The sequence below is a fragment of the Chitinophagales bacterium genome (assembly GCA_017303415.1).
GTDB lineage: Bacteria > Bacteroidota > Bacteroidia > Chitinophagales > Chitinophagaceae > SpSt-398.
Genome location: JAFLBJ010000001.1, coordinates 1,557,127 through 1,614,797 on the forward strand (window position 1 = coordinate 1,557,127; position 57,671 = coordinate 1,614,797).

Annotated in this window: 58 protein-coding genes (2 of these 58 only partly in view); 16 read left to right on the forward strand and 42 right to left on the reverse strand. The window is 44.4% G+C overall.

The window, feature by feature from the left end; translation table 11 throughout:
• Window positions 1-880 carry the 3' portion of an amino acid ABC transporter substrate-binding protein gene (locus tag J0M30_06795; GenBank protein MBN8667198.1) on the forward strand. It extends 284 nt beyond the left edge of the window, so only the last 880 of its 1,164 coding nucleotides appear in the window; its start codon lies beyond the left edge, outside the window; its stop codon occupies window positions 878-880.
• Between the two features lie 83 nt (window positions 881-963).
• Complete coding sequence (locus tag J0M30_06800; GenBank protein MBN8667199.1) at window positions 964-1,686, forward strand: DUF2807 domain-containing protein; 723 nt, start codon at window positions 964-966, stop codon at window positions 1,684-1,686.
• Window positions 1,687-1,702: 16 nt separating this feature from the next.
• Here J0M30_06800 and pbpC read toward each other — a convergent pair whose 3' ends face one another.
• Window positions 1,703-4,036 (reverse strand): penicillin-binding protein 1C, encoded by a 2,334-nt coding sequence (gene pbpC, locus J0M30_06805; GenBank protein ID MBN8667200.1) that lies wholly within the window; start codon window positions 4,034-4,036, stop codon window positions 1,703-1,705.
• A gap of 88 nt (window positions 4,037-4,124) precedes the next feature.
• Here pbpC and J0M30_06810 point away from each other — a divergent pair, with 88 nt between their 5' ends.
• Window positions 4,125-9,542: an alpha-2-macroglobulin family protein gene (locus J0M30_06810; protein ID MBN8667201.1), complete on the forward strand. Its 5,418-nt coding sequence runs from the start codon at window positions 4,125-4,127 to the stop codon at window positions 9,540-9,542.
• A 227-nt stretch (window positions 9,543-9,769) separates the two neighbouring features.
• Here J0M30_06810 and J0M30_06815 read toward each other — a convergent pair whose 3' ends face one another.
• The 7 genes from J0M30_06815 to J0M30_06845 form a co-directional block, all read right to left on the reverse strand.
• Complete coding sequence (locus J0M30_06815) at window positions 9,770-10,147, reverse strand: RNA-binding protein (GenBank protein ID MBN8667202.1); 378 nt, start codon at window positions 10,145-10,147, stop codon at window positions 9,770-9,772.
• 210 nt (window positions 10,148-10,357) lie between these two features.
• Entirely contained in the window at window positions 10,358-10,804 is a 447-nt protein-coding gene (gene rplI, locus J0M30_06820; GenBank protein MBN8667203.1) for a 50S ribosomal protein L9, read from the reverse strand.
• 10 nt (window positions 10,805-10,814) lie between these two features.
• Window positions 10,815-11,078 carry a 30S ribosomal protein S18 gene (locus J0M30_06825; protein MBN8667204.1) on the reverse strand — a complete coding sequence of 88 codons (264 nt, stop codon included), beginning with the start codon at window positions 11,076-11,078 and terminating at the stop codon, window positions 10,815-10,817.
• A 3-nt stretch (window positions 11,079-11,081) separates the two neighbouring features.
• Complete coding sequence (gene rpsF / locus J0M30_06830) at window positions 11,082-11,438, reverse strand: 30S ribosomal protein S6 (GenBank protein ID MBN8667205.1); 357 nt, start codon at window positions 11,436-11,438, stop codon at window positions 11,082-11,084.
• A 169-nt stretch (window positions 11,439-11,607) separates the two neighbouring features.
• Window positions 11,608-16,164 carry a lamin tail domain-containing protein gene (locus J0M30_06835; protein ID MBN8667206.1) on the reverse strand — a complete coding sequence of 1,519 codons (4,557 nt, stop codon included), beginning with the start codon at window positions 16,162-16,164 and terminating at the stop codon, window positions 11,608-11,610.
• 130 nt (window positions 16,165-16,294) lie between these two features.
• Window positions 16,295-17,989: a single-stranded-DNA-specific exonuclease RecJ gene (gene recJ / locus J0M30_06840; GenBank protein MBN8667207.1), complete on the reverse strand. Its 1,695-nt coding sequence runs from the start codon at window positions 17,987-17,989 to the stop codon at window positions 16,295-16,297.
• A gap of 16 nt (window positions 17,990-18,005) precedes the next feature.
• The gene (locus J0M30_06845) at window positions 18,006-18,971 is read right to left on the reverse strand and encodes a polyprenyl synthetase family protein (GenBank protein ID MBN8667208.1); all 966 of its coding nucleotides are present in this window, start codon (window positions 18,969-18,971) and stop codon (window positions 18,006-18,008) included.
• Between the two features lie 202 nt (window positions 18,972-19,173).
• Here J0M30_06845 and J0M30_06850 point away from each other — a divergent pair, with 202 nt between their 5' ends.
• The 8 genes from J0M30_06850 (at window position 19,174) to J0M30_06885 (ending at window position 26,302) form a co-directional block, all read left to right on the forward strand.
• Window positions 19,174-20,886, forward strand: coding sequence for an OmpA family protein (locus J0M30_06850; protein ID MBN8667209.1), 1,713 nt, complete (start codon window positions 19,174-19,176; stop codon window positions 20,884-20,886).
• Window positions 20,887-20,985: 99 nt separating this feature from the next.
• Window positions 20,986-21,804, forward strand: a complete 819-nt coding sequence (bamD, locus tag J0M30_06855) for an outer membrane protein assembly factor BamD (protein MBN8667210.1) — start codon at window positions 20,986-20,988, stop codon at window positions 21,802-21,804.
• Entirely contained in the window at window positions 21,779-22,120 is a 342-nt protein-coding gene (locus J0M30_06860) for a DNA-directed RNA polymerase subunit omega (protein MBN8667211.1), read from the forward strand. Before bamD ends, J0M30_06860 begins: the two co-directional genes overlap by 26 nt.
• A gap of 119 nt (window positions 22,121-22,239) precedes the next feature.
• A complete protein-coding gene (coaBC, locus tag J0M30_06865) occupies window positions 22,240-23,433 on the forward strand; it encodes a bifunctional phosphopantothenoylcysteine decarboxylase/phosphopantothenate--cysteine ligase CoaBC (protein MBN8667212.1) in 1,194 nt (397 codons plus the stop codon).
• Window positions 23,426-24,337, forward strand: coding sequence for a DUF4835 family protein (locus tag J0M30_06870; protein ID MBN8667213.1), 912 nt, complete (start codon window positions 23,426-23,428; stop codon window positions 24,335-24,337). Before coaBC ends, J0M30_06870 begins: the two co-directional genes overlap by 8 nt.
• The gene (locus J0M30_06875) at window positions 24,334-24,801 is read left to right on the forward strand and encodes a DUF4296 domain-containing protein (protein MBN8667214.1); all 468 of its coding nucleotides are present in this window, start codon (window positions 24,334-24,336) and stop codon (window positions 24,799-24,801) included. Before J0M30_06870 ends, J0M30_06875 begins: the two co-directional genes overlap by 4 nt.
• 48 nt (window positions 24,802-24,849) lie before the next feature.
• Window positions 24,850-25,557: a CoA transferase subunit A gene (locus J0M30_06880; protein MBN8667215.1), complete on the forward strand. Its 708-nt coding sequence runs from the start codon at window positions 24,850-24,852 to the stop codon at window positions 25,555-25,557.
• 85 nt (window positions 25,558-25,642) lie between these two features.
• Window positions 25,643-26,302 carry a CoA transferase subunit B gene (locus tag J0M30_06885; protein ID MBN8667216.1) on the forward strand — a complete coding sequence of 220 codons (660 nt, stop codon included), beginning with the start codon at window positions 25,643-25,645 and terminating at the stop codon, window positions 26,300-26,302.
• A 13-nt stretch (window positions 26,303-26,315) separates the two neighbouring features.
• Here the strand turns inward: J0M30_06885 and J0M30_06890 are convergent, their stop codons facing one another.
• Genes J0M30_06890 through J0M30_06900 form a run of 3 tightly spaced genes read right to left on the reverse strand, consistent with a single transcriptional unit; the run spans window position 26,316 to window position 28,525 of the window.
• Window positions 26,316-26,966 carry a response regulator transcription factor gene (locus tag J0M30_06890; GenBank protein ID MBN8667217.1) on the reverse strand — a complete coding sequence of 217 codons (651 nt, stop codon included), beginning with the start codon at window positions 26,964-26,966 and terminating at the stop codon, window positions 26,316-26,318.
• Between the two features lie 37 nt (window positions 26,967-27,003).
• Entirely contained in the window at window positions 27,004-27,831 is an 828-nt protein-coding gene (locus tag J0M30_06895) for a two-component sensor histidine kinase (protein ID MBN8667218.1), read from the reverse strand.
• Window positions 27,832-27,850: 19 nt separating this feature from the next.
• Window positions 27,851-28,525, reverse strand: coding sequence for a hypothetical protein (locus J0M30_06900; protein MBN8667219.1), 675 nt, complete (start codon window positions 28,523-28,525; stop codon window positions 27,851-27,853).
• Window positions 28,526-29,180: 655 nt separating this feature from the next.
• Between J0M30_06900 and J0M30_06905 the strand changes: the two genes are divergently transcribed.
• Window positions 29,181-29,837 (forward strand): response regulator transcription factor, encoded by a 657-nt coding sequence (locus J0M30_06905; GenBank protein MBN8667220.1) that lies wholly within the window; start codon window positions 29,181-29,183, stop codon window positions 29,835-29,837.
• An 18-nt stretch (window positions 29,838-29,855) separates the two neighbouring features.
• On the opposite strand, the gene J0M30_06910 is transcribed toward J0M30_06905, so the two are convergent.
• Window positions 29,856-30,521: a response regulator transcription factor gene (locus J0M30_06910; GenBank protein ID MBN8667221.1), complete on the reverse strand. Its 666-nt coding sequence runs from the start codon at window positions 30,519-30,521 to the stop codon at window positions 29,856-29,858.
• Between the two features lie 266 nt (window positions 30,522-30,787).
• Between J0M30_06910 and J0M30_06915 the strand changes: the two genes are divergently transcribed.
• The 3 genes from J0M30_06915 to J0M30_06925 all read left to right on the forward strand — a co-directional run bounded on the left by J0M30_06915 (window position 30,788) and on the right by J0M30_06925 (window position 33,521).
• On the forward strand, window positions 30,788-31,327 hold the full coding sequence (locus tag J0M30_06915; GenBank protein MBN8667222.1) for a hypothetical protein: 540 nt from the start codon (window positions 30,788-30,790) through the stop codon (window positions 31,325-31,327).
• A gap of 616 nt (window positions 31,328-31,943) precedes the next feature.
• Window positions 31,944-32,615 carry a response regulator transcription factor gene (locus tag J0M30_06920; GenBank protein ID MBN8667223.1) on the forward strand — a complete coding sequence of 224 codons (672 nt, stop codon included), beginning with the start codon at window positions 31,944-31,946 and terminating at the stop codon, window positions 32,613-32,615.
• Between the two features lie 69 nt (window positions 32,616-32,684).
• Window positions 32,685-33,521, forward strand: a complete 837-nt coding sequence (locus J0M30_06925) for an aminotransferase class IV (protein ID MBN8667224.1) — start codon at window positions 32,685-32,687, stop codon at window positions 33,519-33,521.
• A 63-nt stretch (window positions 33,522-33,584) separates the two neighbouring features.
• Here the strand turns inward: J0M30_06925 and J0M30_06930 are convergent, their stop codons facing one another.
• From J0M30_06930 to J0M30_06950, 5 genes are read right to left on the reverse strand one after another with little or no spacing between them, the layout of a single operon-like run.
• On the reverse strand, window positions 33,585-34,535 hold the full coding sequence (locus J0M30_06930) for an NAD(P)-dependent alcohol dehydrogenase (protein MBN8667225.1): 951 nt from the start codon (window positions 34,533-34,535) through the stop codon (window positions 33,585-33,587).
• Between the two features lie 21 nt (window positions 34,536-34,556).
• Window positions 34,557-35,126 (reverse strand): DUF4256 domain-containing protein, encoded by a 570-nt coding sequence (locus J0M30_06935; protein MBN8667226.1) that lies wholly within the window; start codon window positions 35,124-35,126, stop codon window positions 34,557-34,559.
• Between the two features lie 24 nt (window positions 35,127-35,150).
• Window positions 35,151-35,606 (reverse strand): heme-binding protein, encoded by a 456-nt coding sequence (locus J0M30_06940; protein MBN8667227.1) that lies wholly within the window; start codon window positions 35,604-35,606, stop codon window positions 35,151-35,153.
• A gap of 19 nt (window positions 35,607-35,625) precedes the next feature.
• A complete protein-coding gene (locus J0M30_06945) occupies window positions 35,626-35,994 on the reverse strand; it encodes a VOC family protein (GenBank protein ID MBN8667228.1) in 369 nt (122 codons plus the stop codon).
• A gap of 36 nt (window positions 35,995-36,030) precedes the next feature.
• Window positions 36,031-36,468 carry a VOC family protein gene (locus J0M30_06950; GenBank protein ID MBN8667229.1) on the reverse strand — a complete coding sequence of 146 codons (438 nt, stop codon included), beginning with the start codon at window positions 36,466-36,468 and terminating at the stop codon, window positions 36,031-36,033.
• Between the two features lie 326 nt (window positions 36,469-36,794).
• Between J0M30_06950 and J0M30_06955 the strand changes: the two genes are divergently transcribed.
• Window positions 36,795-38,108, forward strand: coding sequence for a beta-lactamase family protein (locus tag J0M30_06955; GenBank protein ID MBN8667230.1), 1,314 nt, complete (start codon window positions 36,795-36,797; stop codon window positions 38,106-38,108).
• Window positions 38,109-38,123: 15 nt separating this feature from the next.
• On the opposite strand, the gene J0M30_06960 is transcribed toward J0M30_06955, so the two are convergent.
• The 25 genes from J0M30_06960 to J0M30_07080 all read right to left on the reverse strand — a co-directional run.
• Window positions 38,124-38,471, reverse strand: coding sequence for a TfoX/Sxy family protein (locus J0M30_06960; GenBank protein MBN8667231.1), 348 nt, complete (start codon window positions 38,469-38,471; stop codon window positions 38,124-38,126).
• Window positions 38,472-38,498: 27 nt separating this feature from the next.
• A complete protein-coding gene (locus J0M30_06965; GenBank protein ID MBN8667232.1) occupies window positions 38,499-39,191 on the reverse strand; it encodes a VIT family protein in 693 nt (230 codons plus the stop codon).
• Between the two features lie 146 nt (window positions 39,192-39,337).
• On the reverse strand, window positions 39,338-40,285 hold the full coding sequence (locus J0M30_06970) for an alpha/beta hydrolase (GenBank protein ID MBN8667233.1): 948 nt from the start codon (window positions 40,283-40,285) through the stop codon (window positions 39,338-39,340).
• A 179-nt stretch (window positions 40,286-40,464) separates the two neighbouring features.
• A complete protein-coding gene (locus tag J0M30_06975) occupies window positions 40,465-40,968 on the reverse strand; it encodes a hypothetical protein (GenBank protein MBN8667234.1) in 504 nt (167 codons plus the stop codon).
• 96 nt (window positions 40,969-41,064) lie between these two features.
• Window positions 41,065-41,646 (reverse strand): hypothetical protein, encoded by a 582-nt coding sequence (locus tag J0M30_06980; protein ID MBN8667235.1) that lies wholly within the window; start codon window positions 41,644-41,646, stop codon window positions 41,065-41,067.
• 80 nt (window positions 41,647-41,726) lie between these two features.
• Window positions 41,727-42,482, reverse strand: a complete 756-nt coding sequence (locus J0M30_06985; protein ID MBN8667236.1) for a hypothetical protein — start codon at window positions 42,480-42,482, stop codon at window positions 41,727-41,729.
• 83 nt (window positions 42,483-42,565) lie between these two features.
• On the reverse strand, window positions 42,566-42,994 hold the full coding sequence (locus J0M30_06990) for an EthD family reductase (GenBank protein ID MBN8667237.1): 429 nt from the start codon (window positions 42,992-42,994) through the stop codon (window positions 42,566-42,568).
• Window positions 42,995-43,036: 42 nt separating this feature from the next.
• On the reverse strand, window positions 43,037-43,579 hold the full coding sequence (locus J0M30_06995; protein MBN8667238.1) for a hypothetical protein: 543 nt from the start codon (window positions 43,577-43,579) through the stop codon (window positions 43,037-43,039).
• A 15-nt stretch (window positions 43,580-43,594) separates the two neighbouring features.
• Window positions 43,595-43,918: a hypothetical protein gene (locus J0M30_07000; protein MBN8667239.1), complete on the reverse strand. Its 324-nt coding sequence runs from the start codon at window positions 43,916-43,918 to the stop codon at window positions 43,595-43,597.
• Between the two features lie 77 nt (window positions 43,919-43,995).
• A complete protein-coding gene (locus J0M30_07005; protein MBN8667240.1) occupies window positions 43,996-44,679 on the reverse strand; it encodes an aminopeptidase P family protein in 684 nt (227 codons plus the stop codon).
• Window positions 44,680-45,575: 896 nt separating this feature from the next.
• Window positions 45,576-46,637, reverse strand: coding sequence for a Gfo/Idh/MocA family oxidoreductase (locus J0M30_07010; protein ID MBN8667241.1), 1,062 nt, complete (start codon window positions 46,635-46,637; stop codon window positions 45,576-45,578).
• Window positions 46,638-46,861: 224 nt separating this feature from the next.
• On the reverse strand, window positions 46,862-47,650 hold the full coding sequence (locus J0M30_07015) for an SMI1/KNR4 family protein (GenBank protein ID MBN8667242.1): 789 nt from the start codon (window positions 47,648-47,650) through the stop codon (window positions 46,862-46,864).
• Between the two features lie 210 nt (window positions 47,651-47,860).
• On the reverse strand, window positions 47,861-48,778 hold the full coding sequence (locus J0M30_07020) for a hypothetical protein (GenBank protein MBN8667243.1): 918 nt from the start codon (window positions 48,776-48,778) through the stop codon (window positions 47,861-47,863).
• A 227-nt stretch (window positions 48,779-49,005) separates the two neighbouring features.
• Entirely contained in the window at window positions 49,006-49,419 is a 414-nt protein-coding gene (locus tag J0M30_07025) for a DUF3997 domain-containing protein (GenBank protein MBN8667244.1), read from the reverse strand.
• A gap of 211 nt (window positions 49,420-49,630) precedes the next feature.
• Complete coding sequence (locus J0M30_07030; GenBank protein MBN8667245.1) at window positions 49,631-50,092, reverse strand: SRPBCC family protein; 462 nt, start codon at window positions 50,090-50,092, stop codon at window positions 49,631-49,633.
• 193 nt (window positions 50,093-50,285) lie between these two features.
• Window positions 50,286-50,930 (reverse strand): hypothetical protein, encoded by a 645-nt coding sequence (locus J0M30_07035; protein MBN8667246.1) that lies wholly within the window; start codon window positions 50,928-50,930, stop codon window positions 50,286-50,288.
• Between the two features lie 201 nt (window positions 50,931-51,131).
• The gene (locus J0M30_07040) at window positions 51,132-51,902 is read right to left on the reverse strand and encodes a hypothetical protein (GenBank protein MBN8667247.1); all 771 of its coding nucleotides are present in this window, start codon (window positions 51,900-51,902) and stop codon (window positions 51,132-51,134) included.
• An 883-nt stretch (window positions 51,903-52,785) separates the two neighbouring features.
• Window positions 52,786-53,052, reverse strand: coding sequence for a hypothetical protein (locus tag J0M30_07045; GenBank protein MBN8667248.1), 267 nt, complete (start codon window positions 53,050-53,052; stop codon window positions 52,786-52,788).
• Window positions 53,053-53,077: 25 nt separating this feature from the next.
• On the reverse strand, window positions 53,078-53,539 hold the full coding sequence (locus J0M30_07050; protein ID MBN8667249.1) for a hypothetical protein: 462 nt from the start codon (window positions 53,537-53,539) through the stop codon (window positions 53,078-53,080).
• A gap of 220 nt (window positions 53,540-53,759) precedes the next feature.
• Window positions 53,760-54,314, reverse strand: coding sequence for an RNA 2'-phosphotransferase (locus tag J0M30_07055; protein ID MBN8667250.1), 555 nt, complete (start codon window positions 54,312-54,314; stop codon window positions 53,760-53,762).
• Complete coding sequence (locus tag J0M30_07060; protein ID MBN8667251.1) at window positions 54,307-54,840, reverse strand: hypothetical protein; 534 nt, start codon at window positions 54,838-54,840, stop codon at window positions 54,307-54,309. The genes J0M30_07055 and J0M30_07060 overlap by 8 nt, the downstream gene beginning before the upstream one ends.
• 126 nt (window positions 54,841-54,966) lie before the next feature.
• Entirely contained in the window at window positions 54,967-55,608 is a 642-nt protein-coding gene (locus tag J0M30_07065) for a hypothetical protein (GenBank protein ID MBN8667252.1), read from the reverse strand.
• A 225-nt stretch (window positions 55,609-55,833) separates the two neighbouring features.
• On the reverse strand, window positions 55,834-56,349 hold the full coding sequence (locus J0M30_07070) for a DMP19 family protein (protein ID MBN8667253.1): 516 nt from the start codon (window positions 56,347-56,349) through the stop codon (window positions 55,834-55,836).
• A gap of 308 nt (window positions 56,350-56,657) precedes the next feature.
• The gene (locus J0M30_07075; protein ID MBN8667254.1) at window positions 56,658-57,005 is read right to left on the reverse strand and encodes a hypothetical protein; all 348 of its coding nucleotides are present in this window, start codon (window positions 57,003-57,005) and stop codon (window positions 56,658-56,660) included.
• Between the two features lie 297 nt (window positions 57,006-57,302).
• On the reverse strand, window positions 57,303-57,671 hold the 3' portion of the coding sequence (locus tag J0M30_07080) for a single-stranded DNA-binding protein (protein ID MBN8667255.1). The gene runs 45 nt beyond the window's last position; the window shows 369 of its 414 coding nt (coding positions 46-414); its start codon lies off the right edge, out of view — the gene reads right to left on this strand; its stop codon occupies window positions 57,303-57,305.

The following is a 57,671-nucleotide window of genomic DNA, read 5'->3' on the forward strand; positions in this document are numbered from 1 at the left end:
GGATCAATTGACCGAGGCGGTTAACAACAAGGTTGAATTGATCATCGCCCATATCACAGGCCGCGAACTTTTCCAATTTGCGAAAGTGGCAAAAGACAGTCAGATTCCCGTACTGAATGTCAACCTCCCCAATGACGGAGGTATTTCCAATAACCCGTATTTTATCCTTCTCAATACCACCCTTCGTTCGCATTGCGAAGAGATGTACCGGTATCTGCAAAAGAATCACCCTGCTGACCGGATGGTTTTTTACACCCGAAAAGGCCAGATGGAGGATATGATCAAAAATTATTTCACCGAGTTTGGCAAAAGCACACCAGCCTTGCCGGTGGATATCCGGTTTGTGGACCTACCGGCAAATTTTACCCAGCAACAACTGACCGCCCCGCTTGATAGCAATCGAAAAACAGTAACAATAGTGGGCAGCCTGGATACAAACTTCAGCCATTCCATCTTGAACAAAATGGGAGTAGTGGCCAAATCCTATAAACCCCTGGTGATCGGTATGCCTACCTGGGACAATGAGGATTTCTCCCGCCCTGAATGGAAAGGGGTGGAGATCCTTTTTACCACACCCTTCTTCAATGCACGCACCGATAAGGTCAGTATGTCCGTTGTGGATCATTTTAGCAAAACCCTGTATGCCAAACCAAGTGATATGGTGATCCGGGGCTATGAGACCACCTGGAAATTTGCCCGGCTTCTGCTTAAATATGGCCCCGACCTTTCCTCCAATTTAGGAAGTAAAGAGTTCAACCTTATCCGAAGCTTTGATATTCAACCTGTCATGAACAGAACCACCCTGGCCCTGGATTATTTTGAGAATAAAAGACTCTACTTTGTCAAGTGGCTGGATGGTACCTTTAAGGCGCTAAACTGATCCTCCCGGGAAAATTAGGGTGCATTTACTGTAACCCGATCCGCCCTGATGTCGTCTAAAATTTTGGATTAAAATAAAATAACATGAAAAAAGGCATTTTATTCATTGTCCTGGCCGCTATGGTCATGACCGGTTGCAGGCAGGTTTTTGGGAAACGTATGCGTGGCAATGGAAATATCACAAGCCAGACCCGAAATATTACCGGGTTTGATCGGATCGATATTGGCGGTGCCGCTGACCTGTTTGTCAAACAGGATTCTGTATTCTCCATCCGAATTGAAGGAGACGAGAATCTTCTGCCTTATCTGGAAACCGTGAAAGAAGGAAATACGCTCTATATCCACGAAGCAAACAATATGAACCTGCGTACCACCCGTGGATTCAAAGTATATGTTTCTGCGCCGCAGTTCACCGAATTTCGGGTGAGTGGAGCCTGCGATCTATATAGTGAAAACCAGCTTCAATCCTCCCAGAAAATTCATGTCCACCTGAGCGGTGCCTCCGATGTGGAAATGGATGTCAAATCCCCCATGGTGGAAGCTGACCTTTCGGGAGCAGGAACCATCAAACTCAAAGGTGAAGCAAAAGACTTTGATGTGGATGGATCGGGTAGCACGGATATTAAGTGCTATGATCTGCTGACAGAGAATACCAAAGTGGAAATTTCCGGGGCAGGCAGTGCCCAGGTTTCTGCGAGTGTAAAGCTCGATGTACGGGTATCGGGTGCCGGTTCCGTACACTACAAAGGCAACCCGACGGTAAACCAATCGGTTTCCGGTGCGGGTAGTGTTTCCAAGGCAAATTGATCGGAAAACATAGGATTCAAAGGGAGGAGAACTTTACCGTAATGCGGATATTGTTATTCCTCCCTTTGTCGTCTGTACAGGATATTTTTACCGGGCCTTCCCGGGGAATAAAGAAAAGTTTCTCACCAGGTGAAGCCGAGCGGTAAAATTGATCATCCACATACCAGTAAACCCTGTCCACATCATTTCCGGTCTGACAAGCCAATTGCAAAGGTTCCGGGTTCTTTTTACTGATATAATATTCTCCATTGGCTGTAGGTGACAGGATCAACGGGGCTTTTCCTTTGAATACTACTTCACATTCCGGGTTATGAGGAGGCACACGCTCATATTGTAGCTGGTTCTCTTCATACCAGTTTTGCATTTCGGGCTCGATCAGGCGGATCATTTTTTTCTTATACCCAGCAGCAGGCATACAGGATTTACAATAAGAGATCTTTTCATCCGGGCTCATCATCACTTCCTGCCGGTTGGCACAGGGTATAGTGGAGGAGATCAGCGGAATAAAATAGTCCATCACTTTATGTTGGCATTGTGGAGACGGTACATGCCCGGTTTCTGAACAAACCTGCCGCAAGGCGCAATCTTCCGGTGGGGCATTCCATTCATTTTCCGTATCATAATCAATGGTGTTGAAAATGCGAAAAAGCAGGGGGGTGGCAGTTTGCGCCCCACTCAGGTCGGCGATTCCCAGGCCTGAAAAATTACCCACCCACACCCCAACCGTAAAGTGCTTATTGTATCCAATACTCCAGGCATCCCGGCGTCCGTAACTGGTTCCTGTCTTCCAGGATATCCGGGGCATTTTTTCGGTGGCCCCCCAGTTAAGCGGAAAATCCGGACGGTTGACCTTGGAAAGAATATCGGTGACCATAAAATTGGCGGCGGGGCTGAGTATCCGAACCTGTCTGGGAGTGGAACCCGAGCGGAGATATTGTGGGGCATACCAGGTGCCATCCTGTGCAAAGGCACTAAACAAGCCCGTGAGTTCTTCCAGTGTGGTTCCACATCCTCCCAGGATCATGGATAGGCCGAGTTTATGCTGATCCTTTCGAATCTGTCTGAAATCACAGGCGCTTAGTTTGCTTACCAACTTGTCTTTACCCAACAGGCGCAGGCCCTTTACTGCCGGGATATTGAGGGAATGTTCCAGGGCATATTCCATGGTTACATACCCATTGAATTTTTCATCATAGTTTTCGGGGGCATAACCCTGGTAGTTGACCGCTACATCGGTCATCACCGACTTGGGTGTCAGCAAGCCTTCGTCGATGCAAAGACCATATAAAAGTGGTTTTAAGGTACTCCCCGGTTGCCTTATGGCCTTGGCCCCATTCACCTGTCCACCATCAGTTGTATCCTGGAAGGAAGACGAACCCACATAGGTGATCACCTGATGTGTTTTATTGTCAATGATGACCACGGCCGCATTGCGGATCTGGCGCAGTTTCAAACCACGGATATAGTCTTCCACCAACCGCTCCGTTTTAAGCTGGGTATTCAGGTTTATCCAGGTAGGGATCAAATGGCCTCCCTGTCTTTTGAGCCGGTAGGCCAGGTGAGGAATATGACGGGGTACTGTTCCCCGGCTGGCGTTCATGGGTTCGGCCAGGGCATCCGCGATCTCTTTTTGCGTAAATACCTTGTCAGCTGCAAATTTTTGCAACCACCTGTTCCTTTCCTCCACAATACGGGCGTTATGGCGACCGATGACCAGGGAAGAAGGGCGGTTGGGTATGATGGACAAGGCCGTGATCTCGGCCAGCGATAGATGATCCGGTGCCTTGTTGAAATACAAAAAAGCCGCTGCCTTTACTCCCTCAATGTTTCCCCCATAGGGCACCAGGTTGAGATAAAGTTGCAGGATCTCTTTTTTACTGTATTTAAGTTCCAGTTGAAGGGCCCGGAACATTTCGATGATTTTACTGCCGATATTCCTTTTCCGGGGCTCCAGCAAACGGGCCACCTGCATGGTGATCGTACTGGCCCCTGAAGTTCTTTTTAACCGAAAAAGGTTCTTGAAAAAGGCGCGGGTTACGGCAGCGGGATTGATGCCCGGGTGTGAATAGAAATATTTATCCTCTTTGGCAATGATGGTCTTTTGTAAAAGCGGTGAGATCTCCTCCAATTCGGTCACCATCCTCCATTTTTCATCGTTGGTTAGATAGGCATGAATGATCTCCCCTTTCTGGTCGGTTACAATAGGGGAAAAATCCGGTGGCGGGGGTGGGGGAAATATCCAGTGCAGGAGAAAGAAAAGCACGATCATCCCCACAAGGGCCAGCCCAGTCCGTTTCAGAAATTTTAACAAGGATTTGCGGGTAAACCGTATGGAGAATCGATTGGGCATGCCTCTTTTTGTGGTCAGTACAAAATTGCATTGATTTCGGTACTTTTAATCAACTTTATTTTATTCTCCACTCCATTAACCATTTCATATGCGTCTCCGACTGCTCAGCCTTTTCCTGTTAAGTACAGGCGTACTCACGCTTTCGTGTAACCGAAATGCGGTGGTACTCGACTCCACCAATGCAAAGGACGAGGTACCCCGCTTAACCAACCTGAACTTCCGGTTTAGCAAATCCCTGGCCCCCGATTCATTGCTGAATAGTTGGGATTCGACTGAGTACATCAAATTCGAACCTGCCATCCCGGGCCGCTTTCGGTGGGAGAGCCCGGATATGCTGGTGTTTTCTCCAGCCGCACCCCTGGCCCCCGCTACAACCTACAAAGCAAAAATGACCAATGAAGTACTTCGGTACAGCAAATTTGGGAAGGTGGAGAAAGCCGATAAGATCGAATTTCATACGCCTCACCTGACAGTAGATGACCTTCAGGTATTTTGGACCGCGAAAGATGAGTCTGGAAAAAATGCCTATCCCCAGGTTGACCTGTTTTTTAATTATCCTGTAAAACCAGAGGAGATCAAGGATAAGCTTACGATCACGGTAGATGGAAAAGAGAAAGAGTTTACCCTGTTAACCCAGTCACCGGAGAATAAGTTATCTGTTTCGATCAATAACCTGACTGTGGAGGATAAAGATTATCAGGTAAAAGTGACGCTGGGCAAAGGGATCAAACCCCTGGAAGGAAATAATTCAACTCCGGATGATCTGGTAGAGAATTTTAATATTCCCTCACCTTTTGTACTGCTTATTCAAAGTGTGGAAGGACGGCATGATGGGGAGGAAGGTAGTGTGGAGATCAGGACCAGTCAGCCATTGGTGTCCGAAAATATCAAGAACTATATCAAGATCGACCCTGAAATGAATTATTCCGTCGAGCTCACCGAATCGGGAGCCTTGATCCGGAGTGAAGCATTCAATGTGGAAAAGAGCTATACCGTGAATTTTCTGAAAGGACTTCGCGGAAGACTGGGAGGTGTATTAAAGGAAGAGGTATCACAACAGGTTGCATTTGGGGAATTGGAATCAGGGATCAATTTTACCAATAACAAGGGCATCTACCTTTCCAAACAAGGGGCCAGAAACCTGGAGATCCGTATCACCAATACCCCCAAGGTAAAATTGATCGTTTCAAAGGTTTATGAGAATAACCTCCTGCTGGCCCAACGCTATGGGTATTCGCCACGCGAGAAGAATTCCTATTATGGCGATTATTATGAAGATGAATATTCTTACGCGAGTTTTTCCGATATGGTTTTGGGTGATGTGATCTATGAAAAGGAGATCGATACCCGGAGCCTTCCACGAAGTGGGGGCGGACACCTGCTCAACTTCGCCCAATTTGAAGACCGGCTTCCTGATTTCAATGGTATCTACCATGTGGTGGTGCGCTCAACCGAAAGTTATTGGGTGCAGGACAGCCGTTTTGTTTCCGTATCCGATATAGGGTTGATTGCCCGGGAAGGGACAGACAAAATGTTGGTATTTGCCAATTCGATCAAGACTGCGAACGCGCTGGCCGGGGTGAATATCATGGTGTATGGAGGTAATAACCAACTTTTAGGTACGGGGGCCACCAATAGTGATGGCGTGGCAGAGATCGAAATGGCAAAGAAAGAATATAGTGGTTTCAAGCCTGCGATGATCATTGCCAAGACGGCAGATGATTTCAATTACCTGCCTTTTAATTCCACACGGGTAAATACTTCCCGGTTTGAAGTGGGTGGAAAACGAAACAACCCGACAGGGCTCGATACCTATATCTATGCAGAAAGGGATATTTATCGTCCCGGAGAGAAGATCAATTTCTCCGTCATTATCCGCGACCGTCAATGGAAAAGCCCGGGTGAGATACCCGTATTGCTGAAGATGCTCATGCCAAATGGTAAGGAATTGAAAACCTTCCGGAAGACACTGAACGAAGAAGGAAGTATCGAAGGCGCGGTTGATCTGGCCACTTCCGCTATTACCGGTGGATATACTTTGGAAGTTTATTCCTCCAATGAGGTTTTGTTGGGAACACAAAGTTTCAATGTGGAAGAATTTGTGCCTGACCGTATCCGGGTTCAATCCAAATTGGATAAGGAATCGATTCAGACCGGGGAAACGGCTAATGTACAGGTGACGGCCACCAATTTCTTTGGGCCACCTGCCGCCAATCGTAACTATGAGTTGGAGATACAGGTAAGAAGACAATATTTTTCACCGGAAAAATTCGAAGGGTATAATTTCAACCTGGAGAATATGAGCTCGGTGTTTGATAAAAATGTGTCACAAGGTCAAACCGATGCCAATGGTCAGGTTTCAGGTTCCTATACCCTGACCGATATTTTAAAGAATATGGGTCTTCTCCAGGCGGTCTTTTATACTACCGTTTTTGATGAAACAGGAAGACCGGTAAGCCGAAGCTCCAGTCTGAACTTATATACCCAACCTGTATTCTTTGGTATTCAACGCGAAGGATATTACTATCAGCCTTTGAACACGGCAGCCAAATTCAAGTTGGCAGCGGTGAACAAAGGGGGGGCAGCCACTTCCGCGTCGGCCAAAGTCCAGGTGATCAAACATGAGTACCATACCAACCTGGTCAAAAGCGGAGGGTATTTCCGTTATGAATCACAGAAAGAAGATAAGTTGATGGAAGAAAAGACCTTGTCCATAGGTAATGGGTCCAGTTATTCCTATGTACCCCGTTCACCGGGCGATTACGAGATCCGTGTGTATGCTCCCGATGCCAATACCTATGTCAGTGAATCATTTTATAGTTATGGCAATTGGGGTTGGGGCAATTCCAACAGCACATTTGAAGTGAATAATGAAGGCCATATCGATATTGCCCTTGATAAGGGGAAGAACCCTTATTTTACCAACGAAACAGCTGTGGTCACATTCAAAGCTCCCTTTGATGGGCGTATGCTGGTGACCATGGAAACTGATAAGATTGTTTCCTATCATTATGTCAACGTAGAGAAACGTACCGCGCAATTAAATCTTCCCATTTCTGCGGATCACCTGCCAAATGTATATGTCACCGCCACGCTGATCAAGCCGCATGAACTGACCGATATGCCGCTGACCGTGGCACATGGCTATCAGAACCTCCAGGTGGAAGATAAATCCAGGAAGATTGCTGTTGAAATCGAAGCAAAGAAAACCGTTCGCTCACGTACCAGTCAGGAGATCACGGTAAAGGCAACTCCTGGTAGTTATGTCACTCTTTCGGCGGTAGACAATGGTGTATTACAGGTGAGTAGTTTTAAGACACCAAATCCGTATGATCATTTTTACAGCAAAAAAGCCTTGCAGGTAAATGGATATGACATCTATCCCTTACTGTTTCCTGAAGTGCGCGGTCGGCTCAGCAGTACAGGTGGGGATGGTGATCTTTCCATGGAAAAAAGGGTCAATCCAATGCCTGCAAAACGCATCAAAGTGGTTTCATTCTGGAGTGGGATTTCAAAGGCCAATGGCAGTGGTGAGGCAAAATTCAATGTGCAGGTGCCACAGTTCAGCGGAGAGATACGCCTGATGGCCGTGGCCTATAAAGGATCAAGTTTTGGTGCAGGAGAAAATACAATGACCGTTGCAGATCCCGTTGTGATCAGTACAGCACTTCCCCGGTTTTTAAGTCCGGGCGATACGGTCACGGTGCCTGTTACGCTAAGTAATACTACCGCAAAAGCAGCTACGGTAAGTGCGCAGTTAAAGACCGATGGCCCTCTGAAGGTGCTGGGTGGAACAACACAATCCGTAGACCTGGCAGCCAATAGTGAGGGCCGGGCCACCTTCCGTATTGTGGCCGACCCCGTGATGGCTGTTTCCAAAGTACGCGTGGAGGTAAATGGTATGGGTGAAAAATTCTTTGATGAAACAGAGATATCGATCCGTCCAGCCAGCACCCTGCAAAAAGTGACAGGAAGCGGAATGGTGAAAGGTGGCTCCACACAGGCGGTACAAATAGGGCTTGGTGATTTTATTCCATCCAGTGTGGATTACAAGTTAGTGGTAAGCCGGAGCCCTGTATTGGAATGGGGTAAACAATTGGAATACCTGGTTCAGTATCCATACGGTTGTACCGAGCAAACAGTATCAGCCGCCTTCCCCCAACTGTATTTTGGCGACCTGGTGGATGTGATGAACAAAAAGGGTGTTGCCGCCTCCAATGCGAATTACAATGTGATGGAGGCCATTCGCAAGATAAAAATGCGCCAGGTGGAAAACGGGGCACTGACCTTGTGGGATGGAGAGGGCTATCCCCATTGGTGGACGACCGTCTATGCCACCCACTTCTTACTCGAAGCACGCAAGGCCGGGTTCACCGTGGAGAACAGTTTACTGGATCCTATGCTGGCCTATCTGACCAACCGGTTAAGAAATCGCGAAACCATCGCCTATTATTATAACAGGGATCAAAACAGGAAGATCGCACCCAAGGAAGTGCCTTATAGTTTGTTTGTACTGGCCCTTGCCGGTCGCTCAAATATTCCTTCCATGAATTATTATAAGGCCAATCCTGATCTGCTCGCGATAGATGGCAAGTACCTGCTCTCTGCAGCCTATGCCATCGCCGGGGATAAGAAATCATTTACCAGTATGCTGCCCACGGCTTTTGTGGGAGAAGAATCGGTTTCTCAAGCCGGTGGCAGCTGGTATTCGGATCTGCGCGATGAAGGGATAGCCCTGAATGCGTTATTGGAAGTGGATCCGGCCAATAAGCAGATCGGAGTAATGGCCAGACATGTCAGTGATAAATTAAAATCACGGGAGTGGTTGAGCACACAGGAGCGTTCCTTTGGTTTTCTTGCCTTGGGCAAGATCGCAAGAGCCGCAGCACAATCTGACGCCACAGCTGAAATTAAAGTGGGAGGAAAGACCATTGCGAAGGTGGATGGTGGAAACTGGACTGGTGTGAAGGCAGCCCTTAAAGGAAGCAATATTGAAATTGTGGCAAAAGGGAATGGACAACTGTATTATTTCTGGGAAGCTGAGGGAATCAGCGCGACTGGTAGTTATAAGGAAGAGGACAGCTATCTCAAAGTTCGCCGTCGCTTTTATGACCGTTTTGGAAAAGAGCTTAGTGGTTCATCCTTTAAACAAAATGACCTGATCGTGATCGGGGTGAGTCTGGAGAAATCCTATTCCGGTACGGTGGAGAACGTTGTGATCACTGATCTTTTGCCCGCCGGGTTTGAGATCGAGAACCCACGGACCAAGGAGATCCCCGGAATGGATTGGATCAAGGATGGTTATTCACCTACGGCATTGGATGTTCGTGACGACCGCATTCACTTCTTTATTGATATGGCCAATAATAAACAGACTTATTATTATGCAGTAAGGGCTGTTTCTCCGGGATACTATCGAATGGGCCCTGTAAGTGCGGATGCAATGTACAAAGGCGAGTATCATTCGTATCATGGGGCGAGGATGGTGAGGATAGATGACAGATGACGGAGGACAGATGACGGATGTTGGATGATGGATGATGGATGTTGGATGTTGGATGACGGATGACGGATGACGGATGACGGATGACGGATGACGGATGTTGGATGTTGGAGGGCAGATGGCGGATCGTGGCTGTCATCTGTCATCAGTCCTCCGTCATCCCCCTCCCCCAAAAACAAAAAAGTCCTCCAAAAGAGGACTTTTCTTCTTACAAGGACTTATAAAGAGGTTCAGTAATTATCTCTGAATCCACCACGGTCGCGGTTATAACCACCGCCGCCGCCGTTGCCGCCTTTACGGAAGCCGCCACCGCCGCCACCGCCAAAGCTTCTCTTCTTGAATCCACCGCTGCCGCCGCTGCCGCCTTCTTTAGGACGGCTTTCATTCACGACCAGGTTACGGCCTTCAACTTCGCTGCCATTCAGCTGTGCGATTGCCGCTTGCGCTTCTTCGTCGTTCGGCATTTCTACAAAACCGAACCCTTTGCTGCGCTGGGTGAATTTGTCGGTAACGATTTTGGCGGAGCTCACCTCGCCAAATTGTGCAAATAAGTTGGACAAGTCCTGATCTTTGAGACCCCAACTAAGGTTTCCTACGTAAATGTTCATGAAAAAAAAGGTTTTAAATAAAAAATAGTGCAACAGTGAAACAATCAACCTTCGAACATTCGCTGGAAAAAAAGGAATCGTTCAGAAGACTTGTGAAACTGACAGAGCACCAATACAGTACAAAATAACGTATTTTTTTACAGAAAATTATCAGAACAAAAAAATCCGCTGAAAATCAGCGGATTTTATAAGTCGTTAAGATAGAGTCAGTTATTCAGCCACCACTTCAAATTCCACCTCGGTCGTTTTTCCGCCACCAAAGTCAATGCTGGCCTTATAGGAACCCAGTTCCTTAACATCATCATTGATTGATATGCGTTTACGATCGATTTCATAACCTTTTTGGTCGCGGATAGCCCGGCTTAATTGCAGGGAGGTCACGCTACCAAAGATCTTACCACTGGTACCGGTTTTGGCACCAACTTTCAGCGGGGATTCGCTCAATTTGGCAACCACATTGTTGATCTCGGCGAGCATGGCATCCTCTTTTTTCTTCTGCACTTTCAGCCATTCGTCGAGTTGCTTGCGGTTTCCGGGGTTGGCTTCCACGGCTTTCTTCTGGGGGATCAGATAGTTGCGGGCATAACCATTGCGTACCCGTACAACCTCATTTTTGCCACCCAGGTGATCTACGTCTTGAATCAGTATTACTTCCATGGGCTCCTCCTTATTTTAATAAATCGGTTACATACGGCAATAACGCCATCTGGCGGGCTTTTTTGATGGCTTCACCCACCAGACGCTGATACTTCAGAGAGTTACCAGTGATCCGACGAGGGAGCATCTTGCCCTGCTCATTCAAAAATTTCTTCAGGAACTCTACATCTTTGTAGTCAATGTAGCGGATGCCATATTTTTTAAACCGACAATACTTTTTAACGTGCGTATCGGTTTTAATGGCGGTCAGGTATTTGATCTCATTCTTTGCCATGTCTTAAGCCTCCACTGCTTTTTCGGTTCCTGTAGAAACGCCACTTCTCTTTCTTGCGTTGTACTCGACGGCGTATTTATCGAGTTTGGTCAACAGTTGACGAAGCACATGGTCGTCACGAAGAAGCTGGATCTTCAGCTTCTCATTGAAGTCGGATGGCGCAGAATATTCCAACACCCAGTAAAGACCTGTGGTCTTTTTCTGAATGGGATACGCCAGTGATTTTAATCCCCAGGGATTCGTATGCACCACCTTCCCGCCGTTGTTCGACAGAAAGTCGATGTACTTCTTCTGTTCTGCTTTGAAGTCTTCTTCACTCAGAACAGGGGTAAAAATCACCATCAATTCGTAATTGTTCATTACCCTGTTTTTTGTTAATAAAATTGTTTAAAAATGGGCTGCAAAGATAGGCAGTTTGGGGGGAATTATTGATTAATAATTACTAATTATTGAATGTGGCGGAGTAAACCCCGCCACAAACAATAATTAGTAATTAATAATCAACAAATTAGAAGGTTTTTGCTCCTTATTACCGAAGCTTCAAACCTCTTAAAACCACGCGCTCCGGCCCTTGGATCACCTCGATAAAGTAGAGACCGGCATGGTAGTTCTGGCCGATAAACACCTGGGTGGTTCCGGCAGGTACCTGACGCAGTTCCACGAGGCGGCCAAAAATATCACGTACACGGATCACAATCGGATCGGTCGGGTTATTTGACTGTATGTTCAACCGGAACTGGTTCACAGTCGGGTTGGGTGCCAAACTTACTTTCAGGAGATAATCAGGTACACCGTTCTCTGAACAGCTTCCTAATACCGCACCTTGCCCGATCCAGAAAGGAACAAGAGCCGGGAATACTTCAAGTGTATTGGCCACACCAGTTGGCTTATAGCAGATGATCACTTTGTCACCTCTTTTTCCTCCTCTCACATTTTTCACCTGGATCATTAAACTATCCATGGCCTGGCAACCATTGGCATCGGTGATGGTCACTTTGTATTGGGTATTGGTGGTTGGGCTCACCTGGATGCTGGCATTGGTACTTCCGGTTGACCAGCTATACCCATACGGAGCTGTACCACCGGCTGCGGTTGCATTCAAGGTGGCAGTTGACGCCGGTGCATATCCGATATACACGGTATTGGCCATTGTACCTGCGGGCAATACATACACATCGGGAATCAACACAGATGGCGCTTCATTTACAGTTACCGTTGTTTGGCAGGTAACGCTGTTACCCCAGCTATCGGTGGCGGTCCAATTGATCACACTTACACCGATATTGAAGAGGCCGCTGGCATCATTCGCATTTCCACTTCTTTCGGTGGCACCTGTAATGGTATAGGTATAGATCAATTCGGTATCGCAATCGTCGTTGGCTACAAAGGCTGGTACCGTATACGTGTCTGTTCCATTGGCACAGAACTGAACGGTTGCGGTACATGAACCAACCGTTGGTGCGGTGGTATTGCGGAAAATATAGCGTGAAAAAGCAGGGTAGTGGTCTGTAGTGGTAGAACCATAATTGGTAACCAGGCCAGCCACATCGCTCAACAAGGCGGCAGAATTGGGAATATAATAGGGAAGCAGGTCATTCGACACCACCACATGATCGATCACATCATTATAGCTCACAGTCGATTTTTTACCTGCCAGGCTCAATGGTTTAGTAATGGCCTCAAAATTCACCACATCATCGGTAAAGGAGTTCCAGGATGTAGTGGTGAACCCGGCGGTAATGGACTGATCCAGGTCATCATTGAAATCACCCAGGATGATGATCGGGTCTTCAGGATAAAGCTGGGTCAGGGTTTGATACAAGGTGTCTGCACCCCGCTTGCGACGCTCATAGGACGTAGCCGTAGGTGAGGTATTCGCTTTCGCGTGTACCAGAATGAAACGCATCCGCTTGGTGATGCAATTCAAGGTTACATCGGCGGTCATCATATAGGGGAAACGTCCACTGGCCCAATAGTTATAAGCCGGATTGGAAATATCAGCCGCGGAATTGATTCCCTGTGTCAGCAACGGTTCGGTAGTGATATTGCTAAACACACTGGTCTTGTACACAAAGGCTTCTTTCTGTGCTTCCGACAATGGTCCCGGGTTGGGGGCATTTGGATTGGTATGCGAACCATAATCGCAAACCACATAGGCATATCCGGGCATTTGGGCAACCACCTGCGCCAGTCGGTTCTCATCCACCACTTCCACTAAGCCATACACATCAGCACCGATATTCTGCAGGATGGTTTGTACATTTTGTTGCTGCTGGTTCTCATTGGTGGGACCATTGGCCGTACTGCCAAACCATTCAATATTCCAGTTCACCACTTCAAGCGTGGTGGCCGGATCGATGCTCGTGCCTTTCAACCCAATGCTGTCGAGCAGACCCGAAGTGGAGATATGGATCAACCCGGTAAAATCCTCGTTGTTCTGACCGGGAGCAAATCGAACATAAACGGTTATTACTTCATCATTGGCCTCTGCCTGAGTGTAGGTAAGCGAAGAGGAGAAACTGTTCGCATCCTTCGACAGAAGGAAATCACCCGTAACATCCAGTGTCACATCACCTGTAAGGTCGTTGCCAATGAAGGTGATCGCTTTTTCGGCGGTTTGACCAGCCGGAACAAAAGGATACAACACATCACGGTTACCCAGGGTCAGACTTGGTGGTGGAGGTGTGGGTGAATTCAACAGGGAAAGATCATCCAATGTCCAGCGTGCACCATCATCATCGGTAGAGGTGTACACAAAAGCAATATGGACATTCGCTTGTTTGTAAGCGGTCAGGTTGATATTTTCAGAAAGTGTCCACACATTCGAAGCTTGTGCGGGGAACTTGCCATTGAGGTCGGTCCAGGTAGCCAGGGCAGGATCGCCACCGGTATAATCGGTGGACACCTTTAACAGTAGCGGTTTACCATTGAAGGCAGCACGGCTCCAGAAGGACAACAGCGGATAGGTGGTTCCCGTCAGGTCAAAAGCGGGAGAGATCAACCAATCCACATTGGGTACATTGGTTCCTCCTGAGAAACCATTGATCTGAACGCCATTCGCGAGAGAACCGGTATTGTTATTTGGATCACGGCCAAAAGTGGTACAGGCCCAGGTGATGGCACCGGTGACGCTGTATTGAGTAAACCCATCGGATAAATTGCTGGTACAGGTATTGAAATCAGCAGCAAAAAAGGTAGTACCGGTTGTAAAGGTCCAGTCATTGCCACTTGTTCCACTATATGGGTTAGAGGAAAGATCAATTAAGGCACCATTGCTTATCTCCACCTGAATGGTGGTATTCACGGGCAGATTTACCAATGGGAAGGTGACCGTGTTTCCATTGACAGAAACAGAAGCGCTTGTGACATCGAGGCTGGTTATTACACTATTATCCCCGGCGTTACGCAGTGTAATAGTGCCCGTTCCTTTTTGTACAGGTTCATTAAAGCTAATGCTGGCGGCTCCATTGGTAGAAACATTTGTACTGCCATTGGCAGGCGAATAGGTGGTTACCGCGGGGGCAGTAAGATCAACCGGGTTGGCTTCGATGGTAACATCATCAATGGCCAGGCCATCGTCTGCACCAGAGGCATTGAAATCGTTCCAGCGAATATGGAAAGTGGCACCATCAGGAATGGCGATACCATTGATCGTAACAGATACCAGGCTGCGGTTGGCGGCCAGGTTGCCATCCAGGGCGCCTGCGGTTCCGGCTTGAGTGGGGGAGATGAAATCCAATCCATCTACATCGATCCAGGTACCGGTTCCCAGGTTGGTGGCATCAAGGCTGTATTGGAAATCGAGCCGGTCAGCCCTTCCTGCTGTTCCCAGTCTCCATTGTTCACCGGTGAATGTAATACCGAGACGGGTAATGGTGGTTCCGGTATTATTGATGATACCGGCTCCGACAGAAGGAATAACACTTCCGGATTGCAATCCGCCAAAAGCTCTTTCATTGCTGCCACTGGCACCAAAGCTATAGGTATTACCTGCATTGGAAGAACCCGTGCCTACTCCATAGGTCGTGTTGGCACCGCTTCCTGTTTCAAGGAATAACCAACCATTCGGTACAGTAGAACCTGTGGTGGCTACGCCTTCCAGGGTATTGAAATCTTGTGTATAGGGAGCCAGGGTCAGAAATATCGGTGTGGGAGGAGGTACTTCATCATCGGCAATACTGATCGTGGCTGTGGAAGTTCCCAGTATATAGGGGGCAGTTACCGTTTGCAGAGTGATCTGAACCGTTTCAGAAGGGTCAAAATTAGCATCATCCAATACATTGATCACAAGAGGGAAACTGGTTGCACCTTCGGGAATGGTCACCGTTCCGGCCTGTGGATCTGTATAGTCAAGACCGGCACTTGCAGAACCTGATAGTGTATAGGTTACCGTTATGCCTCCTGTCGGTGCAGCAGCACTCAGCGAAATGGTAAAGGATCCGTTTGTGGCAGGTTCGGCTCCATTGGCGCTGATCGCTACCGAGGCGGTTTCGGAAGCTGTGCCTCCTCCGGTGGAGATGTTGGAAGGAGAGGGAAGTGCTGTCGCAAAATCGGTATTGTTGTTCTGTGTATCATTTCCGATCGGATTGCGTTGCACCGCATTGGTATTGGAAGGAGCAGGCGTTGGGCCACCACCTTCAAAGCAGTTGGCAGTGGTGCCAAACCCCACGAGGTCGATATAGGTTCCCGCTGCCGGACAACCGGAAAGCAAGGTGGTATTGTTCACCAGGGCTACCTTACCCGCTGTTCCACTCATGGCAATGGTGCCAATCACATCGGGTGTGGGAAGGTCAAGTGTGCCCCCCGCTCCCTGTGCTTCCTGGATCAGATAATATCCATTGGCAGGAATGGTTCCGGTCAGATCTGTCTTTTGCCAGGTCGTACCTGTAGCAGAAGCATATTGAATGGACCAACCCGTCAAAGAAACAGGAGAGGAACTGTTATTGTATAATTCAATGAAATCATTCTTATAAGTGGCACCGCTGTTGCCACCACCGCCGTACACTTCATTGATGACAACTTGTGCATTGGCAGTAAAATAAAATAAAAAGAAAAGGACGAAGGATAAGAGGTAATTCTTTCTCATGAGCGTTTGTTTGTGGTCGCCCAAAAGTAGTTTTATTCACTATGTAGCCGGGGGGCAACAGGTGAATTATTTATTAACAAATAATGCCCCGGTATCGGAAAACTACGATAGTCCCAAAATTGGAATATGATTATGAAGGACGTATGTCGATCATTCGTAATTGTAAACTTTTCTGACCATTCCATTCATTCTCATCGATCTTGAAAACGATATCCACCGGCTTGCTGCCTTGCAACAAAGGATATTTTGAGGCCATGCCAAATCCGATACCGGTGAGGGTAATGTCCTGGTGTTTAAGAACAAAGCGAAGATGTTCTTCCTTTACGATTTTGGAATAGCCGGTGTCCCTGACCTGTTTCACAAGAAACTGAGGCATGAGGTTCTCTGGCCCAAAAGGCTCCATTTGTCGAAGAATATTGAAAAAGTTCCAGTTGATATCTGCAAATCCGATCTCTGCATCGATCTCGATCTCAGGAATGAGTAATTCGGGGTCAATGGTAGCTGAAACCACCGATTCAAATTTTTCGCGAAACAGATCCACCTGTTCCGGATCGAGGGTCATTCCAGCTGCAGCAAAATGGCCACCATATCCCAGCAGATGTTCGCGACAGGCATGAATGGCTTCATACAGGTTAAATCCAGGCACACTTCGTGCGCTACCCGCAACATAATCTCCCGAACGGGTCAGTACGACGGTAGGGCGATAATAATGTTCGATCAATCGCGACGCCACAATTCCTACCACCCCTTTATGCCAATGAGGTTGAAAAACGACAGTGGACCGGCGATCGACCCAATGTTCATGACTTCGGATCAGTTCAAGTGCTTCTTGTGTTATGGATTTATCCGCTTCCTTTCGGTCTGTATTGTCACTGTGTAATTTCTCAGCAAAGCCCAACGACTCTTCATAGCTTGGGGCGATGAACATCTCCACGGCTTTTCGTGCATCATCCATTCGTCCGGCTGCATTTACCCGCGGCGCGATCATGAAAACGAGGTTATGGATATGAAGAGGTGGTTTGAGTCCGCTTAAAAAGGAAAGCGCCTTTATTCCATTGTTAGGCGTTTCATTGGCTTTTTTCAAACCATGGAAAGCAAGTATGCGGTTTTCTCCGGTGATGGGAACAATATCCGCCGCGATGGCCGTGGCTACCAGATCAAGGTCTTCCCGCAACCATTCACCGGGCAGGGCCAGTCGTTCCACCAGTGCACTCATCAGTTTGAAACCAACGCCACAACCACATAGTTCTTTATAGGGATAGGGGCAATCTTTTTGTTTGGCATTGAGGATCGCGATGGCAGGGGGGAGCTCTTCATCCGGCAAATGGTGGTCGCATACAATAAAATCCATGCCTAACGAAGAAGCATAACCGATCAGGTCAACGGATTTGATGCCACAGTCTACGGAGATGATCAGGTCAAATGCATTTTCTTTGGCAAAATCAATCCCGGCCTTGCTCACTCCATAGCCTTCGCGATAGCGATGTGGAATATAGAAATCGAGATTGGGATGAAATTTTTGGAAGAAACGAAAGAGAACGCTCACCGCGGTGGTTCCATCCACGTCGTAGTCACCAAAGAGCAGGATCTTTTCCTGTTTTTCAATGGCCTGCTGAATACGGCTAACAGCCTTCTCCATATCCTTCATGAGCCAGGGAGAGGGAAGGTTTGCGAGATCGGGGCGGAAAAAAGATTTTGCTTCCTCATAGGTCCCGATCCCTCTTTGCTCCAATATGGCACAGAGGGCAGTATGTATGCCCAAAGCCTCTTTCAATGCTTCAGCACGGGCAGGGTCACCCTTTTTCAATGTCCACCGCTTTTCCATTCAGGCGATTTTGAATTTAATAGCTACGGTTGGTTACATAATGTACAAGATCGGCCAGTCCTTTTCGAAATGGCGATTCAGGGAAGGAGTGGAGGATTTCGAGGGCTTCGGCGCGAAATTGTTCCATTTTCTTTTCCGCGTAGGCGATCCCTCCGTTCTGGGCAACCAGTTCGGTCACCCTTTTTACAGATTTACTGTCTTTGTTTTTGTGTTTGATTGTATGGATGATCTCTTTGCGCGTAGATGCGTCACAATTGTTCAGCGTGTAAATAACGGGCAGGGTCAGCTTTTTTTCCTTGATATCGTTACCGGTTGGCTTACCGATACGGGCACTGGCGGAATAATCAAACAGGTCATCTTTGATCTGAAAGGCCATCCCCACTTTTTCGCCAAATAAGCGCATCTTTTCGGCTATTTCCTTGTCCTGGCTGGTTGACCAGGCTCCCGCAGCACAGGCCGAGGCAAGTAAAGAGGCAGTTTTATTGCGGATAATCTCGAAATAAATATCCTCTTTCAGGTTCAGTGTGCGTGCTTTTTCGAGTTGCAAAAGCTCTCCTTCACTCATTTTTCGCACGGCATCGGACAAAATATGGAGGATTTCATGGTCATTATGATCAAGTGAAAGCAGGAGTCCTTTGGCCAAAAGGTAATCTCCGACCAGGACTGAAGCTTTATTTTTCCACAATGCGTAGACAGAAAAAAATCCACGACGCTCCAGGGAGTCATCAACCACGTCGTCATGCACCAGGGTAGCGGTATGGAGGATTTCAACCAGGGAAGCGGCCCGGTAAGTGGCGTCTGTAACCTCCCCATGGATCTTCGCCGAGAAGAATACGAACATGGGCCTCAACTGTTTACCCTTTCTCCGCACGATATAACGCATGATCCGGTCGAGCATGGGGGCATTGCTTTTCACGGCATCTTTGAAGGTGGTTTCAAAGACCTTTAGCTCGGTTTCGATCAATTCAACGGGTAAATGCATGGCTAAAACCAAGCAAGATACGTATCACTTGAAAAAAAATGGTGGTGAAAGCAGCAAATTTGAACGTTTTTTTGGCTTAATAAACGGTGAAACAATTCGTTGCACTTAATAAATAAATAATTTAAAAATTTGACATTTAACCGTCAAGTTATATTTTTGCGCTTAATTAGGACATTGTAATTCAAAATTTTAACCCATTCTTATGGCAAGCAAAAAGTACTCTTTCCTGGTAGGTTTATGCTTACTGGTTATTGGCAGTAATGCGCAGGTAGGCATTAATGCCATCAAGGATTCTTCGGTGATACCCACCAAAAGAATGCCCCAACATACTGAGTTCCTGAACGGAACATATAACTTCCCCGCCAAACCCCGCAATCAGTGGGAGATTGGTATCAAGGGTGGAATGTTCGCGATCAGTGGTGATGTACCCGCCGTTGTACCAACGCTCGGCCTGGGTGCGCATGTGAGAAAAGCGTTTGGATATGTATTTTCCATGCGCCTGGAATATATGTACGGAACCGGTAAAGGATTGAGCTGGTTGCAAGCTAACAACTACGCCCGTAACCCGGCCTGGAGCACTAATTATGTAGCTCCTTTGGAAGGTCTTCATCCGGCGACCAACCAACCCGCGTTCTTCAATTCCACTACTGGTGGTCTGATGGCTCCCGGCGATGCACTGGATCCTGTTTTCTACAACTACAAGACCAAAGTACATGACCTCTCTCTTCAAGGGGTTGTTACATTGAACAACATCCGTTTCCATAAATCTAAAACAGGTATCAACCTGTACGGATTCGGAGGTGTGGGTGCTACAATCTATGAAGCACGTGTTAACGCATTGAACGGAAACGCCCCTTATGATTTCTCTTCTGCACTTTCAACTGCCAACGTGTACAAGAACAGAAAGGAAACCCGCAAAGAACTGCGGAATAATATCCTCGATGATTCTTACGAAACATTGGCCGATAACCAAGGTACAAGACGTCCTAAGCTGTTTGGCAAAACCCTGAAGCCCACCGGTACCATTGGTATGGGTGTTGCTTTCAAGCTGAGCAATCGTGTTAACCTGGCTATTGAAGATCGCCACACATTTACCAAAGATGACCTGTTGGATGGTCAGCGTTGGCAGGAGCAGGACCTGGGTAACCCCAGCCTGACCCGCGATTTCGATTCTTACAACTTTGCCAGTGTTGGTCTGAATATCAATCTGGGTGCTAAATCTATTGAGCCACTTTGGTGGGTAAACCCGCTGGATTATGCTTACCAGGAGATCCGCAAACCTCAGATGATGATCCTTCCCAAACCTGTACTGCCTGACGAAGATGGTGATGGTGTTACCGATCAGTTCGACCAGGAGCAAACTCCTGCCGGTTGCCCGGTTGACTCTCACGGTGTAAGCCGCGATACAGATGGTGACGGTATTCCTGACTGTAAGGATAAAGAACTGGTTACCCCAACCCTGTGGCAGCCTGTTGATGCAGATGGCGTAGGTACACCAAAATGTCCCGATTCCACTTGCTTCGAAAACTATATGCTGACTAAAAAAGGTGATTGCGAAAACGCCCTCGGTGCACTGCCAAGCATTTCATTTGCTTCCAACAGCGCCCGCCTGAGCGATGACGCCACCCGCTTGCTCGCTATCGTAGCCGATCGCCTGCGTACCAACTCTGATTGTAAAGTGGTTGTTACCGGTTATTGCGCCAGCAACAAACGTGAGCAGCAAAGAAGCTGGGAGCGTGTAAACGCTATCATCACTTACCTGGTTGAGAAAGAAGGTATCCGCGCCGATCGTATGATCTTCCAATATGCACAGGAAGGTGGCGATTGCGATACAGTAGATATCCGCTCCGCTGGTCAAGGTGAAGAAGGTCCGAACACAGTTCCGGCCCCGCACCCCAACCTCCGCCGAGGATAAGCCTAATCGCTTATTTATCATAACATTAACGCGGCCTTTTTGGCCGCGTTTCTTTTTACCTGAATATTTGCCAGAATCAATTAACTTTGCCCGCCTTTTATGAGATCATTTTTGGCCATCATATTGCTCGCTTTAACGATCACCGGTTGCAAGGGGATCAATAAAGTGCTTAAAAACCCCGACCCGGAATACAAACTGCGGGTGGCAGAGAAGTATTACGTACAAAAGAAGTACACTTTTGCCCAGATGCTTTTTGAAGATGTGCTCCCCATCTATAACGGCCGGCCAGAATTTGAAGATATCTATTACAAATTCGCCTATTGCGCTTATTATCAGAATGATTTCCTGAGCGCAGATTATAATTTCAAGAAGTTTCTCGAGATATTCCCCAATAGCAAAAGGGCGGAAGAGATCGATTATATGCGGGCGTATTGTTTCTATCGCCAATCTCCCAAGGTTGGACTGGATCAGACCAATACCCAGCGGACGATCGGTATGATGCAGACCTTTATCAATACCCATCCCAATAGCCCCAAGAATGTGGAGGCCACCGGAATCATTGATATCTGCCGGAAAAAACTGGAGGAAAAGGACTTTAACAGCGCGGAACTTTACTACAATATCGGGCAGTTCCATGCCGCCGCCGTAGCCTTTACCACCCTGATCGAAGACTATCCCGAATCCCTTCGTACCGATGAGTATAAGTTGTTGGTCATCAAGTCTTATTTCAGGTATGCCGAACTGAGTATCGAAGAAAAGAAAAGAGAGCGGTTTGAAAAGGTAATTGATGAAGTAAATGACTTTACAGACAGGTTTCCTGACAGTAAGCTTTTGAAGGAAGCCGAACGTTATATATCTTTATCCCAGCAAAACATCAAAAATTTATCCATTCATGAGCAAACTAAGACGCCAGCTTAGCTTAGGCATTACGAACAACGTGGAAACCCGGAGCCTCGACGATCTTCGTCAGAAGACGGGTAACCTTTATGAGTCGATCGCTGTGGTAGCCAAGCGGGCCAACCAGATCAATATTTCGCTCAAGGAGGAATTGCATAACAAACTCGAGGAGTTTGCCAGCCATACCGATAGCCTCGAGGAGATCCACGAAAACAAAGAACAGATCGAAATCTCCCGTGCCTACGAGCGTATGCCCAACCCGGCCCTGCTCGCTACACAGGAATTCATGGAAGACAAAGTGTACTTCCGGAAGAACGAAGACGATCTGTTTAGTTAATTGCAATAGGTACAAACCCTTTTTTTCGAAGTCCGGGGTCCGGGGTCAGAAGTCAGGCATTACCCTTTCTTCGGACCTCAGACCTCGGACTTCGGACGTAATAAACTTCTGGTGACAATATGAACCTCTCTGGAAAAAAGATCCTCCTGGGCATTACCGGTTCCATCGCCGCCTATAAAGCGATCTATCTGGTGCGGTTACTGGTGAAAGCCGGTGCTGAAGTTAAAGTGGTCATGACCCCCGCCGCCCGTGATTTTGTTTCTCCGCTCACCCTGTCCACCCTTTCACATCACCCCGTACATATTGACCTCTTTCAGGAAAATGAATGGGCCAATCATGTCCAATTGGGTCGCTGGGCAGATGTAATGGTGATCGCTCCTTTAAGTGTGAATACGCTTTCCAAAATGGCCCAGGGCCAATGCGATAACCTTTTACTCGCCACCTGGCTCTCTGCCACCTGCCCGGTTGTACTGGCCCCCGCCATGGATGAGGATATGTGGCACCATCCGTTTACCCAACAAAATCTGCAAAAACTTATTTCCATAGGCCATAAGGTCATTCCGGTTGAAAAAGGGGAACTGGCCAGCGGACTGGTTGGTGAAGGGCGAATGGCCGAACCGGAAACCATCTTCTCCTTTATTCAGGAGCATTTTTTTTTCCGGGAAGAATTAAAAGGCCGCAAGGCCATCGTAACCGCCGGGCCCACCTATGAATCGCTCGACCCCGTACGTTTTATTGGCAATCATTCCTCTGGTAAAATGGGCGTGGAGATCGCCAAAGCCCTTTATGCCCGTGGCGCCGCTGTCACCCTCGTATTAGGCCCCTCGGCCCAACCCAACCCATCAGGAATCGAAACGATCCGCGTACATTCTGCCCAACAAATGTTTGAGGCCGTCAGCGACCGGTTCGATCAGACCGATATTGCTGTTATGTCCGCTGCAGTGGCCGATTATACCCCGGTGAATACCGCAGCGGAGAAAATAAAAAAAACCGGTGACCGTTTAGTATTGGAACTACAGAAAACACCCGATATCCTGCGAACCATGGGCGAACGAAAAAAGAACCAGGTGCTGATCGGGTTTGCCCTCGAAACCACTAACGAAAGAGAATATGCCCTGGAAAAACTCAGGTCAAAAAATGCCGATATGATCGTGCTGAATTCTTTGCGTGATGAAGGGGCCGGATTTGGAAAGGATACCAATAAGGTGACCTTGTTTGATAAAAGTGGTAAAGAGTTTGATCTTGCCTTGCAGTCCAAACAACAGGTTGCCCATCAAATTGTCGATACACTTATAAGCATTTATTATGCGTAAAATAATCTTCCTCTTTTTTTTGATCACTGCACTTCAGGCACAAAGCCAGGAGATCAGGGCCAAGGTAACGGTCCTGTCCAACCGGATCAGTACCCAGGTGGATAAGAAGATATTTACAACGCTGCAAGGGGCACTTACCAATTTTATCAACAGCCGGAAATGGACAACGGATAATTTTCAGGCACAGGAGCGGATCGAGTGTAGTTTTCTGATCAATCTCGATAAAGTGCTTTCGCCAAACGTTTACAGCGCCTCGTTGACCATACAGGCGGCCAGGCCGGTCTATAAGACCACTTATATTTCGCCATTGGTCAATTTTCAGGATGACAATTTTGCCTTTAAATACCAGGAATTTCAACCGGTGGAATTCAATGAGAACCGTGTGCAGGGTACAGATCCTTATGTATCAAATCTGACAGCCGTACTGGCTTATTGGATCAATATCATTCTGGGGATGGATTATGATTCTTTCTCTCCGCGGGGAGGAGAAATCTATTTTCAAAAAGCACAGAATATTGTCAACAACGCGCCTGAATCCGGCGATATCTCCGGCTGGAAGAATTATGAAAGTCTCCGCAACCGGTATTGGCTCGCGGAGAACCTCAACAATAACCGGTTTGCCCTGATCCACGATGCACTCTATACGTATTTTCGCACCGGGCTCGATATGTTTTACGATCAGGAAGAAGAAGGACGTACCGGGGTCTTGAATTCCCTGAACTACCTTCAAACTGTTCAGTCAGAGAACCCGGGTTCCATGATCCTGCAGTTCTTTTTCCAGGGCAGGAGTACCGAACTGATCCGGATCTTTTCAAAAGCTGATCAGGAATCAAAGGACCGGGCCAAAGCCCTGCTCGTTAAATTGGATGCTGCCAATAACCAGGCCTATAAGGAACTCAAATGAAGCCTCTTTTTTTATTATTCATAACGATACTGACCGGATTAGGCGCTTGTGTGAATAAAGACAAGCTACCGGATGATATTCTTTCACAAGAGAAGATGAAACTGGTGCTATGGGACCTGGCCCGATCGGATCAGTTTGTCACGGATTTTGTCAGCAAGGATTCTAACCTGAACAAAAAACAGGAAAGCCTCAGACTATATGAAGAGGTTTTTGCCCTTCACCAGATAAAGCGTGAGGAATTCAGGAAAAGCCTGGATTATTACCGAATGCACCCCGACCTGCTCAGAGTGGTGATGGATTCGCTGAATACCATGGCCAGACGCAAGGAGCAGGAGGCCTATAAAATAGAAGAAGATACAACCACCAAACCTGCCACCTCACCAGTTCCGGACAGTACCCGGTTTCGCACCAAATCCATTCGAAAGAAACTCGACAGCCTGAGTTTACCCATTCAGCCACAATAGGCCCTTTATTTGCCCGAATCCGGATAAATTTGCACAAACGATTGTTGTATGAATAAAACAGTGTCGGGTGCGGCCGAAGCCATTCGCGATATCCCCGATGGCGCGGTGATCATGCTGGGCGGTTTTGGGCTTTGTGGCATCCCTGAAAATTGCATCGGGGCCCTTGTACAAAAAGGGGTAAAGGAATTGACCTGTATCTCCAACAATGCCGGTGTGGATGATTTTGGTATCGGGCTCATGCTGCGTACCCGGCAGGTGAAAAAGATGATCTCTTCGTATGTGGGGGAGAATGCAGAGTTTGAACGCCAGTTGCTCAGTGGAGAACTCGAGGTGGAACTCATTCCGCAAGGCACACTGGCTACCCGTTGTCTCGCCGCTGGTTATGGCATGCCTGCCGTATTCACTCCTGCCGGTGCAGGGACGGAAGTTGCCGCAGGGAAAGAGACAAGAGTGTTTAACGGAAAAGAATACCTGCTTGAATACGCTTTTGAGGCCGATTTCGCGCTCGTTAAGGCCTGGAAAGGAGATACCCATGGTAATCTGATCTTTCATGAAACAGCCCGAAATTTCAACCCTTTAATGGCCATGGCCGGAAAGATCACAATTGCCGAAGTGGAAGAACTCGTCCCGGCCGGCCAACTCGACCCTGATCAGATCCATACCCCCGGAATTTATGTACAACGCATTTTCCAGGGAACCCAATACGAAAAAAGGATCGAACAGCGAACGATACGTAAGCAGGAAGCCAAGAGCTAATAGCCAATAGCTTCTCACGCCTCACGCCTCACGTCTCCCGTCTCACGAATCACTATTCACTATTCACCATTTACCATTCACGACCATGCCCCTCACCAAAGAACAAATCGCCCAACGCATTGCCCGCGAACTCCGGAATGGATATTATGTCAATCTGGGAATTGGTATCCCCACCCTGGTAGCGAATTATATTCCTGCCGGAGTGGAAGTTGTCCTGCAAAGTGAAAATGGATTATTGGGTATGGGCCCTTTTCCATTTGAAGGTGCGGAGGACCCTGACCTGATCAATGCGGGCAAGCAGACCATAACCACCGTTCCGGGTTCCAGCTTTTTTGACTCGGCCATGAGCTTTGGAATGATCCGGGCAGGTAAAGTAGATCTGACCGTGTTGGGTGCGATGGAAGTGAGCGACCAGGGGGATATAGCCAACTGGAAGATCCCTGGCAAGATGGTAAAGGGGATGGGTGGGGCCATGGACCTGGTAGCCAGTGCCCGCAACATCATCGTGGCCATGATGCATACCAATCCAAAAGGAGAATCCAAACTTCTACCTCAATGTCAATTGCCATTGACCGGCGTAAAATGTGTGCGAAAAGTCGTCAGCGACCTGGCGGTGCTTGATATCACCCCGGATGGTTTTCGGTTACTGGAAAGGGCGCCGGGTGTATCTGTAGAAGAAATAAAGTCGAAGACTGCCGGACGTTTGATTATAGAAGGGGAAATTCCCGAGATGACCTTCAGCTAAAAGCTATTTGCTTTTAGTCCACCAGATTATTCTTCACTGCAAAGAAAACCAATCCCGCGGTATTCTTGCTTCCAAAGCGTTCCATCAGCCGGTCTTTGATGGCCTCTACGGTACGCGGACTGATCTCCATTTTCTGGGCAATTTCCTGGGCGGTGAATTCCATACAGATAAAACGCAGTACATCCCGTTCCTTATCACTCAGGGTGATTTCATTATTGAGGGAGGGGATGACCTTATTGCGGGAATGGGAGCGTTTGAGCAGGATGCGGTTAACGAAATTATTCAGGTAGTATCCTTTCTCATGAACATCCATGATGGCTTTTCGGATCTCCTGGGGTTCCGCGTTCTTGAGCAGATATCCATTGGCGCCATTCTCCATCATGTGGTACACAAAGCGCTCGTCTTCGTACATGGTGAGAATGATGATGCGGATATGGGGGTATTGCTTGGAAACTATTTTGGTGGTTTCGATCCCATCTTTCCCCGGCATTCGGAGGTCCATCAGGATTACATCTGGTTCAGATTCTTTCAGACCGGCCAGGAGGTCATCGCCGTGCTCTGCTTCCTGGACAAACCGGATATTTGTGTAGGGTCGCAGGGACAGGACCACTCCCTTTCGGAAGATCTTATGATCGTCTACAATGGCAACTTTGATGACATTCATTAGGAACAGTAAGTAAGCAAAAATAGGATTTTCCGGCTTACTGGTAAGGATCATCGCGAGGAACTTCGATGGTCACCTTATAATAGGTCTGGGAAATGTCTTTTTCAAAGTGGATATCCCCATGTAGTACCCGGAGACGGCTGCTGATATTCTTTAATCCCAACCCGATATTGCTCTTATTCAGCTTCTCAAAGTCGGTTTGAACCAGTCCCCGTCCGTCGTGATGGATACGGAGGTAGAACTTGTCACCATGTATATTTTGGGTAAGGTGGATAAAACTCGAGCTTGAGTGTTTAAGGATATTGTTCACCAGTTCCTGTACGATACGGAAGATGATGAGTTCTTTATCTCCTTTGAGCCGTTCGCGATAATCATGGAACCGGCTGCTGGCATTGATGGCCCCGGAGCCGCTGATCTTTTGGAAAAGGTCGTTGATGGCGGATTCCAATCCAAAATTCTTAAGGGTAGGGGGCATCAGGCTATGGCTGATATTTCGGATCAGCTGAATGGTTTCATCAATGATCTGCCGGGCCTGGAAAATGGATTGCAGCTGACTGGCCTTATCCTGGTTCACCAGGTTTTCATTGAGGTATAAGCGGGCTGTGGCGAGGAGCGGACCGGCATCATCGTGCAGATCGGCGGCCAGGCGTTGGCGTTCTTCCTCTTGCATGCGTATGGAGGCACTCAGCATCATCTTTTGCTGATCGATCTCCATCTGCTGTAATTTCTGCTGGTATTTCAACACCCTACGCTGGTGCTGGATGATAAAGAAGACCAGGCCGATCACCAGGATCAATATCCCCAGGGTACCAAAAAGCACAATTTTGGATACACTGATATTGTTGGGGGCTTGGAGAAAAAACATGTGGTGGTGGCTTATAGGGTTATTCCAGGTCTAGGAATGGGATGTCTTTTTCTTTCCTCCCACTGCTTTTTTTGATTTGTTTTATTAATAGGAGCATGCTTATGCTTAGAAATATATTCTTCAATACATACAGCGTAAGCGGGATACCCTCCAGTTTCTGCATTTCCAGATAGTATTCCGTGTACACCAGGTAAAACAGAAAAGTGCCGCAAATAAAGATGATCAAACCAATGATTCCCCAAAACTTGTGGTCATAGTAGATCACCTTGTCAGTCTCCATTTGGAACTTTTCGTAAAAAACAAGTAACGCTAAAACAATCAGAATTATTGACTTGACACTGTTTATTATAGGGTCTAATTCGGTTATTACGAAGGCAGATAAGTAAATTATGAAGAATAGGACGAACGCAATTCCCGCAAATAGCACGATTTTCCGGAAAAGGGATCCATTAAAGGAAAAGTAGAAGATCGTTGAAAAGGCCAGGAATTCGCCAAAATAATTGACCGCGTCGAAATACTTATTTACATGGTGGGGGAAGGCGAGGTAATACCCAAAAATCAGCAAAGCATACACGGAAGCACCCGCTACCGCTTTGGCATAGTTTACATTCTTGGTAAGGGAAAGGTGATAGAGAAAGATCGCAAGCGGAATAAAACTCGATAGGTTAGCTATTAAAACAAAATTTTCTATCATTGGAATTGGTTGTTCATAATTCCAAAAATAGAAAATTTTAGCTAGTATGTCAATCTAGACTTAGATGACGAACAAAAACAGAATGTGTAATACCCGGATCATGTTCTTTTAGTTTTAGTTTTAGAGCCTATTTTTCACTGCTAAAGTCCACATATCCCTACCCAAATTCAACCGGGTCCCGGGCACTATCCCCGGTGCAATCGGGTAGAATGTAGTCCTGGCAATGGTTTCAGGCCGTTTTAGGGGTTAACTTTTAGTAGTAATATCAGGTAATAGTCCCACTGATTTTGCGTAAATTTACTATCGTAAAAGTCATAAAAAAACCTTGAAATTTTACGATCTCAAGGCGCTTATCAACAGCTGTGGATAATAAGAGGGGTTGGTGTTCAATGAATCAGGATCAAAAGTAGCCAATCGGGCTTTACGGAACAATAGAAGAACTGCTCGATTTGGGAGGGAAATTCTTATTTCGGGCATCGTAGATTCCCTGGAATACCTTCGGAAAACTACGAGCAAGTTCTGGCGGCAAAAATTCGGTCTTTTTGCCCCTCTTTTAGGTAAATGCCTGATATACACGATTATATTATCAGGAAAATACGTTACTTTCGTCGGGCTCGTTTAAAAACCCATTCGATTCACAGGAAACCAGTTATCCATGACTACCGATCAAATAAAGGTGGCAATCGCCGATGACCACAAGATCTTCCGGGATGGCATACGCATGGCACTTAAAGAAAGGGATTATCTCAAGATCCTTTGGGAGGCCGAAGATGGTAAGGACCTCATGCACAAACTCAAGATCAAAGAACCCGATGTTTTATTAATGGATATCCGGATGCCTGAAGTAGATGGCATCAACGCGATCTCTTTTATTCGCAAAGAATATGAAAGTCTGAAGATCATTGTCCTCACCATGTATGATGACCAGGAGATGATCACGCGGATGATGGAAATGGGGGCTAATGCCTATCTCACCAAAACCACCGACCCGGATGAGATCTATCAGGCGATACTTACCTGTGTGAATGATGATTTCTATTTCAACGATCTTGTAAACAAAGCGGTATTACTCAAACTCCAACATAAGAAGAAGGTCAGACAGTTCTATCCCAATCCGGTAAAATTCTCCGAGAAAGAACTCAAGATCCTTAAACTCATTGCCGAGGATAAAACCACAGAAGAAATTTCCAGAGAAGTATTCTTAAGTCCGCGCACCATTGAAACCATTCGGCAAAACATGAAGCAAAAGGCTGGCGCCAAAACCATCGCTGGTCTGGTCATGTATGCGATGCGGAATCGATTACTGGAATAAAAGAAATTATTTTCAGGGTTATAGCGGAACAATCCCCTGCCTTACGGCATACATGGCCATTCCTACCCGGCTTCGCACTCCCAGTTTATTGAATAAGTGATCGCGGATCGTATCCACCGTCCGGATATTCAAATTGATCTCTGAAGCGATCTCTTTGTAGGTTTTATCCGTGCAAGCCAACCGCAGAAAATCCATTTCCTGATCGGTCAGTTGTACCCTTTCCAGGTTCATTTCTCCTTCGTCATTCTTACGGATCAGGTTGACCAGCTTTCCGGTTATTTGTTTGGAATAATAGAAGCCGGTGTCTACAACAGACTGAATCGCAAAAAGCAATTCGGAATGATGAATATCCTTTTTTAAGATACCCGCTACACCTGTATTCATCAGGCGCACCATGGTCATATCCGAATCATACATGGTCAAAATGAGCACGGCCACCTTTGGATATTCCTTTCGCAACCAGTTGGAAGTCTCCATTCCGTTCATCCGGGGCATTCCCAGATCCATTATTACGATATCCGGCACTACTCCCTGTTGCATCTGTTCGATAAGGTCCATACCATCGGAAGCCTGGATCACTACTTTACAATTGTCGAAATCATTGATCGATTTGGCAAGGGAAGACCGTAATAGCATATGGTCATCCACCAGGGCGAGATGGATCGGTTTGGTCGGAGCTGTCATGACAGTCATTTTGATGCCAAAACTAAAGGGAGGTGGATTGGGATACCTATTGTTTTCAACGGAAAATCATCCGTTTTTTCTTCGTTTAAATTCCGCTTATTTAACGGTTGATCCCGGTGTTAATCACGGAAGACTATGCCTGTGTTTTTGACGGTTCAATATCCTTACAAACGACCTTTGTATTGTCAGCGAAGCCTGCCGGCAGCGGGTTGATCCGGGCACACCGAAAACCGGGATTTTGAAGAGAGTAGGACCAAATGACAGGTATGAAGCGAAGAATGATCCAACTAATGTTGTGTGGACTGGGAGTGTTATCCATTTCCCCCACACATGCGCAGAAAGGCCTCGATAACTGGACCGAGGAGTATATCAAAGCCAATGTGGCGATTACCGCCATCCGCGCGAGACCCGTTTCCGAGTTTACGTATGTAAGTGAGATTGTCTTGCGCGACTTTGGCAATTCCCGGGCCAGGCCACAGGGGTTTGGAATGAAAGGCATTGTTTATGCCGACAATGGCCGGGGCACCGACCTGGTTGCCGGGGACGGGGTATATTCCTCGACCACGGTATTAAAATACCGGGCGGGGCAACCCCGGGAGAAGGAAAGAAACACCGTTTTTACGGATGAAGGGTTTCTGCATTCCGACCAGTTGGCGTTTGGACAGGAAGCTTCTAAGATCAAGATCAAGTGCAAATTCAAGAAATGTGGATGCCCCTGCCCCGGTGGGGGTACCTGCCCGGCCTGCCAGTGGTTTAACTGGTCGTGCTGGGAAGTGACCGAATGCGAACTGGAACTTGACTTTTAGTGCTTATATCAGCAGTAGGTTAGTAGAATGAAAAAGCCCACGCTTGGGACGTGGGCTTTTTCTTCAAGAGACTATTTTCTTGGAATCGTCAGTATAAGGATAGGTTGTGGTCGTTCAAAGGACAGGTTCTTTCGCAGGGTTGGATTAAAAAACGGGTAAAATGGTAACTAGCTCTATTCAACGACTAAAACTAAAAGAAAAGAAAAAGAGAAAGTTGACTGATATTGGATTTTGCTCGCCGGTTTTTCAAGGGAATTGGAATGACTTTCTGGACGGTATAGGACATTGGACGGTTCGGAGTAGTAGACGATGCCTCCTTGTCAATCAACTTTCTGATACAAAAATATATCCACATAGGGATGTGGACAAGAGCATTATTGACCGATTTTATTCATTCGGTATTTACGGTTCTTATCGTAAAAGCCTTGTATGAAGCACTGGTAATACTTCGCTGCGGAATCGGAACTTTACGCGTGGGGCGGAGGAGAGTATTTTCCGCAACAGGAAAATAAGGTATTACTACGATGGTTTTTTATTTGGGATTTTTACAATTTGCATAGTCTTTTAACGTTATTGTTGGTATAAAATCCGTTGTTTACTACTAATTAATATCCAAATGAAGAACATTGACGCTAATACCATTATTAAAGTAGCGATCGCCGACGACCATGCCCTGTTCCGTACCGGTGTGAAAACCTCCCTTAGTAGCAGGAAAGATATCCAGATGGTTGCGGAAGCCGAGAATGGGATGCAACTGCTCAACCTCCTCAAGCACATCAAACCCGATGTGGTCCTGCTTGACATTCAAATGCCTATCATGGATGGGTTGACCACCCTCCCCGAGATCAAGAAGCTTTACCCTGACCTTAAAGTGATCATGCTTTCGATGCATAATGATCATTCCATGATCAGTCGCATGATGGAAATAGGGGCAAACTCTTACCTCACCAAAGAATCAGGCGCTGAAATGATCTATGAAGCCGTTAAAGGGGTTTATGAAAATGAATTCTTCTTTAATGACCTTACCAATAAAGCCCTCCTGAACGGACTCCGCAGCAAAACACATGGAGACAGTATCCGTCCCCAGGATGTACAATTGAATGATAAGGAGATCACCATTTTGAAACTCATGTGCGAAGAAAAAAGCACCAAAGAGATCGCCGATATCGTGGACCTCAGCCCTCGTACCGTAGAGGCCATCCGCGATAAACTCAAGACAAAAACCGGAACCACTTCCATTGCCGGTCTGGTAATGTATGCGGTCAAAGCCGGTCTCGTCGAACAATAAGCCACACACAGCCTGAGCGTGATAAATAAAAATGCCCTGCCAAAGCGGGGCATTTTTTAGTTTTGTCAAATGGACAAGATCGGTTTCAATGGTAAATGGCTGGATGCCGGTACCCCTGTCGCTTCTGCAGATAACCGCGGACTTCGCTATGGGGATGGGGTATTTGAAACCATGCGGTTGGAGAATGGCCGGATCCCCATGGCTTCCCTGCATTTTGACCGGTTGTTTTCAGCACTTGATACCCTGGGTTTTGAACCAGGCCCACATTTTACCCGTGAAAAACTGGAAAAGGAAATTCTTGAGCTGGCCACAAAGAACCAGCACACCCAACTGGCCCGGATCCGATTGATGGTATTTCGGGGAGATGGCGGGTTGTATGAACCAGGTCCTTTGCATACCAATTACCTCATGCAAAGCTGGGCTTTAAATGAAAGCTATCAGGAACTCAACATAAACGGACTGATGTTGGATATCTTCCCGGATGCCCGAAAAAGCACGGATCCTTTCTCCAATTTGAAATCAGCGAACTATCTTCCTTATATCATGGCGGCCCTTTATGCCCGCAAACACCGTCTGAATGATTGCCTGCTCCTGAACACCCATGAACGGATCACCGATTCAACGATCGCCAACCTGTTTATTTCAATAGAAGGGAAATTCATCACGCCACCTATATCAGAGGGATGTGTGGCGGGAGTGATGCGCAGGTACTTGTTGGAAAAAATGCCCGACTGGGGTTTTGCCGTGGAAGAAGCACCCATTTCTGTAGCTGACCTTGAAAAGGCCGATCATGCCTTTCTGACCAATGCCGTGTCCGGTATCCGGTGGATCGACAGCATAGGAAAAAAGAAGTTCACGGTCGGAAGGCTGGGGGAGCTTTACAAATGGTGGCAGGAAAAAACCTGAAACCTGTTCAGAAGTGTCCTCTGATTTTGCAGGCATAAAATGTTGCGTCCGGCGATACCAAACTCAATCCCATTCCACCACCACTTTCCCCCTTGTTCGCATACGCTCAATATACCCAAGCGCATCCGGGAGTTCGGTATAAGGATACACTTTCTCTATATGGGCTTTGATCTTTCCTTCTGCTACCATATTCGCGAGGGCTTCCAAATCTTTGCTATTCGCTTCTGCCGTGAATTGGGCCAGCGGAAATTTATTGACGGCTTTTTTCAATAACAACCGGAACATATGCCCCATATTGGTAAACCCGATCGTAATTCCTCTGTTCCCCATTCGGCGAAAATCGCTATGGGTCAGGTTGCCATTGGTATCTACAACCAGGTCATACTTTCCTGTATGTGCGTGGATATTTTCCTGATCATAGGCGATCGTATGATCGGCTCCCAGCGAACGAACAAAATCGACATTGCGGCTGGAACAAACGGCTGTAACCTTTGCTCCCAACGCCTTGGCGATCTGAACGGTAAAATGGCCAACCCCACCCGAGGCACCATTGATCAACACGGTTTCACCAGCCTGTAATTTTCCATGGGTCACCAGGCCCTGATAGGCAGTTATTCCGGCAACAGGTACAGCGGCCATATCTTTAAAACCTAACCCGTCTGGCATTTTTGCACAGACCCTGGCCGGGGCACAAGTATATTCTGCAAAAGCCCCGCCGAGCAATGTCTCACCAAATACACGGTCGCCTGGTTTCAGATGCGTTATCTTCTTACCCACCGAATCGACGATCCCTGCAAAATCCGCTCCTGGTATTTTTGAATTAGGTTTAAACAAACCCACTGTAAAGCGGGCAAAGAAGGGTTTCCCTCTCAGCAAATGCCAATCAGCAGGATTCATTGAATTCGCCATCACTCTTATAATGACCTCCTCGTCCGCCGGGTTCGAGGGTTTGGTGACCTCTTCGATCTTTAAGATCTCAGGGCCTCCATAGCGGTTTCTGGTATAGGCTTTCATGATCGATCTATTGTTGACACCTTAAACTTTCAATGCCCCCCTAAAGGCCCTTCCTGCATAGTAAGAACCGGCTCCATTGTGGTAAATGAATACATGGTTGTACCGCTTATCGCCGAAGATGGCCCCTCCAAGTTTGCGAATTGGTGCCGGGGTAAGCAACCAACTGGAGGTCTTGAGATCAAAATCACCTAAACTTTGCAAGAGCCGGTATTGCTCTTCATTCAGCATGTCGACCCCCATGGCTTTGGCCATATCCATGGCCGTATCGGCGGGTTTGAATTCTTTTCTGGAATCAAGCCCTTCCCGGTCATAGCAAAGGCTGCGTCGTTCTTTGGGACTTTCCGCCGAGCAATCAACAAAGAGAAATTCCCCCGATTTTTTATCAAAACTGATCACGTCCGGTTCACCCCCTGTTATTTCCATTTCATTGAGTGACCATAGTTTTTCCGGGGCGGATTCCAGTCTGGCCAACACGGTTGCCCATGTCAATCCCTTGTGCCGGGGCATATTTTTTTCAAAACGGGTCTTTAAAGTGCCTATTAACTTTTTGCTTTGGTCGGCCGATAGTTTTTTGGAGGAGGCTTTTGCCATGTCAATTATTTTACGGTGAATGTATTACAAATACACACCATTCAGGGATTCAATAATAATGTTATGATCTTCTTCGTCGCGTAACCCGGACACTGTTATTGTCCCGATCATGCCAGCGTTCTTTATAAAAATGGGGATGGAGCCTCCTTTAGCAATGAAATCTCTTTCGTCCAGGCCAAAGGTTTTATCAAGGCTCATCTGGCCATCTTTCAAATCGTTTTTTACGCTGAGTGAACTTTCTTCGAATCGTTTAGCCACATTAGCTTTTCGCCTTAACCAATTGTGTTTGTCTGCCGGCAGATTATCATCCACAAAAAGAAAGACGGTGTGGTTCAATCGCGATACTTCCACGGCGATATGTTGGTTACGGCTTTTTGCCAGCTCAACTATTTTTAGCCCAATATCAAATGCTATCCGATTGGAAAAATGGTCGAGTTCTATTTTTTTGATCATTGGTTGTACTTCATTTTCGTCCGTCATGCTATTTTTTGTGATGAACCTATTTCATGGAATGAAAAGCCACCCGATTTCCTTCGGTGTCTATAAATCGTGCCATAAAACCATTGGCACCGATGGCGGTCTTCGGCATGATCACACGGCCACCTGCGGCTTCCACGCGGGAAAGCGGAACGGCGAGGTCATCTCCTCCGTTCAGATAGATCAGCGAACCTGTTTCGGAAGGTTCAAAACCTGCCTCCTCCATAATACCTCCGCCAATTTCATTTTTCGTTGGGTCTGAAGGAAACATTGCATATTTCATACCCGGAAAGGGGACTATCATCTGAATATCCAAAACTTTTTCGTAAAAGGCCTTGGCCCTGTCAAGATCTTTGGCTGGGATCTCAAACCAGTTGATTGCGTGAGACATTTATTTGAAAATTAAAGTGGGGAAATGGTTTACTAATTATGCCTTTGCTTCTTCCTTAAAGCTTATCATCCAGTTGATACCAAATTTGTCGGCGAACATGCCAAAATAATCTCCCCAGAATGTACTGTTCATGGGCATGGTGACCTGTCCACCGGCAGAAAGCCCCGCAAAAAGCCGGTCGGCCTCTCCCTTGCTGTCCGTACTGATGGAAATGGAAAAATTATTACCAGCTGAAAATTTGGAATTCCATTCTCCTGCCGTGTCGCTCCCCATCAACATGGTTTCTTTACTGATGGGAAGTGATACATGCATTATTTTGTTCGCTTCCTCCGGGGCCAGTGTATGGCCACTATCTGCAGGCATATCCCCGAACCGTCCCATATATGGAATTTCTCCCCCAAAAACGGATTTATAAAAGTTGAATGCTTCTTCACAGTTGCCATTAAACGTGAGGTAGATGTTAACAGTTGTCATGGTTTATCGTTTATATTTAAGAGTCAAAAATTAAGTTTCAGCAGGCTATAGGAGATTGGATCCTTTGGTTAGCAGATAACACCAACAGCTATTTTCTGTCACTGCGCGAATCATGCCCGCTTCTCCTACTAAGACTGAATTTACAATTTGTTGAATAATTTGACCTCAATGATTTGAAAAAAGGCAACAAACGCATTTTGAAATGTAAAAAATTAGCACTTACTTTGTATTACAAAGTGCTTTTTATTTGGCAAATTTTGTTATATGTAGCGTTGAAGGTGACCTGAATTGGATTAAAACAAATTAATATGAAACAAATTTGTAACGTGAGAATACTAATGTTGGGGTTATTAACTCTTGTTATAGTTAGCGTGGGATATGCGCAAACCATTGACAAGGAAAAGCTTGATCAGTTATTTGACCGGCTTCTGGAGAAGAATAAGGGAATGGGGAGTATTGTCATAGCGAAGGAAGGCAGGATCGTGTACGAACGCGCTTTTGGATATAGCCTGATGGACGGGCCGACAAAAACACCTATTACCTCAAATACCAGGTTTCGGATCAGTTCGATCACAAAGACCTATACAGCGGTAATGATCCTTCAACTGGTGGAGGAAGGGAAATTAAAACTTCAGGATAACCTGGATAGGTTTTTCCCCGAAATCCCCAATGCCAATAAAATTACGATCGAGCAGATACTCAGACACCGGAGTGGTATTCCCGAACTGAAAGTGGAACCAAACTGGGGACGGCAATCAAGAACCCATGATGAAGTGTTGGCGGTAATAGAAAAAGGGCAACCCAATTTTGAACCGGACAGCAAGCATGAGTATAGTAATACGGGTTATGTTATTTTAGGCTATATCATTGAAAAAGTTGAAGGAAAGCCTTATCAGGATGTATTAAAGGAGAGAATTACCTCCAAACTTGGTCTTAAAAATACTTACCTGGGTGAGGGAAATACCAATACGGAAAAAAATGAAAGCCTTTCTTACCGGTATTTGGGGGAATGGAAGGAAGCGCCGGAGTTGAATTTAAGCGTTCCGGCAGGGGCAGGGGCGATCATGTCAACACCAGGTGACATGGCGAAATTTATTCAAGCCCTTTTTGATCATAAACTTGTTTCCAAGGCGAGTCTCGATAAAATGATGACCATGCAGGATGGTGAAGGAATGGGGATGGAGCCATTTACTTTTAGCGGCAAGACCCTTTATGGGCATACAGGGGGAAGTAACAGTTCCGGTTCCTGGCTGGCTTACGAGCCTGAAGAACAACTGGCATTAGCCTATACCACGAATGCCAAGATATATCCGGTCGCAGATATTGTAGCTGCTGTTTTTGATATTTACTGGAACAGGCCTTATCAGGTTCCCACTTTTGAAGCATTGATGGTAAGCCCCGAGATCCTCGATAAATACGTTGGGGTATATGTGGTTGCCGGAACGCCGGCAAGAATGACCGTTACCCGATCGGGTTCCACCATTGCCATCGAGAACGGAGGAAACACGATTCCTCTTGAGGCAACTGCCCCCGATACATTTAACCTGGCACCGGGAGTCACCGTGAGCTTTGACATGTCGAAAAAACAAATGACCATAAAACGTCCTCAGGGGGAAAGAGTATTTACACGGGAAGAATGACCCTACACGGGCAACCTACTTTTTTTTCTTTTTGGAAGCTTTGGCGATTTTATTGAATTGAAGGGCAAGTTCGATCCAATAGGCCAGTTTCTTTTTTGTATTCAGTGCCTCAATATCTACAAATACATAACCCTTCATCACTTTTCCGGTAAAATCCATCGGGGTGCAACCTTCTTTTTCCAATACCTCCTCGTAAACGGCGGGGTCCAGCCTGACCATTAGCCGTTCTGATTCTACCCCCACACACATTTTATCATTGACCATGAAGCAGAGGCCGCCAAACATTCTCTTTTCTTCAACCTGCTTGTGTGTAAGTGAAATTAATTCTCTGACCTGGTCAGCCAGTTTTGCATTGTATGCCATGATGAATGGTTATAGAAAAATTTGATCCTATACCCGCACGCCAAACAAATACCCAACCCCAGCCGATAATCCCATAGCGATAGTGCCCCATACCATGATCCGCAAAATGGCTTTACCAACTTTCGAACCACCGGTTTTTGCAGATACAGTGCCGAGGATGGCCAGAAAGATCACCGTAAAACCATAAAGAAAGTATTCCATATTCACCAGTGGCGCTAAGAGTACGACCAGCATTGGTAGTAGTCCACCGGCTGTAAAGGATGCTCCGGAGGCCAGGGCTGCCTGAATAGGCTTTGCCTGGGTAACTTCATTTATACCCAATTCATCCCTGATATGGGCCGATAGGGCATCATGCTCCGTAAGCTCTTTCGCCACCAGATGAGCCGTTTCCCTTTTTAATCCACGCTGCTGATAAATCTGAGTGAGTATTTCCAATTCCTCTTCCGGCATTTCCTTCAGTTCCTGTGCCTCTCTTTCAATATCGGCCTTCTCGGTATCTGTTTGTGAGCTTACCGATACATATTCTCCGGCCGCCATGGATAAGGCCCCGGCTACCAGTCCGGCCACCGTGGCCAGAACAATAGAATCCCGGCTGGCATTCGCTGCCGTTATCCCAATAGCGAGACTCGAAATGGAAATGATTCCATCATTGGCCCCCAATACTGCAGCCCGGAGCCAGTTACTCCGGTGGATATAGTGGGTATCCAGATAATTGTCAATGGTGAGCTTACCTGGGTCTTTTGTAGTGTCCATATAGATTGGGTTGTTGGTGCTCCCTGCTTTTCCTTGTATTGAATATAGGATTTTAAAGCGGGAAACACCAACAAGACCCAAATTTGATTCTGTTATTTGTGCCTCAGCTCCAATTAATGGGAGCCGGGTTTTAAAAAGCTGTTCACGTCCAGCCAATGAATAAAGGCATCAAACCATTTGTTGCTTGTTCTGTTGGGGTTTCCCAGGCCAAAACCATGTCCTCCATTTTGGTATAGGTGAAACTCAACCGGAATACCTGCTTTGTACCAGGATTGGATCAGCCCGGTTTGTCCGCCAAAAAGAAAGTCATCTGTAGCTATAACATTGAACATCGGAGGGGCAGTCTTAGGTACTTCCATTGGACCCATTCCTCCGTAGATCATGCCGATGAATGCCAGTTTCATGGTTTTTGAGTTCATTGTAGCGTGCATGGTGAGTCCTGATCCGGCTGAAAAACCGATCATGCCAATGCGGGAGGTATCCACACCCCATTCTTTGGATCTTTTCACGATCAGCGCGTAGGCCGCTTCAGCGTCTTCCAATTGGTTTGACAAATCGATCTGCGGCGGTCTGGGTGCCGATACTGTTCTGGAAGAATCAGCAGGCGGGGGAGCAATGCGCGGGCGGTTCATCCAGGCACTGAAACTATCCAGCGAGGGTACGGTGGGGAAAAGTCGGTACTTCAATACAAAAGCGGTGATGCCTTTGTCGGCAAGCGCCTGCGCAACTTCCCAGCCTTCATTGCCCATGGAAAGCCATCTGAAGCCACCGCCCGGTGCAACAATCACTGTAGCGCCGTTGGCCTTGCCGGGTTTGGGAAGAAAAGGAGTAAGGGTGGCAACCGTGATGTTGCGTGCCATGGGATCGCCCCACTGGCGAAACCAGGATTCAGTAGCCGGTTGATTCTCAACTCCACCGGTACCCAACACTATGGCATTGGGTTCGGCAGGGGCGGCTAACGGATAAATGGTGCCATCCTGTGCAATAACTGTTGCAGAGAAGAGCGATAAGGCAGATCCAAAAAGAAAGGTCTTGGTAATTTTTTTGATGTTGCAGATCATACAGCAGAGGTTTAAAATTTACATAAAACAGCATCTGTTTGTGCAACAAAATTTTGCTTCCAACAAAATGGTTGCCAATGAGTTGCACGCGTTATGCCGCATCGGAATAAATATACGTAAACTCTCTGCTTTTTTAATATTTTCTGCAATTCGGGGTTTCCGGAGGTCCCTTTTTTAAGTTAACGCAACCGTCCTGTAGCCCTTAGGGTAGCGATCAGAAGATCATCGTTTCGCTTATCAAGCAGTAGAAGGTCGGTACTCCCGACCACCATCGGGAAGTCAATTTTCAATTCCTGGTTATTGGGGCCCAACGGGGTGATCGTAGCATGGCCAAAGGGGATATAACTGAGGTAACCGGGCTGAAATTTTCCTACATAAACCAGTTCCTTATCCACGGTCACCGCAAAGGCTTTATCCGCCCCATAGGAGGCGATTCTTGACTGGATATCCTTCTTTAAGGTGAATGTATAGGTGGATTGGGTATAAAAGGAAATATCCTTATCCGCCACCAGCGGGGAGTTTTCCAGCACGGGATTGGTAATTACCACGGTCGCGGGACTGGTGGAGGTATTCGTAGAGGAGCTATAGGATGACAAGAGGTAGATCTCCACCCTTGAGCCATGGTCCTTGGTACAGCCGGCCATTGAAAGCAGGATCAGGACATAAAAAAGAATTTTTCGCATAGGCCGTTTTTTGATCTGACAATCGATTTGCCCCAACCGTTGCGCTGGTCTTGTATTTTTCAGTACAAATCTTTGGCCGGCAATAGAAAGGACAATTTACCTGATTTGGGGATTTTCTGTCCTGTACATTTTAAAACAGATACAACAGATCCAGGCGAGGAAGCTGCCAAACGTGATCTTTTGCACCAGCGGCAGGTAGGAAATATAGGCTTCGTTATAGTACAGGAAGTTATTGGCTATGACCAATAAAATATTGAGGATACCAAAAAGGAGGAGGGTCTTCCATCCATTTTTGTAAAGACCGGCAAAGGTTCCCACGGTGGCTATCAGTCCCAGCAAGGAGGCCAGGTTGGTGATCAGGTCATGGTCAATACGGGTAAACAGCAAAAGCCCAATACCCATAGCCAACAGGCCGCTCACCCGGATCATGGTTTTAGTGTAACGGTGAAGGGTAGTGTATCCTGGGAAAATCCACCAGAAATAAACCAAGGTGAAACAAAGGACAAGCATGGCTACCCAGGCCACAGGCTGGGCGCTATTGGGTTGCCCATTAATGGCCTTTCCATCCAACAGGTTACACCAGTAATTATTGGCCCAACTAAATCCCTTGGCATGGCGGTTGAAGGCCGAGCCGCCTGGATAGTAAAGGGTAGCTAAAAAATACAGGGAGGCAAACAACAGGCTGCCCCAGATAGGAAGAAGAGACCGATACTTTTTTATGAAGATTGTTTATTTGACGATTGGATGATCCCACTAAGTTAATAGGTCCTTACGCAATTAATGGTGCCCCTTAAAGTTGAGTTCGTGGGGGGATAGAAGGATACCCAGGGGCCGGTTACCGCGGTATTGCTGAAGGTTGGATACCCGGAAAATGTTCTAACCGGGTTTCCCAGATCGTACATATAATGTGTATTGGTGCGTACCGTGTCGGTTTCGGGAACACAATTTCCTTTCAGGAAAAAGGTATCGATAGAGACTTTTGCCAGGAAGTTAACAGGTTCACTTCGAATGGCTGTCCCAACCTTTACAAAGCAAATGTTACCATTCAGGTCGCCACTAAAGGTCCCTCCATAACACATGACCAGTTGGGTAGAATTTTCATGGATAACCAATGCTTTGGCATTTGGATGCCCGGTAATGGACAGGTTGGATATTTGCGCATCTGACCCGTCGGCGTTCGCCGATAATGTCATGGAAGATAAAGTTCCGGTAAAATTCAGATTCACTATAGGCTGACCGGCCGTAACTGTCTGGGAGGTGGATAACGTGTCTTTTACATTATCAATTGCCAAATAACCTTTGATCAGGTTATCTCCGTTATTGATTTTTATAACGATCGTTCCAACAGACCCAATAATGACACCTTTGTAAACCCCCAAACTGGTATTGTTATACTGCGGTTTGGTTTCAGGTACGGAAGCGAATCCATCCGGCACTTCTTTTTGACCTGATTTTTTGCATGCATGGAAAAGAAGGGAAGCGGACAGGATTACCAGTAGGCTGTATTTAAACATAAAAAGGGTCGATGTTAAGTTTAGGAAACCTGGTGCATCATGTACAATGGTAACTGGATGATGAAATTAGCTTTTTTAATTGATCATTCTTTGTTTTTCACTTGTCTTATTTCACTGATCTGTACGATCGGCTGTATATTGGTATAATTTTTAATATCACTCATAACCGCCTCCCTGTTTTGCGCGATTGCTATGTTGTATTCATCTATACTTGTTATAAAGAAATATCCAACTGCCAGGAATGTTGGTTTTTCGGAGGAAGACCGCCCCAAAATGCCTTTGTCAATTTCATAGAATTTGAGGTTTTCGCCTAAAAACCCAGCCATCATCGGCATATGTTTTTGTTCATAATAGTTCATGTCAAAGGTTTTGCCTTCCCCGTCCGGGTAAAGGATGGTTACCTTATACATTCCACTTTTGGAGGTAGGGGATAGGGCCATTTGGTTTGTTTTGCAGCTAGTTAAACTGGCAAGTAAAAAAAGAACCGGTACTATGATGGGTTTGATGATCATTTTAGTTGGGTTTATATTTCTAATTATATTGTTAAGGAGAAATTATTTTAGTAGATCAAATAGGTATTTTTCGGGTTTTAAGGGGTCGAAATAGAGAGTGACCTTTTTGTTGATGACGTAATACTTAAGGGTTGTAGGATCGAATGGGAAGGATTGACTTACAAATTTGCAAGCGGCACCTTTTATAGTACAGGTGTAGATTAAATAGGATTGTACCAAGGTTTCGGAATTCTTACTGGCAAAGGAGGATAACGGCGACGAGGAAAGTAGTTTAAAGGGAATGAGGTTTGGATCGTCAACCTGGTGCGAGTAAGTGCCGCTTTTAAATTCGCATTTGTCAAAGTCCAGGTCCACTTTCTCCGCCGTTGATTTAAAAGCCACAAATTCGTGTGTGACCGCTTGGTTAAGGATATGTTGGGTTCTCTTAAAAGATATGAGGATAAGACGGGCACCTAACAACATCATGAAAATAAAAACCAGGTACCATAGAATAGGAGAGGGAATAGTATTTCCGGTATAACGGCTGAAAAATAGGGCACCGAGAATGCCGAAAAGAATCAAAAGTAAGCCAATGAGGGTCTTCATTTTATACAGATATCTTTACTTTAAATTCCTCTTTGAACTCCCTTCCCTGTTAGCGGATTTTTTTGTCATTCGATATCTTTCAGGCTTAGTTCCCGTTCGTTCTATTATTCTTCTGGCTTCCAGATCAAGTTTTACCGTTTCACCATACCATTGAACCCCACCTTCAAAACTGTCTTTTACATTTTGATATAATTTTTCCATAAGTTCAGTATGGGTCAGCTCCGTATTTTTTAAAATGGATAGAATGTTCTCTTTAATAACGTTATATTTTTCTAATGAAATGCGCTTGTTTGTTTTCCGTGGTTGAGGATGTAGGGTTTGAATTTGTTCACCTTTCATTTTACTATTATTATACTTAGTTTGGAATTCTTGATTTCCCGGATAAATAGGTCAAGTAATTTTTTGGCATTACCACATTATTCTGCCATCAACAATTGTTCAAAAAAGGCGCCTATTTTATTTGTTTTGTCCACGAAGTGAAGTTCCAGCATCCAATGTCTTTTATTTCCATTTTTATCCAATAGAAGGATGTCTTTATGATTGTCAGGATGCACATCTAAGCACAGATCGTTTGGGTCATCAGGTTGTTCATGCGGGAATTGGCCCACAATATGACCCGCTATGGCATTCCCAAATTCATAGCCATAGCTTTTAGTTAGGGCAGTAACGTAATTAAAAAATTCGGCACCAGTAAGGGTGTTTTGTTTAAAATACCAGGCATTGGCTACCTGCCAGGCTTCCTCTGCATCTTTCTTTATTTTAAGTTTTAAGGGGTCGTTACCCAAAACATAGGTTCTTCCGAGGTCAGCTTCCCAACCGTCAAATACCGGATGGAAATCAAAAAAAAGTATATCATCTTCTTGAATAATCAAGTCTGGAGGGTCTGCAATATATGGTTGTAGCGTATTAATACCGGTTCTAACAATTTTTTTACCCCAATGGTTTTCTACCCCAAATTCTTCTTTGGCGATTAGTACAATTTCATCGCAAAGCTCTTTTTCCGATTTTCCAGGAATTATTAAGCCCCTTTCTTCAACGGTTTGAAATAATAGTTTTGCCTTTTGTTCTGAAAGGATAAGATTTTGTAGTGCTTCGCTCATGTATATTTGTTTTTGGGGGTAAAAGGTTATTTGTTATCTGTGTCCGATGAGATGGATGCAATGCAAAGCCTGGTAATATCGATTCGGTATCTTTATCTATATTGGATTTTTATAATCCCTTAGGATTGCTTTAGAGCCAGCAAAGCTCAAGAGGATATATTGTGTTCTGACACGATGTTTCTTTAATGTTTTTTTAGCGGATAAAAACGATTGATTGTCGAGACGTATAAAGATGTCAGGTTTCATATCTCCATCAAAGTCAGCAACAGTAAATTGTGCAAGCGCTTCGATTGGGTCATAATATAATCCGTTTGGATCAGGTAATGAGAAAATCGGGAAGTCAGACTGAATATATCGAAAGTCTTTTGTCCTATTGTCATTGCTTAGAACAACTTTCAGGTAGTAGTATAAGTGTGCTCCACCGGTCCCAACGAAATATACCTCGTCAGTGGTTCCATCTAAGTCAAGATCCCAATTGCAAGAATAATTGTGTGTTTGGTTTATTGAATCATACTTGTATGTGATTGTATAACTATTTTGTAAATAGGTTTTGGTAAATGAATTACTTTGGCAATAGCATAAGCCAGCCTCAGAAAATAGCAGAAATAATAGTAGTATGATTTTCACTATAATGATTGTATGTGAAGGACTTTAAACTGGTTGGATGACTCCAAAATCATCGCAGTTAATTAACCTGTTGTAGGGTCTAATCCCGGAGTGCCCGATAAATAGATATAGTTATCGATTATCATAGCTTAGGGGAATGTCTCTCACATCCTTGCAACTTTCTTAGTATTAAAATTGTTTCTAGTCATAATAAGAGTATTGTAAGCGTTGAATCGTCAGACGGGGTTTCATACAAGGTTTGCGGCAAACTTTTTGCTAGCAGGTCGTTGTTATCTTACTTTTACTGATCTTCCTTTCTTTGCAGATAACCTTGCGGCGTCAAGTATTTCCATAACAATCATATTGTTTTCAAGAGAGGAACAATCATACTCTGGCATAGAAAGTTCTTTATTAATAACTGCAGCAAAGTACGTAAATGGGTCATTATAAGGAGGGCTGAGTTCATCTAATCTTTTTTTGGATTCTTGAAATCCATCATAACCCTTTGATATACGTATCCTAAGATCATTTCTGCTATCAGCATATATAACACCTGTCTTTCCATATACTTCCATGTCTTTTCTTCCTATTGGCCAATTCCAGGATGCTTGTATTGTGACTTTTGCGTTTTTATATGTCAAAATTATGGTTGATTCGTCGTCTACCTCAGGGTTATTTTCTTTTTGCAATTGCTGCGTCACTGCCATTACTGCTATGGGTTTTTCGCCATTCATCATCCATGTGGCAATATTTGCCCCATAACATCCGAAATCCATTATTGCCCCGCCTCCGTTTTTAACAGGATCAGTTAACCAGTCAAAAAACTCCTTATTCACACCTATCTTCAGAGGTCCCTTATGTCCGTCCCGTATTATAAGTTGACTCAAACTGCCAATACTATCATTTTTCAATAATTCCTTAGCAGCATGCAGGGTTGGATACCAGGTGGTTTCGTAGTTTGTCAGGAGTTGAATGCCATATCGTTTCGCGAGCGCTTCCATTTTTCTTGCATGATCTAAACTCACTGCCAATGGTTTTTCAACCATCACATGAATGCCCAAAGGCGCAAATTTTTCTACCACTTCTAGATGTTCATAAATGGAACCAAACGCAAGGACAGCTTCAGGCTTAGAATGCCGGATAAGTTCGTCCATGGAGGCATATACAATATCCATGGATATACCATATTGTTGTGTATATTTTTTTGCTAACTCCATGTTGCTTTCCACAATACCAACGATCACAACCTTGTCGTCTTTTGGTCTTCCCAAAATCCAATGAACATGGGTATGTGTCAAACCTATCACCCCAACTTTCAGTGGTTTATTAGCAGCATTAGAAGTTGATGCCATAAAACACATCAGTACAAGTAATGGAATTAAGGAACATCTAGTCAACTTGTTCCTTTTCTTGCTCCAAAAGAGTAGGAGATAAATCATACTAAAAACTCTCATGTGTTTGGCATTTAGGTTGTCTTTTTATAGCTGCTAATTCACAAAGCTTGTTAACTGTCACGGCTTTCAGATGTATTCTTCAGCCCATATATCAGAAAACCGCCTGTTAGCAGCATACCCAACTACTCATCGTTGTCTGACAATGCTAAGATACCGTAGTCAATTAGCTTGTACTTTGGAAATGTTTTTTTAAGATTTGCGTCAATCTTCTTTATTAATGATTGTGGCCCAAATTCATTTGCTGGTTCTTTTAAGTTGAAGTAATATGTCGGCGAACTCCAACCAGCATATTCTTGCCTTGTAAAATTAATCACTTTATCAGCAAGCTTTGCTTTAGTCTCATAACAGTGAACTTGAGCAGGGGAAACCTCTTTTAATTCCCAATCTTGAATAAGTGTCAATGGAATTGTCGCATAAATATTTTGTTCATTGTCAGTAGTGATGGCAAACTGAACACACCAGCTTTTTTTGTCGTTAGTTTCTCTTTTAATGTTCCTGTCGGAAAGTTTTGAAATACTCTCGTCGAGAAGAGTTTCAAAGTCGTAACCTAGTTTTACAACTTCACCGTCTAACCAATGCTGCCATTCATAAAGGTTTGTGTCGTTTTGATTGTCAATATTAAGCAACCAAAAATCTTCTCCACCATTGTCGCCAATTAAGATGAACGACTTTTTTAGTTCATCTGGCAAATAATTAGTGCGCTCAACGAAGTCAATTTCTCTTGTGAAAAGTCCAAATACAAAATCTTGTCTAACACCGAATATTTTTAGAAACTCTCGAAAATAAGTCGGAAATTTATTTCCAATTTTTTGCTCAATATCTGTCACCTCGGTTTCTGTCAAACCGTGATAGAAAACCTTGTCCCTAAAAGGCTCTATTTGTCGTTTTATGTCTATATAGAGTTTGTCCATTTGGGTTGCTGATAACGTTTACGGCTTGGCATGTGGCGGTATTTGAAAATCTTCAGCACGTAACCACAGCTAAATTTGTGACTTAAAGTTCATTGTTTATTCTATTGCTAGGCGTTATCCGTCGGCTGGAACTGAAGTGGAATAGTGAACAAAAAGCTGAGAACATGTTTGCCGCCCCGCCATATTGCCAAACCGCTTGTTGTGTGCTATTCATTGTCTCAGTTCATTAAGTAGTGCATGTTCTGGTCTCCTTAGTAAACTATCTGTCAACTCCAGGTTTTTGATATGGTCGTCTATACCATACCCAAAACTCAAATCGTTCTTTAAATAAATGTAAATGCCCTTTCGTATGGTAAATGGCTTGAGGCGATTTAAAATTTCCGCTCTATTTATGATAAACGTTTTGATTAGTTCTTTGGAATTGGTTTCAATATGTCTGAATAGCCTCTTAATATGCTTATCGCCTGTTATTCGTTGGTATAAGTCGGGTTTGTTCGCTTTACAATATTGTAAATACCATGAAATAAATAGACGGAATTGATTCGTTGAATATATATCGCTACCGCTATTAGAAAGATATTTTATCCAAATTTGAGGATTGTTCCAGCCAAATGAGTCTCTCAAGAAGTTGTAAGAATAGGTATAGGCTTTTAAACTTTGAAAACTGGCTGTGTATTCTTCTAGCAAACCAATAAATCCATTTTGTTGTGTCACATGATTTGAGTCTGTAGAGTTGATGTAAGTGTCATAAGCAAAAAGCAATTTTTTGTCGCTTAGTGGAATTGATTTATCAAGTTGCCTTGATGGAATTGATTTGAATTTCCGAATGGCAATTGTCATTGTGTCGTTTAGTCTGTATCTATATAAAGTGTCATTGTCAAATGGTGAATTAATAGTAAAACTGAAAGCATGATAAGCTTCATGTATAATAGTTGGATAGTTAAGAAAGTAATCTTGCAAACTGTCTTCCCTTGCTAAAAAGTCCACAGTGGATGCATCGTAATTTTTAAGAACAGCATAATTGTCTGGCAAATATTTCTTCGTAATTTCAAGCAAAACATCTTTTTTGGATGAATGCTCCGTCAAAATGGCAGTTAGAAAAATGGTTATAAGAAGTTGAACTTTCATGATTTTATTGAATGGCACACATCGATCAGGGCTTTCTGCTGTGCTGATACTCCGTGGTTCGACAGGCCGAAACACAGCTGAGTAAAGTTAGGGAAGATAATTTTATATTCTGTTGCCTGGCATTATTCGTCAGCCGGCACTGCTGCACGTAAACGAACTGGACGATGAGGATATATACGTCCAGCCGCTATAGCGCCAAACCACTGTTGGCTGCAGCACTATTTTAATTAATAGAGGTTTGTTGGATAAGTCATGTCAAATTTTGGGCTCTGAATATTAAGTTTATTACAAAGGCTGTCAAAGCTCTTTCTGGTCAAAGGCCCGTATTTTGGTTTATCTTGAAATTCACTATTTGTCCGTTCTATAATGTAATAGTTTACGACATTTTTGTCAATCTTTATTGGGGAGTTCTGCAACAAAGGGTGTTGCTTGGCATAAATAAAATTTGAATTATAGCCAACTGCAATTACGTACGCAGGAACTAATTGTTCTTTTTTATATAAACTTCTACTTTCATGCAAGTCTATCCATGTTACCTCATAATCATCCACAACATTGTCTGAATCGCTGTCAAAAAGTGCACAGCCTGAAAGCTGAAATAATAAAACACCCAAGGTAATTGTCTTTATGACTCTAAGCATAACGGGAACTGTGTTGCAGCTAACGGCTACGTATTGGCGATGATGGGGCATTTGAAAAACGTCAGCCTAACATTTGCACAAATGCCCAAAAGAATTACAAATGTTGAATTTACAACAGTCAGCCCGACTATTGCCAATACGATGTTAGCTGTTCGTTGTTTTTCTGTCTATTAGGTAGTTTAATTATGTTCTTTATTTAACTTCTACATATTCAAATTATTATATTTTCTTTTGAAATGTAAATTAGTTCTCTTTCCAATCTATCAAAGTTTTCTTCATTTTTAGGCACTACATAAATTTTCATTTTCTCACATTCTTCCACAGTTTTAAAAATCATACGAAAGAAAATTTTTGATTTTGAATCGCTTATTTTTTCAAACCCCACTTCCATCTCAAAAAGCGGTTGCGAAGTCCTTGTCCAAGTAACTAATTTATTCGGTACGATATTTTTAAAAATGGACGAGTTCTCGTAGTTGCCTTTTTCAGGTCCGTGCATGGTCAAAAGCCACTTTCCGCCTGGTCGTAAGTCAAATTCGTGTATTGTATTCGTAAATCCTTCTGGGCCCCACCATTTTTGTAAATATCTGGGATTGGAAAATGCTTGATAGACTAATTCAAACGGAGCATTAAGTTCTCTCGAACTGTAAATTTCATTTTCTGAATTTGTACTCATTTATCACTAAGAGTTTGTCTTGTTAATATTATTTTGATGATTTTCACGGTACAATGACCGCTAACGCCAGCGGCTTGGAGCAGGCAGACTAATTTATGAAATCTTCTGGCGACGGCCCACTTATGTTCCTTCTTTCTTTTGGGCCGGAGCTAGCACGCAACAGGCTTGCGCCAAGCCACCCTGTTAGCGGTAGTCACGTCTTAGATTCTAATTGCTTGATTAAACGTTTCACAGAAAACTTCGGGTTAATTATTAGTCCCAGTTTGAGCCATTTTAGACTATTTTGATAATCTCCCGCAGAGTTATAGATTTCTGCAATCAGCTTATAAAATCCCGTAATGGTTGCCGGACTTAATTCATACTTGTCATTCATGATAAGTTTAAAATACTTATCCCGTTTCTGATCATCTCCAAAAATGGCATACGTTTCGCCAAACTTAAATGCGGTATTAATTCTGGCATAGTTATACATCTCACAAGAGAGAGCTTCCGCAAAAAGCAGTTCCTCGTTAATAAAGTTATTTATTTTCACTTCCAGCTTTCCTTTCAAATTAAATTGACAAATTTTGCACAAAGTAAAGTACCTATTACAAGTTGTTCGTGTTGAAAAAGGGAAATCAGTTTTAAAAAGCATGGATTCCAGCAAGAACGGGAAGCAAGTGTTCGACCCAACTACTTTACCTACGGCATCATTACGTAGAGTCGATTGAGAAATTCCTAATTGATTTAGTTCGTCATTAATAAGTTCAAGGTATTTGTCCCGATCTTTATCCTGAGGAAACCAAATCAAATCTACTAACGTACTGTCAATATCCACAAAATAATCGTCAAATGTCATGCTGTAAGATTACCGCTAACGTTCGGGCTTGGCGACGTGGCGACATTCCGAGTTACGTAAGCCAGGACTGGTGCTATTCAAAGATATGAAGATGAAAATATATTCTGTAGCTGGGCTTTATTCGTCAGACGGATATGTCGTTGAGGATTGTTTTATCGATGAGGATTTGTTCGTAAAGCCGCCATGACGCCAAACCCCTTGTTAGCCGCCGTTCTTCTGTTCGGCAAGTTCGGAAAGAAGGCGGTCATGTTTGGCGTTCCATGTTGTGTCTCTTTCAATTTCGGCTGTTTCATAAAGGGCAAATATTTCGTCAATCTTTTTTACTGCAAAATCCATAAATTGTTTCGCTTCAATTTCTGCGCTAGCGAAATGTGTATGAAACATAAGTCCGTAAATGCCTAACGTAACAGAGTAAGGAGCAATGGCTCCATCCTTTTCAATAGTTACTCTTGCTCCGTCAATGCACTCAAAGTCTTCGGTAATCTTTCCGCCCTCACTACCAGTTGTGCCAATTGAAGATCCTTTATCAAAATTTGTCCACCTTTGATTATTGGTAGTTGTGGTTTCTACTGTTGGATTATTTATTCGGTTTTGAAGTTCTTTTGGCGATATAATACCCACACGACTTAAAGCCATAGAAAGATAGGGTTCAAGATTTGTTTGTTTTTTGTCCTCACTTAATGATTTTAAAAAAGGAATTACGCTTGGGTGTTCTTTGAATAAATGAATTCTTTTGAGCGCAGCAAATCGTACATCAATGTCTGGGTCGGATTGTATGCTAAATTTCAAAAGGTCAAAAAATCTATTTTGTCCCGTGTCGCCAAGTGACATTATTGCTCCAAGCCGTTCCTCTGAACTCAAAGAAGCAAATTTTGCTTCTGACGTTAGATTATAGTCGTTTTTATTTTTGTCAAATCGTTTGCTCTCGCCTATATTTTTCTTTTTTCCAAAAAGTATTTTGAATAGGTTCATACGAATGGAGGCTAACGTCCGGGCTTGGCGTTGTGGCGATATTCCGTGTTCCGTCAGCCCGGATATGTTGCTGATCAAAGATATGAAGATGAAAATATATTCTATAGCTAGGATTTATTCGTCAGATTGATATGTCGCTGAGCAGCGATATATCGATCAGGATGTATTCGTAAAGCCGCCATGACGCCAAACCCCTTGTTAGCGGTAGCGTGCATTAAAATTGAGTACAAATGCTGAATAACTTGTCAATTCTAAAATTCATCTAGTGACACTGATACTAGCTTTCTTTGCTTTCAGTATACCAATTACAAAAAGTACTTGCCCCAACGTAAACAAAAGATAAGGGGCAATCATTAAGGCCCTTGTCACATAATAGTTGTCAAAATAGACAAAGAGATTCCCGGCAAAGGCAAACATTGATAAGATAATATGCAGTAGAAAAAGTCTATGTTGAACTATCTTTCCATTTCGTTCTATTATGTAATAAATCAGAGATGCTATTCCAAGCCATATAATCGGAATCAGGGTTGCGAAAAACCACGGGGGATATATTGTGGTATGCCAACCAGGTAATACAGAAAAAGCCGCATCTTGAGAAAAGAAGGATAGCAGCCCAATTGTAAAAATAATCAGAAATATAAAAGAATATTTGACCATAAAGCTTAAGTTGCCGCTAACGGCCACAGCTTTGCGTTCGGCAGGGTATTGGGAAAACGTTCAGCCCGGAACTGCAGCCGATTAAAGATACTGAAGCTGAAAATATATTCTGTTGCTCATCCGTGTTCGGTGAGCCGGATATGTAGCTGATAGTAGAACTGACAATGAGGATTTATTCGTCGCCGCTGCTGACGCAAAGCTGAATGTTGTATGCCGCTTTTCTTTGTCACACAGGTGTTGAAATAATTATATTGGCAACTCTTCTGCAATTATCAATATTACCCAACAATCCCATTCTTTCGGTCTCTACTTTTAAAAGATATTGTGCTATTGCCTCGCTGTCTGATTTGTCAATTCTTAATTTGAAAACTTGAGGTACGTAGGTGTGATATTCATCTCTTGCTTCCTCATACTCATTTACTCCAATTGGGTCCCACTCATTCCACAATAGTTCATCAATGATTTTGTAAAGATTTTTCTGTTCCTGTGTCACCCAAATAAGTTTTTTATTTTGTCAATTATAGTTGTTCTTTTTTTGTCGGATAAATATTTAATTCGTCAAAAGGGTCAAAGTTTGGTTCAAGTCCTTCAGCTATTACCCGTCCTGTTTCATAGCGTCTACCATCTTTGTCAATTAAATAAGGGTAACAATATATTGTCGTTCTATAAAGCTTTGGGTCTGGAAATTGAAAGTCAATCTGAGCTTCCGTTATAAAGTCTGTATCAAAGCCATTTGCGACTAATTCTTTATCAATAATTTCTTTTAATGTCTTTGCGTTAAGAGTCAATGGATGAATGTTGAATTCTATCGGGGTGAACGAAGCCTGCAAAACATTTAAAGAAGCCTTTGTCAATTTAAGTTGTCTTGCCGCATTTAATAACCAGTCACCCATATAGCCGCAACTATAGTAGCGTTCTGTCCCAAAAAAACTTTGTGTGATGTTATGAGGAATTCCGTTAAGGTTTCTACGTCTTGGCATAAGGTCTGTCTAAAGTGGCATACAACGTTAAAGCATTGGCGAAGTGGCGGTATTCTGTGTTCCGTCTGCTGGGTGCCGCTGCTGATTAAAGATGCAAAAGCTCATTGTTTATTCTATTGCCCGGCGATATTCGTCAGCCGAAACTGAAGCTGAGTAGCGAAGAAAAAGCTGAGAATATATTCGTCGTTCCGCCATTTTGCCAATGCAATGTTACCTGCTGTTATTCGTCATTTTGTTTTAAATATTTTATTGGAACATGGTCTGTCAACCAAACGCCATTGTCCGAAATAGAGAACTGAAAGTTGTCATTATACATTTGTTCTGCAAGTACTTTGAAAACAAATGGCTTCCCATGCCTTTGTCCAACTTTAATCGCTGTATCAAAGTCGCTGCTCAAATGAACATGTTGCCTATTGCGTTTTTCAAGTCCTGTGTCCAAAATGGATTGCACCGATTTTTCACCAGTTCCATGAAAAAGGATTTCTGGTGGTTTTTGGTTTATGTAACCTAATTCAATCTCTACTGAATGTCCTTGACTTGCTCTTATCTTGTCAAGCGTATCATTAAATGCAAATCGCTTCTTTCCGTTTGTCGCAACGATATGATTTAATATTTCTCTATCAAAATTAACCCCGTAGTTATTTGCTTTTTCAATCAATTCAGCTATGTCTGTCCAACCGCTTTGGTCAAGTTGAATGCCAATAGTTTCAGGTTGATGTCTTAATACTAGACTTAGAAACTTGCTAATGTGTATTATTTGTTTGTCGCTACTCATTTTTTATTAAATCGCAATGATACCAATTTACAAATAACAAATCGAAAGCTTTATCAACGTTTAAAATTTCTTTTGTTGTGTTGTCATTCCATTGAGCAATACAAAGTTCAATTACCGTGTCGTCATTGAGAGTTCCAAAGTAACTCGTGTTGTCTGTTTTAATAGCAAAACCGTTTGTAAGAACATTGCCGTTGATAATAACTTGTCCAACTGAGTTACAATTTAGAAGAGCCTTGAGCTCATTAAAATTAACTTTCAGGTTGGGTGAACCAATTGTTTTCCTTACGTGGCAATTTTTAAACAATGTGTATTCGTCGTTCTTCTTGCTATGGTTGGCCCAAACCTCTTTAATGCCATTAAATTCTTCTTCAATTTTTGGTAGAGAACTTTGGTTTAAAAATTCATTCTGTCTGTAATCGTCCTCATGAATAAAAATGTCAGATTCAGTTTCCTTTGTCTTTTGCGATAATTGAGGAAACTCGTTTGAAATAGTTGGTGTCGTGAACCAAATATCGTTTGGGTTCATACTCTTAACCTTAGCAGTCTCGGGTTCTGTCTTTTTGCTTCGCCCAAATATTTTGTCAAATAGTCCCATTGTAAGTTGTAGAGTGTCGCTTTATAATAGCAGAAAGCTCATTGTTGGCAGTAGTTTTTATTTGATAGTTATTGTCAAAGAGTTTAGTTGTTGGGTTCCGCATTTAGGGCACTTATAAATAATGTCATAAAATTGAATTTTATCATTTGTCTTGAGACTTTTGACAGTTTTTATCTGTTTGTCAGGCAAATAACTTCCTATAGATAAATCAAAAGAAGCAAGCAGATTCATATTGGATTTTGAAAATCGAGTTCGAAAAGAGAGCACTTGGAATTGATGCTTGTATTTGCAGTCAGGTAAATACACGCTAATAATTGGATTGGCCAAAATCTGCTTTACAGTCAAAAGCGTATCTTTTGTGTTTGCAAGTTGGGCAATAGGATAAGGAACTTTCTTAACTTGATAAGTTTCTGAATGAACCAAGCTATCATCTTCGTAAAGTTTCAACGTGTCTGGCTTTTCTGCAGCAACATTTATTAGATATTTATTGGGTCCAACTTTCGTGAGGGTACCATGAGAAATAGAGAACCTGACGTTTTTGACAAAATACGTTGATGTTTGCAATCCGATGTAATTCTCAACTCCAATATAAAGTTCTTTATCGTTTGGGTCTTGCGAACTGAGATTAAAGAATTTAGGCTGTGCAAGTAAAGAAATCTGCAAAGAAAATAGGATGTATAGTATTAACTGGGTCTTCATAAAATTGCTGCCAACGGCCACAGCTTTGCGTTCGGCAGGGCATTTGGAAAACGTCCAGCCTTGAACTGCAGCCGACCGAAGTTACAAAAGATGAAAATATATTCTGCTGCTCATCTGTGTTCGGTCAGCCGGAGATGTAGCTGATAGTAGTACTGCCGATGAGGATTTATTTGTCGCCCCATGCTGACGCAAAACTGCTTGTTGTAGGTAACCCTTTGTCGTTTGTCAAAATGAGTTACGATTTTGTTTTATGTACTCAATGTTGAGCTCATATAAATTGTCCTCGTACTTATAAAACGCTTGGTCAAGCTGTTCCCATACCTCGTTTGCCGTGTCTTCAATTTGTTCTAATATTTCTTGTCGGTTGGCTCTGTTTTTAGGAACAACAGAGCTGGGAAATTGGTCAATGGCTTGTTGCAAAATGTCTGCAGTCTTGTTAGCATTAATTGTCCGCAATGAAGTTATTGTCTCATGTGCAAAGTCGCCACTGGAGTTGTAGAAGTATTGGTTAAAACCACCATTATTTATTTCCCTTTCAATATTTTGGTTGAAATAAAAATGTTTTTGCGGTTCTGTTAAACGGTCTAATGCGTCACCGTATGAACAAAGTTTACAAACGTAATTGTCAATTTCAATGATTGCGTTATTGGTGTTTGGTGATGAAAGTAAAGTGTCAATGTCAGGCTTATTGTCGTCCTGATTTTTGCTGTCGCCGCCAAATAGTTTCTTAAAAAAGCTCATAGTAGTAGTGAGGTTCGTTAGGGTTACCTACAACGTCAGGGCTTGGCGTTGTGACGATATTCCTGGTTGGGTATGCTGGATATATTACCGAGTTAATGTATGAAGATCAAAATACAAACTAAAGGTGGGCATTATTCTTCAGTTGGACATGTGTCCGATTAATTATTATGATGATCTCGTCATATTCATAAAGCCAGTATATTATAAATCCCCTTGTTACTGGGAGTTTAGTCATTCGACGTTGAGCCAATTTTCGAATTTGCTAAACAAGGTTAATTGTGGCACCTATTAAAGGCTTAAAAAAGCATTTACTTTTTTGCCAGCAATTGATAGGATACCAGTACAAATCCTAAGCACGCCAATATAGGTGTCCAAAATCGAAAAGGGATAAAGAATAGTTTGTTTTGGTCACCGCCTGCAATTGTAAGTTGGTCAAAAATTCGTGTTCCTTTGTTCTCGGATTTCAGTTTATTAAAATACTCTGCAAATAATTTAATAACTACTGCAGAGAAAAGAAATGAAATACCAAGGGGGATTAAATTCGTTTGATAAAAACTATCCTCTTTTGTTAAGTATGTGGTAATTAGGTTAGCAAGTAAAGAGTTAATAAAAACAACTATAAAAACCAGAAACCCGTAACCTGACCAAATTATCATACGATACTTTTATAGGTATTGAAAAAATGCAAGTAAGCCGTAAAGTTGAATTTTTCTCCGTGCCTCTGCAGTAAAATCAAAAACCTACCCCTCATCGCGCACTTCGTGCACCTCAGTCACAGACCGGTTTTCTACCTTACCTCATTTCCAGTGATTTATGAAGAATTTCGAAAAGGCGGGATTTCGATAAGGTTTGATGTAATTTACTCGATTTTGTATGATTTTTCCAAAAACAAAACCCAAAAAAAATCCCCCCCAAAATGGGAGGGACCTTCTTGAAATTTAACTGGCCACCACTCAGAACGGCAGATCATCTACCGGCTCACCAGCATCAACCGATGCAGGCGCATCTGAACGGACATTGTCGGAGAAGGAGGAAGAACCACCGGCATCGCCACGGCCTCCCAATAACTGTACCTCGCGAATCCGTAGACTCAACGAAGCGCCGGCCGTACCGTCCTGACGGGTAAAGGTCCTGACCTCGGGCGTACCCTCGACATAAACCTGCTTCCCTTTCAAAAGGTAGGGGGAGATCCCGGTACGGTCTGTCCAATAAGCACAGTCAACCCAGGTCGTTTTCTCCTGGTTGTTACCCTGACTGTCGCGATACTTCTCGGTATGCGCTACCGTAAAGTTGATCACGTTCTTGCCATTTACTGTATTCAC

What these genes read in the sequence shown, in the direction of transcription:
- coaBC (MBN8667212.1), top strand. Translation starts at nt 22,240, where the DNA reads ATGAACCTCTCTGGAAAAAAGATCCTCCTGGGCATTACCGGTTCCATC.
- J0M30_06985 (MBN8667236.1), bottom strand. Translation starts at nt 42,482, where the DNA reads ATGTTTAAATACAGCCTACTGGTAATCCTGTCCGCTTCCCTTCTTTTC.
- J0M30_06885 (MBN8667216.1), top strand. Translation starts at nt 25,643, where the DNA reads ATGCCCCTCACCAAAGAACAAATCGCCCAACGCATTGCCCGCGAACTC.
- J0M30_06950 (MBN8667229.1), bottom strand. Translation starts at nt 36,468, where the DNA reads ATGACAACTGTTAACATCTACCTCACGTTTAATGGCAACTGTGAAGAA.
- J0M30_07025 (MBN8667244.1), bottom strand. Translation starts at nt 49,419, where the DNA reads ATGCTTAGAGTCATAAAGACAATTACCTTGGGTGTTTTATTATTTCAG.
- J0M30_06815 (MBN8667202.1), bottom strand. Translation starts at nt 10,147, where the DNA reads ATGAACATTTACGTAGGAAACCTTAGTTGGGGTCTCAAAGATCAGGAC.
- J0M30_07015 (MBN8667242.1), bottom strand. Translation starts at nt 47,650, where the DNA reads ATGGACAAACTCTATATAGACATAAAACGACAAATAGAGCCTTTTAGG.
- J0M30_07005 (MBN8667240.1), bottom strand. Translation starts at nt 44,679, where the DNA reads ATGAGCGAAGCACTACAAAATCTTATCCTTTCAGAACAAAAGGCAAAA.
- J0M30_06860 (MBN8667211.1), top strand. Translation starts at nt 21,779, where the DNA reads ATGAGCAAACTAAGACGCCAGCTTAGCTTAGGCATTACGAACAACGTG.
- J0M30_07055 (MBN8667250.1), bottom strand. Translation starts at nt 54,314, where the DNA reads ATGAGTAGCGACAAACAAATAATACACATTAGCAAGTTTCTAAGTCTA.
- J0M30_06990 (MBN8667237.1), bottom strand. Translation starts at nt 42,994, where the DNA reads ATGATCATCAAACCCATCATAGTACCGGTTCTTTTTTTACTTGCCAGT.
- J0M30_07030 (MBN8667245.1), bottom strand. Translation starts at nt 50,092, where the DNA reads ATGAGTACAAATTCAGAAAATGAAATTTACAGTTCGAGAGAACTTAAT.
- J0M30_06925 (MBN8667224.1), top strand. Translation starts at nt 32,685, where the DNA reads ATGGACAAGATCGGTTTCAATGGTAAATGGCTGGATGCCGGTACCCCT.
- J0M30_07035 (MBN8667246.1), bottom strand. Translation starts at nt 50,930, where the DNA reads ATGACATTTGACGATTATTTTGTGGATATTGACAGTACGTTAGTAGAT.
- rpsF (MBN8667205.1), bottom strand. Translation starts at nt 11,438, where the DNA reads ATGAACAATTACGAATTGATGGTGATTTTTACCCCTGTTCTGAGTGAA.
- J0M30_07020 (MBN8667243.1), bottom strand. Translation starts at nt 48,778, where the DNA reads ATGAAAGTTCAACTTCTTATAACCATTTTTCTAACTGCCATTTTGACG.
- J0M30_06900 (MBN8667219.1), bottom strand. Translation starts at nt 28,525, where the DNA reads ATGATAGAAAATTTTGTTTTAATAGCTAACCTATCGAGTTTTATTCCG.
- J0M30_07010 (MBN8667241.1), bottom strand. Translation starts at nt 46,637, where the DNA reads ATGGCATCAACTTCTAATGCTGCTAATAAACCACTGAAAGTTGGGGTG.
- J0M30_06945 (MBN8667228.1), bottom strand. Translation starts at nt 35,994, where the DNA reads ATGTCTCACGCAATCAACTGGTTTGAGATCCCAGCCAAAGATCTTGAC.
- rplI (MBN8667203.1), bottom strand. Translation starts at nt 10,804, where the DNA reads ATGGAAGTAATACTGATTCAAGACGTAGATCACCTGGGTGGCAAAAAT.
- J0M30_07000 (MBN8667239.1), bottom strand. Translation starts at nt 43,918, where the DNA reads ATGAAAGGTGAACAAATTCAAACCCTACATCCTCAACCACGGAAAACA.
- J0M30_06835 (MBN8667206.1), bottom strand. Translation starts at nt 16,164, where the DNA reads ATGAGAAAGAATTACCTCTTATCCTTCGTCCTTTTCTTTTTATTTTAT.
- J0M30_06845 (MBN8667208.1), bottom strand. Translation starts at nt 18,971, where the DNA reads ATGCATTTACCCGTTGAATTGATCGAAACCGAGCTAAAGGTCTTTGAA.
- J0M30_06810 (MBN8667201.1), top strand. Translation starts at nt 4,125, where the DNA reads ATGCGTCTCCGACTGCTCAGCCTTTTCCTGTTAAGTACAGGCGTACTC.
- J0M30_06960 (MBN8667231.1), bottom strand. Translation starts at nt 38,471, where the DNA reads ATGGCATACAATGCAAAACTGGCTGACCAGGTCAGAGAATTAATTTCA.
- J0M30_07070 (MBN8667253.1), bottom strand. Translation starts at nt 56,349, where the DNA reads ATGAGCTTTTTTAAGAAACTATTTGGCGGCGACAGCAAAAATCAGGAC.
- J0M30_07075 (MBN8667254.1), bottom strand. Translation starts at nt 57,005, where the DNA reads ATGATAATTTGGTCAGGTTACGGGTTTCTGGTTTTTATAGTTGTTTTT.
- J0M30_06890 (MBN8667217.1), bottom strand. Translation starts at nt 26,966, where the DNA reads ATGAATGTCATCAAAGTTGCCATTGTAGACGATCATAAGATCTTCCGA.
- recJ (MBN8667207.1), bottom strand. Translation starts at nt 17,989, where the DNA reads ATGGAAAAGCGGTGGACATTGAAAAAGGGTGACCCTGCCCGTGCTGAA.
- bamD (MBN8667210.1), top strand. Translation starts at nt 20,986, where the DNA reads ATGAGATCATTTTTGGCCATCATATTGCTCGCTTTAACGATCACCGGT.
- J0M30_06850 (MBN8667209.1), top strand. Translation starts at nt 19,174, where the DNA reads ATGGCAAGCAAAAAGTACTCTTTCCTGGTAGGTTTATGCTTACTGGTT.
- J0M30_07060 (MBN8667251.1), bottom strand. Translation starts at nt 54,840, where the DNA reads ATGAACCCAAACGATATTTGGTTCACGACACCAACTATTTCAAACGAG.
- J0M30_06935 (MBN8667226.1), bottom strand. Translation starts at nt 35,126, where the DNA reads ATGGCAAAAGCCTCCTCCAAAAAACTATCGGCCGACCAAAGCAAAAAG.
- J0M30_06870 (MBN8667213.1), top strand. Translation starts at nt 23,426, where the DNA reads ATGCGTAAAATAATCTTCCTCTTTTTTTTGATCACTGCACTTCAGGCA.
- J0M30_06930 (MBN8667225.1), bottom strand. Translation starts at nt 34,535, where the DNA reads ATGAAAGCCTATACCAGAAACCGCTATGGAGGCCCTGAGATCTTAAAG.
- J0M30_06995 (MBN8667238.1), bottom strand. Translation starts at nt 43,579, where the DNA reads ATGAAGACCCTCATTGGCTTACTTTTGATTCTTTTCGGCATTCTCGGT.
- J0M30_06975 (MBN8667234.1), bottom strand. Translation starts at nt 40,968, where the DNA reads ATGCGAAAAATTCTTTTTTATGTCCTGATCCTGCTTTCAATGGCCGGC.
- pbpC (MBN8667200.1), bottom strand. Translation starts at nt 4,036, where the DNA reads ATGCCCAATCGATTCTCCATACGGTTTACCCGCAAATCCTTGTTAAAA.
- J0M30_07040 (MBN8667247.1), bottom strand. Translation starts at nt 51,902, where the DNA reads ATGAACCTATTCAAAATACTTTTTGGAAAAAAGAAAAATATAGGCGAG.
- J0M30_06970 (MBN8667233.1), bottom strand. Translation starts at nt 40,285, where the DNA reads ATGATCTGCAACATCAAAAAAATTACCAAGACCTTTCTTTTTGGATCT.
- J0M30_06895 (MBN8667218.1), bottom strand. Translation starts at nt 27,831, where the DNA reads ATGTTTTTTCTCCAAGCCCCCAACAATATCAGTGTATCCAAAATTGTG.
- J0M30_06825 (MBN8667204.1), bottom strand. Translation starts at nt 11,078, where the DNA reads ATGGCAAAGAATGAGATCAAATACCTGACCGCCATTAAAACCGATACG.
- J0M30_06915 (MBN8667222.1), top strand. Translation starts at nt 30,788, where the DNA reads ATGAAGCGAAGAATGATCCAACTAATGTTGTGTGGACTGGGAGTGTTA.
- J0M30_07050 (MBN8667249.1), bottom strand. Translation starts at nt 53,539, where the DNA reads ATGCCAAGACGTAGAAACCTTAACGGAATTCCTCATAACATCACACAA.
- J0M30_06875 (MBN8667214.1), top strand. Translation starts at nt 24,334, where the DNA reads ATGAAGCCTCTTTTTTTATTATTCATAACGATACTGACCGGATTAGGC.
- J0M30_06910 (MBN8667221.1), bottom strand. Translation starts at nt 30,521, where the DNA reads ATGACAGCTCCGACCAAACCGATCCATCTCGCCCTGGTGGATGACCAT.
- J0M30_06920 (MBN8667223.1), top strand. Translation starts at nt 31,944, where the DNA reads ATGAAGAACATTGACGCTAATACCATTATTAAAGTAGCGATCGCCGAC.
- J0M30_06800 (MBN8667199.1), top strand. Translation starts at nt 964, where the DNA reads ATGAAAAAAGGCATTTTATTCATTGTCCTGGCCGCTATGGTCATGACC.
- J0M30_06905 (MBN8667220.1), top strand. Translation starts at nt 29,181, where the DNA reads ATGACTACCGATCAAATAAAGGTGGCAATCGCCGATGACCACAAGATC.
- J0M30_06940 (MBN8667227.1), bottom strand. Translation starts at nt 35,606, where the DNA reads ATGACGGACGAAAATGAAGTACAACCAATGATCAAAAAAATAGAACTC.
- J0M30_07065 (MBN8667252.1), bottom strand. Translation starts at nt 55,608, where the DNA reads ATGAAGACCCAGTTAATACTATACATCCTATTTTCTTTGCAGATTTCT.
- J0M30_06880 (MBN8667215.1), top strand. Translation starts at nt 24,850, where the DNA reads ATGAATAAAACAGTGTCGGGTGCGGCCGAAGCCATTCGCGATATCCCC.